We start from the raw sequence: 57671 nt of genomic DNA, 5'->3' as shown, positions 1-57671 counted from the left end.
ACTATAAGGAAGCCGTACAGGCGGGAGCAAAAATTGATACCGATATGAAAATCGTTCCAGTTGATACGTTTAATGATGCGATTGAATATCTAGAAAAGTTGGATAAAGTAAAAAAGGCGGAGTGAGTCGGTACCGACTTACTCCGCCTTTTTAAATCATGATCGGTGGCTGCGTATACTCTTGTTTTAAAAACTGAGAGCGTATGGGCTCTTGTAAAGGTGAACTATAGATATTTGTAGCTTTTATATCAAGTGATAAGTCTACGTGTTTACATTGAGATACAGTGGATACAATAGGAACAGACACGTCTTTTTTTATTTGTTTCATATACAGCCTGCCGATTTGAGATATGCCCAACAATCGAATATAAGCGGTTGAAGGCGACTTGGATAGTTCATTTTTTTTTGTGTTCGTCAAAATGTGAACACACATCCGTTGAAGGCGTGTACGCGTATAGCGCTTTGTCTTTACTTTACTTAAAAAGTCTTCAAAGGATAGTGCTTCTTTTATGGCGTTTAATAAGCGATATTCAATACCTTCTTCAATTTCGTAAATGGCTTGAAGAGACTCGGGTGAATGGGTCATGAGTTGATACTTTAAAAATGGAAAATAGAGCTCCCAGTTATGTAAAAAGCCAATTTGTGTTTGATAATCTTTTAGACCTTGAATAACAGGGTTAGGCATATAGCGTGATAAGTCCTTAACATCAATGATATCTTGGAATAAAGCATGACGAATACTTGTTGCGCTTGTAATTTCCGTCTCAGAAAGCATTTTATCGTGATAATGGGATTGAATTCGAGTAATCGTATGTGGTTTAATAGATGCATGCTGTTTTTCAATAGCCTTTACATAGCTTACGCCTAAAATGTTATTTGGTTGTTCCATATTTAAACCAATTTGTTCATTAGTAATGTTTTTCATAGCAAGGGAAAGAGCTTTTGGGTAGCTATTTCCAACTTTTAAATAGCTTTGTACATGCTCATCTATAGCGTGTTCATGCTCCTTTAAAAGTCTGCTGAATTTAAGAAAAGACTGCGTGTTTCCATGTTCGCTGCCGAAGCATACATACGAAGCTTTAAGATGTTCTAAGATGGCTACAGCACCGTTTGCAAACGTATCAGCTTGCTGAGTAGAGAATGCATAAGGTAGTTCAATGACAAGGTCGGCACCAGCTTTTAGAGCCATTTTCGTACGAGCCCACTTTGATACGACAGCAGGTTCACCGCGTTGCAAGAAGTGACCGCTCATCACTGCGATAACGCAATCAGCATTTGTTTCTTCTTTTGCACTTTGCAAATGATAATGATGGCCATTATGAAAAGGGTTGTATTCAACTATAATTCCTACAGCTTGCATAATGAGTCTCCTTTTATTAAATTTTCAAGTGCGATTGAACAGTTTTAGCGTAAGGATTATGAAAAGAAAAAAATAAATTTAAGTACATTATAGTGTAAAGAAAAAATATTGACAAATAATCTTGTGAAAGCTATAATAACCTTTGTTGCCTTGAGGTGATTAACAATGAAATGGACAATACATCAGTTGTACCAGTTGCAAAATAAAGGATTAACTTTTGACGAAATCGTAGACGGTAAGGAATTTGTTAATACCGATCCACAGATTCGTCGCATGTCAGATGTACATGTGAAAGGAAGAGCTGATATTAGTTCTTCAAAAGTCACATTTCATCTAAAAATTTCTGGAGAAATGACATTGCCTTGTGCTCGTACATTAGTCGATGTTCCGTATCCTTTTTCTATTGAAGCAACGGAAACTTTTCTGTTCAATAGTGACGCCGATTATGAAGATGACGGTGAAATGAGAGTCGTTGAAGGTGAAGTAGTGGATTTAATTCCACTTATTAAGGAATTAATTATTGTGGAAATTCCTCTTCAAGTTTTTAGTGATGATCAACAACAGAAAGGTGCTGCTCCTCAATCAGGAAAAGATTGGGAAGTTGTAACGGAAGAAGAGCAACAGGAAAAAGTCGATCCACGTTTAGCGGTATTAGAAAATTTCTTTAAAAACAAAGAAAATAACTAACGAGAAGATCCGGCTTTCGGGCCTTCATATGATTAAAAACTCTTTTAAGGAGGTGGGAATAATGGCTGTACCTTTTAGAAGAACATCTAAAATGAAGAAAAGAACGCGTCGTACGCACTTTAAACTACAAGTTCCTGGTATGGTAGAGTGCTCAAATTGTGGCGAGATGAAACTATCACACCGTGTATGTAAGGCTTGTGGTACTTACAAAGGAAATGACGTAGTAAACAAATAATGCAAAAATAAAAGACCCTGTTGAAGGGTCTTTTATTTTTGCATTAAAACGTTCTTTAAGGTTTGTGATGACTGCTTTTCTAAGGGAAGATGCAGGAGTTTATATTTCGCTTCTCGAATTCTTTACTTATGAAAAAGTTGAGTGAAGATGAAAAAGGGGGAACAGACATTGGTAAAGACAAAGTTTTTTGTAGATAACAACGGCATTAGCACATTTGTTATTAATCGCCCCGAGAAACGAAATGCTGTGGATTATGAGGTGATGACTTCTTTAGAGAAGGCTATATCTGAAGTGAAAGCGAATCCTCATATTAAAGCGTTGGTAATTACAGGAGCGGGTTCACAAGCCTTTTGTAGTGGTGGAGACATTTCAGCTTTTCATGCCCTTGAAACGGCGGCTGAAGCGGAGAGTATGTTAAAGAGAATGGGAAGAATTTTATATGAATTGCTTATATTACCAAAACCCACGGTAGCTTTATTAAACGGCACAGCAGTTGGGGGCGGGTGTGAAATTGCGATTGCTTGTGATTTTCGCATCAGCGCAGCTCATAGTGAGTTTGGTTTTATACAAGGAGACTTAGGTATTACAACGGGTTGGGGGGGCGGCACGATTTTATTTGAAAAGCTTCGTTACTCAGATGCAATGGAAATGTTGACAAGCTCTCAAATCTACAGCGTGGAGCGTGCCAAGCAGGTCGGCTTTTTATCTTATGTAACGTCATACCAAGAGCTAGCGATGCGCTGTGAAGAGTGGTTACTTCCAATTATTACAAAGTCTAGCGCTGTGCTGACTGCATATAAGCAAATGCCGATTGCAAAATGGAGCCAAGTTGGTTTGTGGGAACGAATGGAAGCAGAAATTGATCATTGTAGCTTGCTTTGGGAAAGTGAAGAACACAAGCAAGCGGTTAATAATCGACTTCAAAAGAAGGCTTAATAAAGCTGATTGCATGAATAAAGTATCTTGAAAAAGGCAAGTTAAGAATTTCTGCCTTGAGAAGTTGAACAATAGTCTATCTTATCTAGTAGTTGCATACTTATTTAATAAGTACGGATAAGGAGGGATAGAAAAATGACTTCTTCTCGTCAAGATGCATGGACTCAAGATGAAGATTTACTACTAGCTGAAATTGTATTGCGTCATATACGTGAAGGTGGCACACAACTTGCTGCATTTGAAGAAGTGGGAAAGAAACTTTCGCGAACATCAGCAGCTTGTGGCTTTCGCTGGAATTCTTTTGTGCGCAAACAATACAAAACTGGTATTGACATAGCGAAGATTCAACGCAAACAGCTAAAATCACGCGTGATCACAAAAGATGAAGAACAGCCCGTGCGCTTCTCATATATAGATGGTCAATCGATTACGTCGTTAAGTGAGGTTATTCGTTACTTAGAGTCGATTGAACAAATTCAGCAGCAGTCGAGTGAGTTGCTGGAAGCAAATGAGGAGTTGCAGCATAAACTTGAACAGTTACAGGAAAAAGTAACGGTTCTTGAAAAAGAGAAAAAAGTGTTGGAAAGTAACTTATATACGGTGGAAGAAGATTATAAAGCACTGATTGAAATTATGGAAAGAGCTCGTAAGATGGTTGTTCTAAAAGAAGATGAAAAAAGTAGAAAAGTTAAATTTCAAATGGAGAAAAACGGTAATTTAGAACGAGTTGAAAATAAATAATAAAGCGTAGCACTTCATTTATATAAAAGCCCTTGACTCTTTATCGCGGTGTAGCTCAAAGATAGAGAAGGTTCAAGGGCTTTTTTATATTATCTATTATTTTGAGGTTGATACGCCTTCTGGACACCAAAGCATTGGGTTTTCTCCTAAATCTCGCTCTAAATCATAAGCAGCCGGAACAAAGCCCATTTTTGTCCAAAACTGATTGGAATGAACTCGTGGGTTTGTTTTAATAGGCAAGTTAAAAGATTTAGCGTATTCAATTAATCTCGTACCTAGTCCTTTTGATTGGAATTCTTGGAGTACTTCGAGTTTCCATACTTCAAGGTAAGGCTGGTGTGGCTTGAAGTAGTGATCATGCTTTTTAGACTGTCGGTATAAACTCATTCGAGCTACAAGACGATTTCCAATGTAAATGCCGTAGAATGGAGAATGAATTTCGTTTTCAGATATTTGGGCATTTAATTCTTCTAACATGGACAATTCTTGGAGCCCGTATTGCTTAAACTGCTTAAATTCTTCAAGTGTTTTATAGTTAATTCGCAACTGCTGTACCTCATACATTATCAATCACTCCTTAGAAATGAGCTGCTTGTATAGCATATGAATAAATTTTTAAATATAGGATAGATAGATGAGAATAAAAAAAGTAAGCGTTTACAAAAAAACAAAGGGATTTTAAGAAAATTGTAGAATTATACGTTTTGGGAGATTTTTTTCTCTTTTAGTCTTATCATACCATGGTTTTGAATAGACTTGAGAATATTTTATACTGCAGCGAAGGGAGAAGAAATACAATGAAAAAAGTTTTAATCGCTAATCGAGGCGAAATTGCTCATCGTATTATTAAAACTTGTCATACGATGAATATACAAACTGTTGCTGTTCACTCTACGGCCGATGAAAATCTACCTTATGTTAAAGCTGCTACAGTTGCTTATGAAATTGGAGAACCTCCTGTTCAAAAATCGTACTTAAATATTGAGCGCTTGTTAGAAATTGCTCATCAAGAAAACGTTGATGCAATTCATCCAGGCTACGGATTTTTATCGGAAAATAGCACATTTGCCAAGCGCGTGGAAGAAGAAGGATTTGTTTTTATTGGACCATCGCCAAAAGTTATAGCGGATATGGGTGATAAAGTAAGGGCTAGAAAAATTATGAAAGAAGCAGGCGTTCCCGTTGTGCCTGGAAGCGAAGGGGCTGTAGCTGATATTGAAGAAGCGTGTGAGATAGCTCAAGCTATTGGTTATCCCGTTATGTTGAAAGCTAGCGGTGGCGGTGGAGGCATTGGAATGGTACGCTGTGATGATGAAAAATCACTGCGTACGACATATGAATCCACAAAAGCGAGAGCTAAAGCATATTTCGGCCATGAAGAAGTATTTATTGAAAAGCTAATCACGGATGCAAGGCATATAGAAGTTCAAATTTTTGGAGACCAGCTTGGAAATGCAGTGCACCTTTTTGAACGAGATTGTTCCGTACAGCGTCGCAACCAAAAAGTGATTGAAGAAGCTCCGGCAACATCGCTATCTATTGATACAAAACAACGTATGTATGAGACGGCCGTCGCTGCTGCTAAGGCAGTTCAGTATTATAATGCTGGCACTATTGAATTTATTGTGGATGCGCAGGAAAATTTCTATTTCTTAGAAATGAATACTAGACTTCAAGTTGAACATCCCATTACAGAGCAAGTGACGGGACTAGACCTTGTAAAGTGGCAACTCTTAGTTGCTAGAGGCGACGCGCTACCTTTGCAACAAGAAGAGGTTCAGCTTACCAACCACGCGGTAGAGTTTCGAGTATACGCAGAAGACCCTGTAACGTTTTTACCGGCTCCTGGACAAATTACGCAGTTTTCGCTTCCAGAGCGTTCTTATGTTCGAGTGGATGCAGGTTATGATAGCGGAGACAAAGTAACACCTTTTTATGATCCAATGATTGCGAAGGTTATTGTCACTGGTCGTACGAGAGAAAACGCAATTGAGCTTGCTAAAGCATATTTTACTGAGGCATCAATTGAAGGGGTTAAAACAAACTTACCGTTGTTTAAACAATTATTAAATGCAGAGCAGTATGTAGCTGGAAAATACAATACAGCGGTATTGACAGAAGTTTTGAAATAAAAAAGGAGGACTAAAAATGAAAGAAACGACAGCAACGATGGCGGGAATGGTGTTAAATATTCATGTATCAGAAGGAGATTCTGTGACAAAAGGTCAGGTATTAATTATTCTTGAATCGATGAAAATGGAAATTCCAATTGAAAGCAGTGAAGAAGGAATAGTTGATGCAATTTTAGTCGGTGTAGGAGACTTTGTAAATGAAGGCGATGTATTAATGACAATTTCTTAAAAGGAGTGAGCGTATGATACATACAAATGATTTACAAAAGCGTTATGAAGATAAATGTGAAGAAATTCGAGCAGGTGGAGACGCAAAATATCATGAAAAGTTAAAGCAACAAAATAAACTATTTGTTCGAGATCGTTTGGCTTTATTGTTTGATGAAGGTGAGTATAAAGAAGACGCGATGTTTGCTAATAATCAAGCTAAAGGCTTACCAGCTGATGGTGTTGTTACAGCCATCGGCAAGGTGAACGGTCAAACGGTATGCGCAATGGCGAACGATTCAACAATTAAAGCAGGGTCTTGGGGAGCAAGAACAGTTGAAAAGATTATTCGTATTCAAGAAACTGCTGAAAAGCTGCAGGTACCAATGCTATATTTAGTTGACTCAGCAGGAGCTCGAATTACGGATCAATTAGACATGTTTCCGAACCGACGAGGGGCGGGGAAAATCTTTCATAACCAAGTGCGTATGTCGGGGGTAGTTCCGCAAATCTGTTTATTATTTGGTCCTTCTGCTGCAGGAGGAGCTTACATTCCTGCGTTTTGTGATATCGTCATTATGGTTGATGGAAACGCTTCAATGTATTTAGGGTCGCCACGAATGGCTGAAAAGGTTATTGGAGAAAAAGTGACGTTAGAAGAGATGGGTGGTGCTCACATGCACTGTAGTGTGAGCGGTTGTGGAGACGTGCTTGTTTATTCTGAAGAAGAAGCAATTTCAAAAGCAAAATTGTACCTTGGTTATTTTCCTCAAAGCTTTCACGAAAAGCCAGCTGTGCTTGAAGGGAAGTTACCTGTTAAGACATCCAAAACACTAGGAGAGTTAATTCCTGAAAACCAAAACGTTCCGTTTGATATGTATGATGCAATTGATACGTTAATTGATGAAGGAACATTTTATGAAATTAAGAAGTTATTTGCACCCGAACTCATTACAGGTCTTGCAAGGATGGATGGCAAAGTTGTTGGTATTATTGCAAATCAGCCAAAGATAAAAGGTGGCGTACTTTTTGTTGACTCCGCTGATAAAGGGGCGAAGTTTATCCAGCTATGTGATGCATTCCATATTCCGCTTTTATTCTTAGCTGATGTACCAGGTTTTATGATTGGAACAAAAGTGGAAAGAGCAGGTATTATTCGTCATGGTGCAAAATTGATTTCTGCTATGAGTTCTGCGACTGTTCCAAAAATCTCTGTGGTGGTGCGCAAAGCATATGGAGCCGGACTATATGCTATGGCAGGGCCAGCATTTGAACCGGATTGCTGCATTGCCCTCCCTACAGCACAAATTGCCGTAATGGGACCGGAAGCAGCGGTTAACGCTGTTTATTCCAATAAAATTAATGAGATTACCGATCCAAAAGAGCGAATGCTGTATATTAAGCAGAAGCAACAAGAGTACAAAGAGCATATTGATTTATACACGCTAGCTTCCGAGATGATTATTGACGATATCGTGCCAGCTAATGACCTTCGCCAAACTTTAATTGAACGATTTGCTTATTATGAAACAAAAACAATAGCGGAAGTTCGAAGAAAACACCCTGTATATCCAGTGTAACGAACAAAAATGAATAGTATAGAAAAGCTAGGTGAGTATTTCTTGCCTAGCTTTTTATGCGAAGAGATGTTGTTTTAATGATTAAAAATGTTTGCTAAACTAATAGAATCTGTGCTACTTATGTAAAGGTAAGTGTTCAATATCTTACATGGTTTATGAATGGTTTAGGTATATGGTAAGAAAACAAACTAATAGAATGAGGAAAGCCTAATGAAGATAGCAGTAATTGGAGGGGGCGCAATCGGCCTTTTGGTGAGCGCATACTTGGCTGATCATGCTCAAGTTACTCTGTATACGAGAAGAAAAGAGCAAGCAGACCAAGTGCGTGAACATGGAATAACGCTAAAGCGTAAAAAAAATGTGAAAAAGGTAAAGGTGGATGCGAAGGTTTTAAGACTTGATGAAGCCTTTGTGCATTATGAACTAATTGTGGTAGCAGTTAAGCAATATAGCATTAAAGATATTATTCCTTACTTAATGAAGGCTCCAAAGCATACATCGGTATTATTCCTTCAAAATGGAATGAGTCATGTTACATTGGCAAAACGTCTTCCTCAGCGTACCATCTATTTAGGAGTTGTTGAGCATGGTGCGATGAAAGAAACAGATGATGTGGTGACTCATTCAGGAGTTGGCATCACGCGTGTTGCTTTGTTTAAAGGAGGGGATTTAATTTCCTTTCAACGGTTTCATTCTGATGTGTTTGCATTTATGCAGGAGAATGATTGGTATGAAATGCTTATTCAAAAGCTTGTTGTGAATGCAGTAATCAACCCTTTAACAGCTCTTTACCGAGTGAATAACGGTGAAATCATACATAATTCCTATTTTTATAAAACAGCGAAAGCCGTTTTTAATGAGCTGCATGCTGTGTTACGATTAAAAGACCCAACAGCCTATTGGAATCGAGTAGTAGATGTTTGTGAAAAAACAGCTCAAAATCATTCATCAATGAGGAAAGATCTTCAACAGCAAAGAAAAACAGAAGTTGAATCCATATTAGGCTATATTTTAGAAGAAGCGGCTAAGCGCCAAATTAATACTCCTATTATCCACTTTGTATATAATGGAATATTAGGGTTGGAAGATAGTGGAAGTGAAGGAAGGTGACCGTGAATGGGGAGCTTAGTTGTAAGCATCTTGGCTACGTTTATCACGCTGCCAGTGGTAGGTTTTTTTGTATTATACACTCTACTCAAAAAAGTGATGAAAAATCGGCGTAAAGCAGTTCACATCTCTACATATGTCTCAACAATTTTTTTAATTGTATCCACGCACTACTTTGCCAAGCAAATTTTCAACCAGTCTTTTTTGTGGCTGATTATTTTAGTGCTGCTCGTTTTGGCGATGATTGTGATGCTTATAAACTGGCAGGTGAAGAAAGACTTACAGCTGAAAAGAATAACAAAAGGGATGTTTCGAATCAGCTTCTTTTTCTTTTTGTTTTCACATGTGTTATTAGTTGTTAGCGGCCTAATCTTTGAATTATTAAAGTTATGAAGCATGTTACTAGACGTGTCGAGAAACAATATGGATAATGAAGCTAGGTAAACTGAACAAGTATTAGTTATAGAAAGGAAGTTCTCTCATGGAGATTACAGATGTCTCTTTATCAGCAACGAACAAGTTAACAGAAGAATATATACAAGGTAGCAACCAAGCTATGTCATACTTTCATTACAATATACATAAAAGTGATGTTTATAAAGAGCGCTTACATGATCTGAAAAGCTATACTCATCCAAGAGAAGAGCTTGTTGAGTACTTGACGGGATTCAATAAGAAGCTAAATGCGTCAAACAAAACCTTGGAGAACATTGAACAGCTTCGTGACCAAGACAGTGTTGTCGTGGTAGGTGGTCAGCAAGCAGGGCTTTTGACAGGACCTCTATACACAATCCATAAAGTTATTTCAATCATTTTGTTAGCGAAACAGCAAGAAGAAGCGCTGGGAGTACCTGTACTACCAGTATTTTGGATTGCAGGAGAAGATCATGATTTTGCTGAAATTAATCATGTTTATGTGGAAGAAAAAGGGCAAATGCTTAAAAAAACGTTTAAGCAGTCGCTGAAAACCAAAGATATGGTTTCCAATGTTAACATAAACCAAGAAGCCTGTAGTGAGTGGATTGATAGCTTGTTTCAACTGTTTGGTGAAACAGAGCATACAAAAGAAGTATTGTCCTTTTTAAAATGCTCGCTTCAGCAATCTCAAACCTTTACCGATTTTTTTGCGTATTTAACGACAAAGTTGTTTACGGAGTATGGCTTAATTTTAATGGATGCTGCTTCGGAAGAATTGCGTAAAATTGAATCCTCGTTCTTTATTCAGCTAATCGAGCAAAATGAAGCCCTTTCTCAGTCCGTTATGGCTCAGCAGAAAAAGTTAAGCGATGACTATAAAAAGGTGATTGACGTTGGAAGTGAAACAGCACATCTTTTCTATTCTCATGAGGGAAACCGTATCTTGTTAGAGAGAGATGAAGCTCAGAATTTTAAAGGGAAGCAAGATGAAGTGTCTTTTTCAAAAGAAAACCTCATTCAGATTGCAAAGCAAAGTCCACATTTATTAAGCAATAATGTAGTGACGCGTCCGTTAATGCAAGAATATCTGCTTCCAACATTAGCTTTTGTTGCTGGACCTGGTGAAGTAGCGTATTGGGCAGAGTTACAGCAAGCGTTTAATATCTTTAACTTTACTATGCCTCCGGTTGTTCCTCGCCTATCTTATACGTTAGTAGAGCGTAACATTGCTAAATATTTAGAAGAACTAAATATTAATTCAGAAAAAGCAGTTGTACAAGGAGTAGCTACAGAGCGAGAAGCATGGCTACGTGCAGAAGTTCGTAATCCTTATGAAGGATACTTTAATGAAGCGAAAGAAAAAATAGAAGAAATTCATAAAACTCTTCGTGAAAATGTTCAAAAAGAAGACAAAACGTTTGAAGAAGTTCTATTGAAAAATCGAGCAATTCTTCAAAAGCAAATGGAGACTGTTCAAAAAATTGTCGAATCTAAACAGCTCATTAAGCATGATGTAACGCATACGAAATACAATAAAATTGAGTGTGCGCTTCGTCCTAATGGAGCTCCTCAAGAACGAATCTGGAACGTCGCTTATTATTTAAATAAATATGGCATGCAGTTCGTGTCACAATTACTCAATGAGGAAGTCGAATTTAATCATCATCTAAAGGTCTGTTACCTCTAATAAAATCCTGCTGCAAAGCAGGATTTTTCTTTTATAAAAGAGAAACAGTGTACATACACAAAGCAACCAAACAAATCCTAAACAGTTATTTTTTTACAAACTCTAAAACACATCGTAGCACCTTACTTTTTATGCCAGGAATATGTCTCGTGTTTAACAAAATAAAACCTTTTGTAACAGAAAGACAAAATTCTACTTAATTCTTGTATAAATAGCTGAAAAAATGTTGAAATTTGATATATAATGAAATGGTATTAAAAATGTATAAAATTTACCTTTATTTCAAGGTGTTTATACATAATTAAGTAGTTTAAAAAGAAGTAGGTGTCAACATGTTTAATCACACAACTGTTTTGCTAAAAGAAGCAGCAGAAGGCTTAAATATTAAGCCTGACGGAATTTATGTAGACTGTACGCTTGGCGGAGCAGGTCATAGTGAATATATCGTCAAGAAGTTATCTGATGAAGGTAGGTTAATTGCATTTGATCAAGATGACATTGCAATTGAAAATGCAAAGGGGAAATTAGCCCCTTATCTAAATCGAGTAACGCTCATAAAAAGTAATTTTCGCTATTTAAAAGAAAAATTAGAAGAGCATGGAATCACAGAAGTAGACGGGGTTTTATTTGATTTAGGTGTTTCATCTCCACAGTTAGATACCCCGGAGCGTGGCTTTAGCTTTCACCATGATGCCCCTCTTGATATGAGAATGGATACGAACTCAAGCCTTTCTGCTTATCATATCATCAATGAATGGCCTTATGAAAAGCTTGTGAAGATTTTCTTTCAATATGGTGAAGAGAAATTCTCCAAGCAAATTGCTAGAAAAATTGAGTCATATCGTGAGCAAAAGGCAATTGAAACAACTCTGGAACTTGTTGACATTATCAAAGACGGTATTCCCGCTGCTGCACGTAGAACGGGTGGGCATCCAGCGAAGCGTGTGTTCCAAGCAATTCGTATTGCTGTAAACGATGAACTTCAAGTGTTTGAAGATGCAGTTGAACAAGCAATGAACGTAATCAGCGTTGGTGGACGAGTGAGCGTTATTACTTTTCACTCGTTAGAAGATCGTATTTGCAAAGTAGCATTTAAAAATGCGAGCACAGTCCCACAGCTTCCACATGGATTACCAGTTATCCCAGAAGAATTCCAACCGAAAATGAAGGTAATTACGCGCAAACCAATTGTGCCTTCTGAAGAGGAAGTGGTTGATAATAAGCGAGCTCGTTCTGCGAAGTTAAGAATTATTGAGAAATTAAAGTAAGCGTAACAGGCAAAGAGAAAAAAGGAGGGGATTGTGTTGAGTAATGTAGCGTATCAAGTTAAACCTAACACGCAACATGAACAACAAAAGCAGCCGGTTCGTAAAGTTGTAAAAAAGTCGAAACGAAAGATTTCGGTCGGTGAAAAGTTTGTTTATACAGGTACACTTGCACTTATGCTTTTTGGTGCAGTTCAAATGATTTCTAATCAGGCAACGCTTTACAGTACAAATGCAGAAGTACAGGCGTTGGAATCAAACATCCAAAAACAAGAAACAAAAAACAATGAGTTGAAGCTTCAGGTAACAGAGCTAAGTGCGTATGAGCGAATTTGGGCAAAAGCAAAAGAACTAGGACTAAGTTTAAACGAAAATAACGTTAAAGTAGTCGAAAATTGAACCAATGAAAATGCCTAAGAAAAATAGCAATATTAGTACAGGAGCAGCAATATTGATTGTAATATTTGCATTGCTCTTTTTTGTATTAACAGGAAGGTTCTTTTATATACAGGCCACAGGAAAAGCTGAAGGTCAAGCTTTAGCCGAAATCGCACAAAAAAAATATACGAGAGAAACAACCATTGAAGGACAGCGTGGAACGATTTATGATCGTAACGGAGAAGCTATTGCACACGACACGGGAGCATATACGGTTGTAGCAATTTTAGACCCAGACCAAACAAAAGATAAAGACAAGCCAAAGCACGTAGTAAATACGGAAAAAACAGCAAAAGAATTAGCGCCGTTGCTCAACATGAAAGAGGAAGAATTACAGAGCTTGTTAGATAAAGGTGTAAAAAAAGGCTCGTTTCAAGTAGAACTTGGTCCCGGGGGACGAGATATTAACAATACGACTAAGCAAAAGATTGAAAAGCTTAAGTTACCTGGTATTACGTTCTTGCGAGATGCGAAGCGTTTTTATCCAAACGGAGTGTTTGCCTCTCACATTTTAGGCTACGCACAAAAGAATGATGAAGGAAAAATCGTTGGGAAAATGGGGATAGAACAAGTCTATGATAAGCAGCTAACAGAAGAAGATGGAAAAGTATTTTATCAAGCTAGTCAAAATGGAATTAAGCTTCCAGATCCAAAAGAATCAATTGTCCCTCCAAAAAACGGTGACAATATTTACTTAACCCTTGATGAAAAAATTCAAACGTTTGTAGAAGATGCTTTGACAAACGCTCAAAAGGAATACGATCCAGATAACATTATGGCTGTAGTTGCAAATCCAAAAACGGGCGAGATTCTAGCAATGTCTACGCGACCAACGTTTAACCCAAACGTTCGTGATATTACAAATTATCGAAACCCTATTATTGAAGACAGCTTTGAGCTTGGGTCTACAATGAAAATCTTTACGCTCGCCGCTGCGATTGAAGAAGGTGTTTATAACGGCGAGGATATTTATCAATCAGGAGCTTACAAAGTTAGCGAAAAAGATGCGCCAATTCGTGACCATAACGGTGGTAACGGATGGGGACCCATTACGTTTGACGAAGGCATTCGACGTTCGTCAAACGTTGCCATTGCGATTCTAGCCAACGAAAAGCTTGGGACAGAAAGGCTCTTTAATTACTTAGAGGATTTCGGATTTATGAAAAAAACGGGAATCGACTTGCCTGGAGAAGCTTCTAGTAAACTGATTTCTAAATATCCAAGGGATCGAGTGACGACTGCATTTGGTCAGGGGTCAGCATTCACTCCAATTCAGCAAATTCAAGCTGCTACTGCCATTGCAAACGATGGTAAAATGATGAAGCCTTACGTCATTGAAAAAGTTGTAGATGGTACAACGAACAAGGTGAAAAAAGAAACGAAGCCAGAAGTGGTAGGGAAACCTATTTCAAAACAAACAGCCAATGAAGTACTTGATATCCTTGAAAGTGTTGTATCTGAGGATGATGGTACTGGAAAAGCGTATGCTATTGAAGGCTATGACGTGGCTGGCAAAACGGGAACGGCTCAAATACCAAATCCGAACGGAGGAGGATATTTGCATGGACATGGTAAAAACCTATTCTCATTCATGGGGTTTGCACCAGCGAAAGACCCCGAGCTAGTGGTTTATGTAGCGGTCCAAAATCCAAACCTAACTTCTCAAGAGTCAGGTTCAGCTCCGCTTTCGATGATTTTTAATCCGGTTATGAAAAATAGCTTACAAGCGTTAGGAGTTAAGCCTAAAGAAACAGATGAAGAAAAGCAGAAGCAAAAAAGCACATCTTCTGAAATTAAACTTGATAGTTATGAAGGTAAATCAGTAGGTGACGTCAAGAAAGAATTAGAAGCAAAAGGATTAACGCCTGTCATTGTTGGAGAAGGCAAAAGCATCGATGACCAATTTCCTAAAGCAGCGCACACTGTTATTAGCGGAGAAAAGGTATTTTTACAAACAAAAGGTACACCAACGATGCCCGATATAACCGGCTGGTCTCACCGCGATGTGATCAGATTTACTGAGTTTATGAATATAAAAGTTAGTGCATTAGACAGTGGCTTTGTTGTGACTCAAAGTATTAAACCTGGTAAAGCTGTTAAAGAAGGTAGCTATTTAGTGGTAGAGCTTGAACCTCCCGAATCCCTTTCGGAAGCTGTAGAAGTAAAGCAGAAAGAAGAAGAGGTTCAAAGTAAAGAAGAGCAAGATAGTTCAGACGAAAAACCAACTGAACCAACTGATTAGAAATACGTTCTATCGAATAGTGTACAAGCATATATTGGAACGAGCCGATTCAGAGGAGGTTCTATTATATGCGGGTATCAGGAGTAACTGTTCGCAAACGATTAGCAGCAGTTTTAATTGCGGGTTTTTTAATTTTTTTAATTATTGACACAAGGCTTGGGTATGTGCAACTTTTCATGGGCGATGCGCTCACAGAAAAAGCTAAGGGGCTTTGGAGCAGAAATATCCCTTTTGAACCAGAGAGAGGGAAAATCCTAGATCGTAACGATGTACCACTAGCTACGAATAAAAGCGCTCCGACGGTTTTAATTATGCCAAGGCAAGTTGAAGATCCGGCAAATACAGCTGAACAGCTGGCAAAAGTGTTAAATACAACGAAAGAAAAAGTATATGAACAAATTACCAAGTCCGCTTCTAGCGTCTATCTACGCCCCGAAGGCCGTAAAATCTCACATGCTAAAGCAAATGAAGTGAGAAATTTGAATCTAAAAGGTGTGTATATTGCAGAAGATTCTAAGCGCCATTATCCATTCGGTAGCTATCTCTCGCATGTGTTAGGATTTGCGGGAGTTGATAACCAAGGTTTAATGGGCTTGGAACTTTACTATGATAAGGAGTTAAAAGGTGAACAAGGTTCAGTTAAGCTCTATTCAGATGCAAAAGGAAAGAAAATGCCCAATATTGCAGATGATTACACAGAGCCGGTTGATGGACTGGATTTAAGGTTAACCATTGATTCTAGAGTAAATACAATTATTGAGCGAGAGCTCGATAATGCACAAACTACCTATAACCCAGATGGGATGATTGCTATTGCAATGAATCCTAAAACGGGTGAAATTTTAGGAATGTCAAGTAGGCCAACATTTGACCCTGCTGATTTCCAAACGGTTGACCCAGATGTTTATAACCGTAACCTTCCGATATGGAGTGCGTATGAACCTGGTTCCACTTTTAAAATCATCACCCTAGCAGCTTCTTTAGAAGAAAAGAAGGTTGATTTATTGAAGGACCAATTTTATGATGATGGAGCTGCAGAAGTGGGCGGTGCGAGACTAAGGTGCTGGAAGCGTGGAGGACATGGACAGCAGACTTTCTTAGAGGTTGTACAAAATTCTTGTAACCCAGGTTTTGTCGAACTCGGGGAGCGTTTAGGGAAAGACACGCTTTTTAAATACATCCGTAACTTTGGTTTTGGTGACAAAACGGGTATTGACTTACAGGGTGAAGCAAGAGGGATTTTATTTCCGCTCGACCGTGTTGGTCCAGTAGAACAGGCAACTACTGCTTTTGGTCAAGGGGTGGCTGTTACGCCTATTCAACAAGTTGCTGCCGTAGCAGCAGCTGTAAATGGTGGGACCTTGTATACGCCTTATATTGCTAGGGAATGGGTTGATCCCAAAACCGGAAATGTTGTTCGGAAAAATGAACCTGAAGCGAAGCGCAAAGTTATTTCTGAAGAAACATCAAAACAAGTTCGATTTGCTCTTGAGAGCGTCGTTGCTCAAGGGTCAGGTAAAAATGCGTTTGTAGAAGGATACAGAGTCGGTGGTAAGACGGGAACAGCTCAAAAAGCAAAAGATGGAAAGTATTTAGAAAATAATCATATTGTTTCATTTATTGGATTTGCTCCCGCCGATGATCCCGAACTAGTGGTATATGTAGCGGTAGATAATCCAAAAGGCACTACTCAATTTGGTGGAGTCGTTGCTGCACCAATCGTAGGAAAGATTATGGAAGATAGCTTGCCAGTGTTAGGTGTACAACCTCGTACAGGCCAAATTGAAAAGGAATTGACGTGGCTGGATACACCAATGATAAAAGTACCAAATTTTGTAGGGTTATCAAAAAAAGAGTTACAAGAGCAGTTAGTTAATTTAAAATTAGATGTGAGTGGTTCAGGGGAAAAGGTCATTAAACAATCACCGGAGGCTGGAACGAAGGTGAAAGAAGGCGAAACAATTCGAGTATACATGAGTAATTAAGTCATATATATATGAGTGATTACGTGGTACAATAGAAGATGTTTCATTTTATAGAATAAGTAATGGCATGACCCAACTCTTTTATTCTATTCGTTTTATTCACTATAAGTGGAACTATCTACTTGTATGTTTGAGACAATTAAGCCTTGAGGGAGTTCCCTCGTGGCTTCTTTTTCTGTAAAATGTTCAAGGTGATATTTCGCTTTACACATAGAGAGGACATGGTAACAATGGATTTAAGAAAGCTATTAGGACATTTACATGACTTCGTGCAAATTCCTGAAAAAAACATTGAAATTACTTCAATTGAAATGGATTCAAGAGAAGTAAAGCCGAGAGCACTGTTTATTTGCGTAAACGGTTATACGGTTGATGGACACGATTTTGCGCAAACAGCTGTCGAAAAAGGTGCCGTGGCTATTCTAGCGGAACGTCCGCTTGATGTGGACGTTCCTGTTATCTTAGTCAAGAGTACCAAAAGAGCAATGGCTGTGTTAGCAGATGCGTTTTATGGCCACCCAACGCAAAAATTACGTTTAATTGGCGTAACTGGAACAAATGGTAAAACAACCATTACACATTTGATCGAACATATGTTTAAAGCGCAGCAAAAGAAAACAGGGCTCATTGGTACAATTGAAATCCGTATTGGCGATCAGTCGTATGACGTGAAAAATACCACGCCAGAATCACTAACTTTACAAAAAACATTTGGACAAATGGTAGAAGAAGATGTTGAAGTAGCAATGATGGAAGTATCTTCACACGCGCTTGATATGGGGAGAGTGCACGGATGTGACTTTGATGTTGCTGTGTTTACAAATCTGACTCAAGATCACCTAGATTATCATGAGACAATGGATGATTATCGTCGAGCGAAAGGGCTATTATTTGCTCAATTAGGCAATGCTTATTATAGCGACAAGCGCCCTAAGTTTGCGATTTTAAACGCGGATGATAAAGCATCAGAAGAATATATTCGCAGCACGGCAGCTACAGTCATTACATATGGCATTGATAATGAAAGTGATATACGTGCAAAAAATATTAAAATGACAAACGGTGGTACAACATTTACGCTTGTAACTCCTATGGAGAGCGTGGAAGTAACGATGCAGCTTGTTGGGAAATTTAGCGTATATAACGTACTAGCAGCAACTGCAGCTTGCTTAGTATCGGATATGCCACTGTCCGTTATTGTCGAGGAAATAACGAAATTACAAGGAGTCTCTGGTCGTTTCGAGTTAGTAAATGAAAACCAAGAATTTACGGTCATTGTTGATTACGCACATACACCAGATAGCTTGGAAAATGTGTTGCAAACGGTAAAGCAATTTGCAACAAATAATATCTATACTATTGTTGGATGCGGTGGAGATCGTGATCGCACAAAGCGTCCAATTATGGCGAACATTGCAGCTTCTTACAGTACGGAGGCTATCTTAACATCTGATAACCCAAGAAGTGAAGATCCAGAAGCCATTTTACATGATATGGAACAAGGGATTAAAACAGATAATTTCGTTACGATTGTTGACCGAGCAGAAGCCATCAAATTTGCGGTATCAAAAGCTCAGAAAGATGATGTTATTGTCATTGCAGGAAAAGGGCATGAGACTTATCAAATTGTTGGTAATCAAGTTCTGGATTTTGATGATCGTGAAGTAGCACGTAAAATGATTAGGGAGCGAAATTTGTAATGAATTGTTTGAAACAAAAACTAGGAAACATCAATACATTAAATGAGGAGGGAATGACATGCTAGAGCCAGCTATTTTATTAACCATCGGCTTAGCCTTCCTCATTACGGTTTTATTGTCGCCGGTATTCATTCCGTTTTTACGAAGATTAAAGTTTGGTCAAAGTATTCGCGATGAAGGACCAAAATCACACCAGAAAAAATCAGGAACGCCTACAATGGGCGGGATCATGATTTTACTATCAATCATTGTGGCAACGCTAATCATGGCTAATCAATATGCAGAGGTAACGTATCGTACGTTCCTGCTGTTATTTGTAACAATTGGTTTTGGATTGTTAGGTTTTTTAGATGATTTTATTAAAGTGGTATTAAAGCGAAATTTAGGTCTAACGTCAAAGCAAAAGTTTTTAGGGCAAGTGGTTATTGCGATTATTTTTTATTTCATCGCTAGACAATTTGAATTTTCAACTGAAGTAACGATTCCGGGAATTCCAACGCCAATTGATCTTGGGTGGTTTTATGTTATCTTCTTAATCATCTGGTTGGTCGGCTTCTCAAACGCAGTAAACTTAACAGATGGTCTAGACGGTTTAGTATCAGGTACAAGCGCGATTTCCTTTGGTGCCTTTGCTGTTTTAGCATGGAATGCAGGTCAATTGGAGATTTCTATTTTTTCAGTCGCTGTTGTAGGCGCAGTTTTAGGCTTTTTAGTATTTAACGCATATCCAGCAAAAGTGTTCATGGGAGACACAGGCTCACTAGCTTTAGGTGGAGCTATTGCAACGATTGCAATTTTAATGAAAATGGAATTTTTACTTGTTATCATTGGCGGTGTTTTTGTTATCGAGACGTTATCCGTTATGATTCAGGTAGCATCATTTAAAACAACGGGCAGACGCGTTTTCAAAATGAGTCCATTACATCATCACTATGAGCTAAGCGGTTGGTCCGAGTGGCGCGTCGTTATGACATTTTGGGCTGTAGGATTATTGTTTGCAATGCTTGGAATTTACATTGAGGTGTGGATATAAGTGAAAACAATTGATGGTTATCAAAATAAACAAGTACTTATTTTAGGGCTTGCAAAAAGTGGGTTAGCAGCAGCAAAACTTGTAAAGAGTCTAGGGGCGAAAGTGGTTGTGAACGATCAGAAACCATATGATGAAAATGATGCAGCTCAGGAACTTGAAGCTATTGGCATTAAGGTGGTTTGTGGTCATCACCCATTAGAGCTACTTGATGGTGTGGATGTAATTATAAAAAACCCAGGGATTCCGTATTCTAACCCTCTTCTTCAGGAAGCATTAAAGCGCAAGCTCTCAATTATTACTGAAGTAGAACTAGCATATCAAGTTAGCGAAGCGCCTTTCATAGGGATTACGGGGAGTAACGGAAAAACAACAACCACTACGTTAATTTATAAAATGCTAGAAGAAGATCGTAAAAACCCGCTAATTGCAGGTAATATTGGTACAGTGGCTTGTGAAGTGGCGCAGGAAGCAAAGTCAGAAAACATTATTGTAACGGAACTTTCTTCATTTCAATTGATGGGCATTGAAACTTTTAAACCCAAGATTTCTTTATTTTTGAACCTATTTGAAGCGCACTTAGATTATCACGGTACGAAGGAAGAGTATGCGCAAGCGAAAGCCAATATCTTTAAAAATCAAACACAAGATGATTTTGCTGTGGTTAACATGGATGATGCAGAAGTGAGGAAAGTAAGCGAAGGTATTGCTGCACAAATTGTGCCGTTTTCTGTTAAAGAAGAAGTAAAAGATGGTGCATACCTGCTAAACAACCAGCTATATTTCTGTAACGAAGCGGTTATGAATGTAAAAGATGTTGTTTTACCAGGTAAGCATAATTTAGAAAATATTTTAGCTGCAATTGCGGTCGTTAAGCTGTTGGGTTGTTCAAACGAAGCGATATATCGAGTGCTTACAATGTTTGCAGGCGTTAAACATCGCGTTCAGTATGTGACAACCATTAACAAGCGTAAATTCTACAACGACTCTAAAGCTACCAATATATTGGCAACAACAGTAGCGCTGTCTGCTTTTACACAGCCGACCATTTTATTAGCCGGTGGATTGGACCGAGGTAATGAATTCGATGAATTAAAACCATCCTTGGAACATGTGAAAGCTGTCATTACATTTGGTGAAACCGCACCAAAAATTGAGCGCGTCGCAAAAGAAGCAGGAATACAAGTGGTTAAACGTGTCGATAATGTTAAACAAGCAGTAATTGAAGCATATGACTGTTCAGAAGAAGATGATGTTGTACTATTATCTCCGGCTTGTGCAAGCTGGGATCAGTTCAAAACTTTTGAAGAACGTGGAGACATGTTTATCAAGTCTGTGCATAAACTGAAATAAGGGCTTGTCTAGACACCTAGAAAACAAGAGCCCTAATCTATTGTTTCGAGGTGCATGACATTGTCGACGAAAAGGTCTACGCCAGATTTTTTTCTTATAATCGTTACACTAGCACTTTTAACGATTGGGCTTATTATGGTTTACAGTGCAAGCGCAGTATGGGCTACATATAAGTTTGAGGATTCATTCTTTTTTGCCAAGCGTCAGCTTTTATTTGCTGGGTTAGGTATATGCGCTATGTTTGTCATTATGAACATTGACTATTGGACATGGCGAACGTGGTCCAAAACGCTTGTCATTATTTGTTTTGTACTATTAATATTGGTTTTAATTCCGGGTGTAGGTTTGGTAAGGAACGGTTCTCAAAGTTGGATTGGGGTAGGCGCTTTTTCAATTCAGCCCTCGGAATTTATGAAATTTGCAATGATTACCTTTTTAGCCAAATATTTATCGGAAAATCAAAAGAACATAACATCCTTTAAAAAAGGGATGGTACCAGCTTTATCTTTTGTGTTCCTGGCTTTTGGTATCATTATGCTTCAGCCAGATTTAGGAACAGGAACAGTACTAGTGGGAACATGTATCGTTATGATTTTTGTCTCAGGGGCTCGTATTAGTCACTTTGTAGGCCTGGGTTTACTTGGCATAGGAGGATTTGTTGTACTTGTATTATCTGCTCCTTATCGAATTAAACGAATCACTTCGTTTTTAGATCCATGGGAAGATCCGTTAGGAAGCGGCTTTCAAATTATTCAGTCCTTATATGCAATTGGGCCAGGAGGACTTTTAGGATTAGGGTTGGGGCAAAGCCGGCAGAAGTTTTTCTACTTACCAGAGCCTCAGACAGATTTTATCTTTGCAATTCTGTCAGAAGAGCTTGGTTTTATCGGAGGCTCATTGGTTTTAGTACTATTTAGCTTGTTATTATGGCGTGGTATACGAGTAGCGCTAGGTGCGCCCGATCTATACGGTAGTTTCTTAGCACTTGGGATTATTTCAATGATTGCCATTCAGGTTATGATTAATATTGGAGTAGTAACTGGATTGATGCCAGTTACCGGTATTACACTGCCGTTTCTAAGTTATGGAGGTTCTTCACTGACTTTAATGCTTGCTGCAGTAGGAGTATTGCTGAATGTTAGTCGCTACTCTCGCTATTAAAGATACCATATTAACTTAACGATAAACCTAATGATAAACCGTCAATGAAACCTATGAAAAATAGGTGTTAATTGGCGGTTTATTTTGTTTCTTTACAGGTGTATGATATTTTTGAATGAAATGTTTTAAAAATGTAATGTTGTCATAACCAAATCTACTGTCAACTATGATATGATGTGAAAGATTGAGTATTTTTTTATAATAAGCTAGCAAATCCTGTTTACATAGGTTATTGCATGAAATATATTAAAACAATTGATAAAATAATATTGAAAGCTTCACTAAAATCTAAAATAGACGTACATTCTTTAGGTGAATGTCATACGATAAATAAATGTAATGATGGATGACAACAGTAAAAATGGTTAGTAGGAGGTTCTTATGGAAGCTTTAGTAAAAGAATTAATGGAATTAAATATTGGAAGAGTTCGTGAAAATGAACCGTTGTCCAAACATACAACAATGAAGATTGGTGGACCTGCCGATGTACTTTTGGAACCAAGCTCTGTAGAAAATCTAAAAATAGCAATGGACATTATTCGTAAACATAACGTGAAGTGGAGAGCTATTGGACGCGGCTCTAACCTATTGGTATCGGATAAAGGAATTGAAGGTGTTGTCATTAAGTTAGGAGCAGGACTTGATGATTTACAAATTGACGGAGAGCGCGTTACAGTAGGAGGAGGCTACCCTAGCATTAAACTTGCTACTGTTATTACAAAGCAGGGTTTATCAGGCCTTGAGTTTTCAAGTGGTATTCCAGGTTCAGTGGGCGGTGCAGTCTACATGAATGCAGGTGCTCACGGTTCTGATATGTCACAAATACTAGAAAAAGCGTATATTTTATTTGAAGACGGAACGTTAGAATGGCTTTCAAATAAAGAGATGAAGTTTTCTTATCGCAACTCAATTTTACAAAAAGAGCGCCCAGGGGTTTGCGTGCAGGCAGTTCTACAGCTAAAGAAAGGAACTCGCGATGAAATCGTAGGAGTTATGCAAAAGAACAAAGATTATCGTCGTGAAACACAGCCTTGGAACTTCCCTTGTGCAGGTAGTATTTTCAGAAACCCACTACCAAACTATGCGGGAGATCTAATTGAGAAGTCTGGCTTAAAAGGTTATTCAATTGGTGGAGCCCAAATTAGTGAAATGCACGGTAACTTCATTGTAAATACGGGTAACGGCACGGCAAGCGATGTCTTGGCATTGATTGATCATGTAAAAAAAACAATCAAAGAACGCTTTGACATTGACATGCATACAGAAGTAGAAATAATAGGTCGTTAATAACAAAACGATGCAAAAACTAAGGGGATGGACCTTGATTCTATGCTATAATCAAGGTATTCTAACAAGAAAATGGGAAAATGAGTGAGGGAAAGCAGGGCGCTTTCTCAACAGGGTAAGGGTGAAACAAAATGGATAAAGATAAAAGCAAGTTAATTGTTCTTGAAGATCGCGTGCCTAAGCTCAAAGAGCAGCGTAAGCATAAAACAAATAGGCGGCTTATCTTTTATTTATCACTCTTTTTCATCCTTATTCTATTCATTGTATATTCGCAATCATCCCTAAGTAATATTTCAAAAATTGAAGTTATAGGGAACGAATATGTGGGTAGTAAGGATGTTATAAAAGCAAGCAACCTAACAAATAAAACAAGCTATTGGGAAGTCGATAAAGATCAGGTAAGCGAGCTGGTAGAAAAGCATCCTGAAATTCAAACAGCGACGATTATTAAAAGCTTTCCTAATAAGGTAACAATTAAAGTGAAAGAATACGAGCGCACAGCATACGTATTTTCAAACGGTACATATTTCCCCGTCAATGAAAATGGAAAAGTTCTTAAAGCAATCAAAAGTAGCGAAATGATATCAAGTGCTCCTTTGCTTGTAGAATGGAATGACCCGGAAGCTATTCAAGAGATGGTACAGGAACTAGCCAAGACGCCGGTAAGCCTTGCAAGTTCTATTTCAGAGATTTACTATATGCCTACTAAAGCAGAACCTCTCCAAGTTGAAGTGTTTATGAACGATGGTAGAGAAGTGAGTGCAAAGATAAAAAATTTCTCGGAAAAAATTGTGTACTATCCAGCTATTGTAAAAGAGTTAACGCCAGAACAACAAGGCGTAATTGATTTGGAAGGAAACTCTTTTACACCCTATAAGAAAAATGAACAGAAAAGCGATGAATAGCCGTCAACCCTTTCGTTTGATGGCTGTAACAGCGAGTGAAGAACGTGATATAACCTTAATGTGTTAAAAAAGATAACATAATTAGGGAAACGTTGAAATTTCGCTTTTCTAGCTTTCATTCATGGTGTAGACTTATAGTTATAGTAAATAGTTATTCTATGAAAAAATATACGTTCGGTATAAAAACGTATTTGAATCAATTAATTGAATGAAATTGAAAGACTAACATGAAAAAGTCGAAAAAAATTGAATTTACAAAAGGGAAAAAGCTTAGTTTGTTGAATATTTTCATATAATAAAAGCTAAATCGAAAGTTTGTTGTTCTTCTGACGTCAAAGTAGTAAAGATGTGTAGAATGTAAAAGGAGGTGCCAAAGAATGAACAGCAATGAAATATACGTTAGTTTAGACATCGGTACATCCAGTGTGAAAGTAATCATCGGAGAGATGAGTAACGATTCATTGAATATCATTGGTGTGGGGAATGTAAAGTCACACGGGTTGAAAAAAGGTTCTATCGTTGATATAGACGCAACAGTTCAATCAATTAGAAAAGCAATAGAACAAGCTGAAAGAATGGTTGGCATTACAATTAAAAAGGTAGTCGTGGGCATTAGTGGGAACCATGTGTTTTTACAAGATTGTCACGGTGTCGTGGCGGTATCAAGTGAAAATCGTGAAATTGCTAATGAAGATATTCACCGAGTAATTGATGCAGCACAAGTTATGTCCATTCCACCTGATCGTGAAATCATTGATGTTATTCCGAAGCAGTTTATCGTAGATGGATTAGAGGGAATTAATGATCCTCGTGGGATGATTGGCGTACGCTTAGAAATGGAAGGCACAATTATTACGGGGTCTAGAACGGTGTTACATAACTTATTACGCTGTGTAGAGAGAGCCGGTTTAGAAATCAGTGATATTTGCTTACAGCCACTTGCCTCTGGTTCAATTGCTTTGTCTCGCGATGAAAAAAACCTAGGAGTTGCACTGGTTGATATCGGCGGAGGCTCTACTACTATTGCTATCTTCGATCAAGGGCATTTAAAAGTGACGACCGTAGTAGCAATTGGTGGAGAACATATTACAAAAGACTTATCAATTGGGCTTCGAACATCAACAGAAGATGCAGAAGCTATTAAAATTAAGCATGGACATGCTTTCTATGACCATGCATCAGAAGAAGAGGTATTTAGCGTACCTATTATTGGTAGCGATCAGCACCAGCAGTTTAATCAACTCGAAATCTCTGATATTATTGAAGCTAGATTAGAAGAGATCTTTGAGATGATAACGCAGGAAGTGAACCGTTTAGGATACAAAGATATTCCTGGTGGTTTTGTTCTAACAGGTGGTGTTGTAGCAATGCCAGGCATTTTAGAGCTAGCACAAGTTGTGTTAAAAAACAATGTGCGCATTGCTGTACCTGATTATATTGGAGTTCGTGAGCCGCATTACACAACGGGTGTAGGTCTCATTAAGTTCGCTTATAAAAATGCAAAAATTCAAGGGCGTGAAATTGGAGCCCCAGTTGTGGAAGAGCAAGTGTTTGAGGAAGAGTTTGTTCCAGCAGCGAAACCTCAGCAGCAACAAGCGCAGCCACAGCAGTCAAATGAGAAGCCAAAAAAGAAAAATGACCAAAATTTAATGAAGAAGTTTTTTGGATACTTCTTTGATTAACGTTACGGATTGGTAATTTCGATGAATTAGGAGGAACTATCATGTTGGAGTTTGATACAAGTGTAGACCAATTAGCAACGATAAAAGTAATCGGTGTAGGGGGCGGCGGTAACAACGCAGTAAACCGTATGATTGAACACGGTGTTCAAGGCGTAGAGTTTATTGCGGTTAACACAGATGCCCAAGCGTTAAATTTATCAAAAGCAGAAACAAAAATGCAAATCGGCGCTAAGCTTACTCGCGGTCTTGGTGCTGGAGCCAATCCGGAAGTAGGAAAAAAAGCAGCGGAAGAAAGTAAAGAACAAATTCAAGAAGCTTTAAAAGGTGCAGATATGGTGTTCGTTACTGCAGGTATGGGTGGTGGAACAGGAACTGGTGCTGCTCCTGTTATTGCTCAAATCGCAAGAGAACTCGGCGCTTTAACAGTAGGCGTTGTCACACGTCCGTTCACATTTGAGGGGCGTAAACGTTCTACGCAAGCAGCTGGTGGTATCGCTTCTATGAAAGAAGCTGTCGATACGCTAATCGTTATTCCAAACGATCGCTTATTAGAGATTGTAGATAAAAACACGCCAATGCTGGAAGCATTCCGTGAAGCAGATAATGTGCTACGTCAAGGTGTACAAGGTATCTCTGATTTAATCGCGGTACCTGGACTTATTAACTTAGACTTTGCTGATGTAAAAACAATTATGTCTAACAAGGGTTCTGCTTTAATGGGAATCGGTATTGCAACAGGTGAAAATCGTGCGGCTGAGGCAGCCAAAAAAGCTATTTCAAGTCCATTACTTGAAACGTCTATTGACGGTGCTCAAGGTGTACTGATGAACATTACAGGTGGAACAAACTTAAGCCTTTATGAAGTTCAAGAGGCGGCTGACATTGTTGCTTCTGCATCAGACCAAGAAGTAAACATGATTTTCGGTTCTGTTATCAATGAAAACCTGAAAGACGAAATTGTTGTTACTGTTATTGCAACAGGCTTTAGTGATCAAGACCTGTCTCAAGGTAAGCCAGGACGACCATCTTTAACAGCTAACCGTGTGCAGCAACAGCAACAGCCTGTGGCTCCGCCAAAGCGTGAAGTGAAGCGTGAAGAGCCTGTTCAACAAGAATATTCTCGCCCAACGCAGCCTCAATCATCAGATGATGCTTTAGATATTCCAACGTTCTTACGTAACCGAAATCGTAGACGCTAAAAAAACGTGCTGATCTTAAAAGAGATCAGCGCGTTTTTCTTTTTTCTTTATTCTTTGCTCAATAGATAAAGAATGACAAATATCGGATTATTTCCTCAAAAATACTGCTTGTTTCCCCCCATGAAATGACAGACTTTCTACTAGATTATGCTTTATACTAATTTTTAACAAAAGAGATTAAGAGGAATGGAGAGGTTCAATCAGTGCCAATCTATTTAGATTTAATCTGGATTCTTAATTTTGGATTAGATACAATTTTGTTGCTTTTATGCGCAACGGTTTTAAAGCGGCAGTTTAAATGGTGGCGACTGTGCTTAGGGGGATTTATTGGCTCTTTAATTGTACTTCTTATGTTTACTCAATTTTCTGATATTATGCTGCATCCCGCAGTTAAAATTCTGTTCTCCCTCATTATGGTGTTAGTAGCTTTTGGGTATAAGCGTCTTCGCTTTTTTATTGAAAACTTATTAACATTTTATTTTTCAACGTTTGTCGTAGGTGGTGGGTTAGTAGGAATTCATTTTTTGTTTGATCAACAATATTTGCTGGTAGATGAAATGGTGAGTACACAGCCACAGTTTGGAGACCCTATCAGCTGGTTATTCGTATGCTTAGGCTTCCCTATTCTAGCCTACTTCTCAAAGGCTAGAGTTGAAGATATGAAGATGAAAAACATTACGTTTGATCAGCTAGCGGATGTGAAGATTAGTTTAAACGGTGTAGAAATTCATACAAAAGGTCTTATTGATAGCGGTAACCAGCTTGTTGATCCATTAACGAAAACACCTGTTATGATTGTTGCAGCATCCTTACTTGAAGAAGTCCTTCCTTCCTCGCTGCTTCAATTAAGTAAAAATGTCCAATCATTTTCGCATGATGAGGATATTGATCATGACTGGTATGCGAGGGTGAGATTTGTGCCGTATAGAAGTGTCGGACAGTCTAATCAGCTATTGTTGGCTCTAAAGCCAGATCATGTAACCATTGTTCATAACTCCCAAGAAATTCATGTTGAAAAGGTGTTGGTTGGAATTAGCCATACAACATTATCGGTTGAAGGACAATATGAATCAATTATTCATCCTAAGCTATTAGTCATTGGAGAAGTCAGCTCAGCTTCTTAATTTGAACAAAAATAAAGGGGGAAATTGAATGTCTACATATCGTATTCGGCTACAGTTATGGTGGTACAAGTTATTAATTAAATTAAAAATTAAAACAGATGAAGTATATTATATTGGTGGGAGCGAAGCATTACCGCCACCTCTAACAAAAGATGAAGAAGAAGTGTTACTGAAAAAACTTCCTTCTGGTGATGAAGCGGCAAGGTCTTTACTAATTGAGCGAAACTTACGCCTAGTTGTCTATATTGCACGTAAATTTGAAAATACGGGGATTAATATTGAGGACTTAATTAGCATTGGGACAATAGGATTAATAAAAGCAGTAAATACATTTAATCCAGAAAAGAAAATCAAACTAGCTACGTACGCATCGAGATGTATTGAAAATGAAATTCTCATGTATTTAAGACGAAATAACAAGATTCGTTCAGAAGTTTCGTTTGATGAGCCGTTAAACATTGATTGGGATGGGAATGAGCTTTTACTTTCGGATGTAATGGGAACGGAAGAAGATATCATTACAAAAGACTTAGAAGCGAATGTAGATAGGAAGCTGTTATTAAAAGCTTTACATCAACTTAATGATCGTGAAAAGCAAATTATGGAGTTAAGATTTGGATTAGCAGGTGGGGAAGAGAAAACGCAAAAGGATGTAGCGGATATGCTTGGTATTTCTCAATCGTATATTTCACGATTAGAAAAGCGAATTATTAAAAGGCTCCGAAAAGAATTTAATAAAATGGTGTAACAAAATGCGGTAACAAGTAGGCGTTCTGACTCTGCTGTTACCGCATTTTGTTTCAGGAATAAAATGTAAGAATTTTGAATGTGCATATTTTTTCCTTTCAAGGAGATACTGAACTCAGAACATCATCTCCTGTGAGGAGGGAAAGAATTGACAAGAAATAAAGTAGAAATTTGTGGAGTAGATACTTCAAAGCTTCCTGTATTGAATAATGATGAGATGCGCCTTTTATTTAAGGAGCTGCAAGCTGGTGATGAAACCGCTCGTGAGAAGTTAGTGAGTGGTAACCTACGTCTTGTTCTAAGTGTAATTCAGCGTTTTAATAATCGCGGAGAATTCGTTGATGATTTATTTCAAGTGGGTTGTATTGGCCTCATGAAATCTATTGACAACTTTGATTTAGGACAAAACGTAAAATTTTCTACATATGCTGTTCCGATGATTATTGGAGAAATTCGCCGCTACTTGCGAGACAATAACCCAATTCGGGTATCAAGATCATTAAGAGACATTGCATATAAGGCACTCCAAGTTCGAGAAAGATTAATGAGTGAAACATCAAAAGAGCCAACTGCAGAAGAAATAGCCAAAGTATTAGAAGTTCCACATGAAGATATTGTATTTGCGTTAGACGCTATTCAAGACCCAGTATCATTATTTGAACCTATCTACAATGATGGAGGAGATCCTATTTATGTGATGGATCAGCTTAGTGACGAGCGAAATCGCGATTCTACTTGGATTGAAGAAATAGCCTTACAGGAAGGGATGCGTCGACTAAATGAGAGAGAAAAACTAATTTTACGAAAACGCTTCTTTCAAGGAAAGACTCAAATGGAAGTGGCTGATGAAATTGGGATTTCACAAGCACAGGTATCTCGTTTAGAAAAAGCAGCCATTAAACAGATGAATAAGAACATTCAAAGCTAATATTTTTGGCTTCATACGTATGATAAACCGCCGCATGGATCAGTCTGTGCGGCGGTTTGTTTGATAGAAGAAAAAGCGCGTAAAATTACCGTTTCTTTCATGAAATCACTCAAGTTTAAATATACATATACAAAGAGATTTCTACGTTTTTTAAAATAACGTGTTGGCTAAGAGAATAGGGGGAATAGGGATGTTAAAGATTTCTGAATTTCAAATTAAAGATGTGGTTAACGTAGCAGACGGCAAGCGCCTTGGACATGTAGGAGATATTGATATTGATTTAGCCACTGGTAAAATTCAAGCGATTGTCATTGGGAACTCAAGAATGCTTGGTTTTTTTGGGAAAGAAGAGGAAATTGTCATTCCGTGGCGAAATATCGTAAAGATTGGTTCTGACGTTATTTTAGTACGCTATAAAGACAGCTACGAACTTGAAGAGAATTAATGTATTTTTATAAACAGCTATTCTCAATCTGTGGTACAATATTTGAGAACAATAGATAAAGGGTGTGTCACATACATGAATAAAGCTGCTTTTACAAAAAGCCATCATGAATCGTTTATGTGGCTTCGTCCGTGGATGGATGAAAATAGTCAGCTGTTAAGTGGCTTTACGACTAAAAACGGTGGAATAAGTGAGCCTCCGTTTACTTCATTCAACCTTGGACTGCACGTACATGACAACAAAGAACACGTTATTTTAAATAGAGAACTATTAGCTAACCATCTAAATATGCCCTTATCGAATTGGGTTTGCGCTGAACAAGTACATAATTCGGTTGTACAAAAAGTAACGCGTAAGCAATCAGGAAAGGGAATGCATGCTTATGAAGATGGAATTGCACAAACAGATGGAATTTATACAAATGAATCAAACGTCTTGTTAGCACTATGCTATGCAGACTGTGTACCTCTATATTTTTATGCTCCAAATCATCATATGGTAGGGCTAGCTCATGCTGGATGGCAAGGAACAGTTAAAGATATTGCGGGTGAGATGATTCGAAAATGGGTACAGGAAGAGCAAATACCCGTTGAAGATATTTATGCTGCTGTAGGGCCAGCGATTGAATCATGCTGCTATATTGTCGATGACCGCGTCATTTCAGCAGTGAATGAAGTAGCGGCGTCAGCGGACGTATATGTGCAAATTTCTCCGAATCAATATCGACTAGATTTGAAAAAACTAAATGTTTATTTGATGAAAAAAGCTGGTGTTAATGAAGCAAATATTATCGTTTCATCCCATTGTACAAGCTGTGAAGATGATCTATTCTTTTCGCATCGTCGCGATCAAGGTAAAACCGGTCGTATGTTTAGCTTTATAGGTTTTAAGGAGGATTGACTACATAGTGACAGCAAGCGTAGCAAGCAATTTAGAACAAGTAAAAGAACAAATTAACCTAGCCTGTGAGAAGGTAGGGCGTCACCCAGAAGAAGTAAGGGTTGTAGCCGTAACAAAATACGTTTCTACTGAGCGCGCACAAGAGGCCGTAGAAGCAGGCCTTATACATCTAGGAGAAAATCGTGATGAGGGCATGACGGAGAAGTATGAGGAAATTGGTGACAAGGCCACATGGCACTTTATTGGAACGCTCCAAACGCGTAAAGTGAAAAATATTATCAATCAAGCATCGTATATTCATTCGTTAGATCGTTTATCGCTAGCAAAAGAGATTAATAAGCGAGCGAGTAAGCCAGTAAAATGCTTTGTACAGGTAAACGTTGCGGAAGAAGAATCTAAGCATGGGCTATCAGCAGATGAGGTTGTTCCATTTATTCAAGCATTAGAGGAATACCCAAATGTTCAAGTTGTTGGGTTAATGACAATGGCTCCTCATACGGACGATGAGAAGGTATTAAGAAATTGTTTTAAAGATTTAAAAAAGCTACAGCAAGAAATTCAAACTCTTAATTTACGCTATGCTCCTTGCCAAGAGCTTTCAATGGGAATGTCAAATGATTACCAAATTGCTATTGAAGAAGGAGCAACATTTATTCGATTAGGAACCACACTGGTTGGTTAAGAACGTTAAGGAGGTGTCAGGCGATGAGTATGAAGAATCGTTTTAAAAATTTTTTTGCCATGGATGATGAGACAGAAGAGTACGTAGAAGAACGATATGAACAAAAAGAATATGACAATGAACCTGCTGCTGTTCAACCTTCTAAGACGCAAAAGCAAGTTAGCAGTCAGCAGCAAAATGTTATAAGTTTGCAAAGCGTACAAAAGTCATCGAAGATGGTCTTATCTGAACCACGCGTTTATGCCGAAGCCCAAGATATTACCGATCATTTAAAGAACCGCAAAGTCGTTGTTGTCAATTTACAGCGAATTCAGCGTGATCAAGCAGTAAGAATAGTCGACTTTTTAAGCGGAACGGTTTATGCTTTAGGTGGTGACATTCAAAAAATCGGAACCGATATTTTTTTATGTACGCCAGACAATGTCGATGTTAGTGGTAGCATTTCAGATATGCTCACTGAACATGAAACAAGCAACGTAAAGAGGTGGTAACCGTATATGGAAATCGTACTTAGGATTTTGCTTCAGTTAATCGAGATTTATTCATGGGCGCTCATTATTTACATTTTTATGTCATGGGTTCCCGACATTCGCGCATCTCGATTTGGACAAATGCTGGGAAGCATTTGTGAACCTTACCTTGAGCCGTTTCGACGAATCATTCCTCCGCTTGGAATGATTGATCTCTCACCACTGGTAGCTATTCTTGTGTTACGCTTTGCAAGTGGTGGACTCGTATCGCTATTTAGAATGTTAGGGTTCATATAAAAAGGAATCATTTGATTCCTTTTTTACATACGAGCAAGGAGAGTAGACATGTCTATTTATCAACATTTTCGAGAAGAAGAACGAGCATTTATTGACCTCGTATTAGAGTGGAAAGAAGATGTTCTTAATCAATATAGTCCAAAGCTGACGGACTTTTTAGACCCACGCGAGCAGCAAATTGTTTCAGCTATCATTGGAACAGAAGGAGAAGTGCTTGTTTCGTTTGACGGTGGAAGTGAACAAGGAGAACGAAAGCGAGCGCTTTTATATCCTGATTATTATGAGGTGGGAAATGAAGATTTTCAACTGAGCTACTACGAGCTGCACTATCCTAGTAAATTTGTTACGGTTGAGCACTCTCAAGTGTTAGGAGCATTAATGTCGCTTGGGTTAAAACGGTCAAAGTTTGGTGATGTTTTGGTACAAGATGAGCGCATACAGCTGGTTATTGCCGATGAAATATCTTCTTACGTGGAAGCAAACTTCACGTCAGTGGGTAAAGCCAAAATATCTCTTGTAAAAAAAGACCGCACAGAGTTACTTCAAGTTCAAAGTGAATTTCAGGAAAAAACGTATACTGTATCATCCATGCGGTTAGACGTTTTACTATCTACCATTTACAATTTATCTCGTCAAAAGGTGCAGCCGTTTATTGGAAGTGGAGCGGTAAAAGTAAATTTTAAAACGGTTGAACAGCCTTCTTTTGAGTGCAAAGCAGATGATATACTTTCACTAAGAGGTTTTGGTCGAAGTAAAGTTATATCAGTTGAGGGGAAAACAAAAAAAGATAAGTGGCGAGTAATTGTAGGGAAACAACAATAACAAAAATTGTAAGCAGGAAACAAAAAAAATATGTCGAATATTCCATTACAAACAATGTAATGAGACAACGTGGAGGTGGCCTACATGCCTTTAACCCCTTTAGATATTCATAACAAAGAATTTAATCGTGGGTTTCGTGGATATGATGAAGACCAGGTCAATGAATTTCTTGACCAAGTAATTAAGGATTACGAATTAATTATTCGTGAGAAAAAAGAATTAGAAGTGCGAGTAACTGAGCTTACTGAAAAGGTAGGGCATTTTACTAACATTGAAGAAACGCTGAATAAATCAATTTTAATTGCTCAAGAAGCAGCAGAAGACGTAAAGCGAAACGCAGAGAAAGAAGCGAAGCTAATTGTAAAAGAAGCGGAAAAGAATGCTGACCGCATTATCAATGAAGCTTTATCAAAGTCTCGTAAAATTGCGATGGATATTGAAGAGACGAAAAAGCAGTCAAAAGTATTCCGTACGCGTTTTAAAATGTTAATTGAAGCCCAGTTAGAAATGTTAAACAGTGATGATTGGGATCAATTAATGGACTATGAAATGCCTGCGTTAGAAGAAAAAATTGACTAGTCAAGACAGAACCTTGACTTCTTTCGTTTTGTTGTCATATAATTTGGTAACAGATGAAATTTCATACGTATAGTACGGAGATAGGGACAGTAGTTTCTTACATGATTACGTTTAGCGAACCGAGGAAGGTGAGAGCTCGGTCTAATCTAAGAAACGAATATCACCCTGGAGTATTGCTGCTGAAACGAAGTAAGCAGCGACGTGTTATTCACGTTACGAATGCTGAGAGGACAAACGGAAGTGCTGTTTGTCTACAAGGGTGGTACCGCGGGAGACCTTCTCGTCCCTTTTTGGGATGAGAAGGTCTCTTTTTGTTGTAGCTATATACGGAATGAAATTTACGATTTTATGGAGGTTAGAACTTTGGAATATAAAGATACGTTATTAATGCCGAAAACAGAATTTCCGATGCGTGGAAATTTACCAAATCGTGAGCCACAAATGCAAGAAAAGTGGGCGGGAATGGACATTTATGCAAAAGTTCAAAAGCGTACAGAAGGTCGTCCATTATTCGTGTTACATGATGGCCCTCCTTATGCAAATGGTGATATTCATATGGGGCATGCACTGAATAAAATCTTAAAGGACTTTATCGTTCGCTATAAATCCATGTCAGGTTTTTGTGCCCCTTATGTACCTGGTTGGGATACGCACGGTTTACCGATTGAAACAGCTTTAACAAAGAATAAAAAAGTCAACCGTAAAGAAATGAGCGTTGCTGAGTTCCGTAAGCTTTGCGAACAGTATGCATGGGAGCAAGTGGAAGGTCAACGTGAACAGTTCAAACGTTTAGGTGTGCGTGCTGATTGGGATAACCCTTATGTGACGCTTCAGCCTGAATACGAAGCTCAGCAAATTAAAGTATTTGGAGATATGGCGAAAAAAGGCTATATCTACAAAGGACTAAAACCAGTTTATTGGTCTCCATCTAGTGAATCAGCGTTAGCAGAAGCTGAAATTGAATATTATGATAAGCGCTCTGCGTCTATTTACGTGGCGTTTAATGTAAAGGATGGTAAAGGCGTAGTGGAAAGTGATGAGAAATTTATCATCTGGACAACAACGCCATGGACAATGCCGGCAAACTTAGCTATTGCTGTAAACCCAGAGCTTCAATATAGCGTAGTGGCCGTAGATGGTGCTAAATACATCGTGGCATCAGAACTTGTTGAGACCGTTGCAAAAGAGATTGAATGGGTTGAATATGAAGTAGTGCGTACTATGAAAGGTGCTGAACTTGAGCACGTAGTAGCAGAACATCCAATTTACAAGCGTGATTCTCTACTCGTTTTAGGTGACCATGTTACAACTGATGCGGGTACTGGGTGTGTTCATACGGCTCCAGGACACGGGGAAGATGACTTTATTGTGGGTCAAAAATACGGTTTAGGTGTACTTTGTCCAGTTGACAGCAAAGGTCATATGACAGAGGAAGCGCCTGGATTTGAAGGCTTATTCTATGATAATGCGAACAAGGCCATTACTGAAAAGCTTCAAGAAGAAGGCGCCCTGTTAAAGCTATCATTCATCACGCATTCATATCCACATGACTGGCGTACGAAAAAGCCGACAATTTTCCGTGCAACAGCGCAATGGTTTGCATCAATTAAAGACTTCCGTAAAGAGCTATTAGAGGCAGTAGAAAAAACACAGTGGGTTCCTGCTTGGGGCGAAACTCGTCTTTACAACATGGTTCGTGATCGTGGAGACTGGTGTATTTCTCGTCAACGCGCATGGGGCGTACCAATTCCTGTGTTTTATGCTGAAAATGATGAGCCGATTATTACGGATGAGACAATTGAGCATGTATCAGAGCTGTTCCGTCAGCATGGTTCAAACGTATGGTTTGAGCGTGAAGCAAAAGATTTATTACCGGAAGGCTTTACTCATCCTGGTAGTCCAAACGGTCATTTCACAAAAGAAACGGATATTATGGACGTATGGTTTGATTCTGGATCTTCTCACCAAGCTGTACTTGAAGAGCGTGAAGGGTTACAGCGTCCGGCTGACCTTTATCTAGAAGGGTCTGACCAATATCGCGGTTGGTTTAACTCAAGCTTATCTACAAGCGTTGCTGTAACGGGTGAAGCACCTTATAAAGCCGTTTTAAGTCATGGTTTTGCTTTAGATGGTGAAGGTCGTAAAATGAGTAAATCACTTGGTAACACGGTTATTCCAGCTAAGGTTATGAAACAGTTAGGTGCAGATATTCTACGCTTATGGGTAGCGTCTGTTGACTACCAGGCAGATGTACGCGTATCTGATAACATCTTGAAACAAGTAGCTGAAGTATATCGTAAAATTCGTAATACGTTCCGCTTCTTATTAGGAAACCTAGCAGATTTCAATCCACAAACGGATGCGATTCCAGTAGATCAGCTTCGTGAAGTAGATCGTTACATGCTAGTTAAGCTCAATAAATTAGTGGATAAAGTGAAGAAATCATACGATGCATATGAGTTCTCAAGTATTTATCATGCAGTTCATAATTTCTGTACGATTGATATGAGTTCGTTCTATTTAGATTTTGCAAAAGACGTATTATATATCGAAGGTGCAAACAACGTAGAGCGTCGTAGCATTCAAACCGTTCTTTACGAAACGCTACTATCTCTAACAAAGTTAGTATCTCCAATCCTTTCTCATACAGCTGATGAGGTATGGGTTCATATTCCAAACGTAGAAGAAGAAAGCGTCCAGCTAGTTGATATGCCAGAAGTGAAAGAAATTGCTGGTGCAGATGAGCTCGAGAAAAAATGGGATGCGTTTATGGAACTCCGTGACGAAGTGTTAAAAGCACTTGAACAGGCTCGTAATGAAAAGGTAATCGGAAAATCTCTTGAAGCTAAGTTGACTCTATATCCAAACGCTGAGACGAAGCAATTGTTAGCGTCTATCTCAGAAAACGTAGGTCAATTGTTTATCGTTTCAGGCTTAGAGGTTGCTGGTGACGTAGCAGATGCGCCGGAAACTGCACAGCGCTTTGAGCACGCAGCAATCGTTGTGACACCTGCTGAAGGAGAAAAATGTGAACGTTGTTGGACAGTTACAACAACAGTTGGTTCAGACTCAGCTCACCCAACATTATGTGCAAGATGTGCAGATGTGGTGAAAACGAACTACGTTCAGCAGTAAAGCGGAAAAAGAGGCTGGGACATAAGTAATTCAGCCAATGATAAACCTGAACGATTGAGAGTTTCTCACTTTTAATCGTTCAGGTTTTTTGTTGATTGTGAAAACAATGTTGGAAACAGGGTGGAATGGACCGTAGGACACTCGACTCCTGCGGGAAAGAGAGGGAAAACGGAAATCCCGCAGCGCAGCGAGGAAGCTCAGGTTCCTCCCCGCGGAAAGCGAGTGGCCGTAGCGCAATGGAACGAACGAGTTGAGACAAACTAAAGAGATGGGAACAGCTAGTGTTCGTCTTTTAGAAGCAATCATTTTGTTATGTCCCAAACTCTTTTTTTGGAAAAAAGACTGTACGAAATTCCCAACACGTATTGTTATGAGGTTTTTGAAGGAAGGAAAAACTTGTCGTGTTGCAATCGTCTCAATATCGGTAACGATAAAATCAATAAGATTGATTTCATCGATAAGGAGGCGGTTTAATGTACGAGCAGTACCTTTCAATTGGACAAGAACTATCAGTTATAAAGGAAGAACTACAAGAACGCCTAATTCAATATGATGGTAATACGAATGAGATGAAATATGAACCCTATAAAGAACGATACGTTATTGATATGATTAAAGCAGATTTAAAAGATGTAGAGCGAGCTTTAGCAAAGCTTGATGTCGGAGCGTTTGGAATCGATGAAAATACGGGGGAACAAATGTGTATTCACAAATTAAAAGTCATCCCAACCGCCAGAACGGAACAAGATTTATTTGTTTTATGGTAAGAAGCGAGAAAAAATATAAAATATATGCTAAAATGCTGTAGTATGGATTCGTTTGACTTTACGGCAGGAGGAAACGGCTTTGTTTTATTATATGATTGCTTTGGCTATTATTATTTTTGACCAGTTAACAAAGTGGATTGTAGTTAAAGAAATGGAACTTGGTGAAAGTATTCCGGTTATTGACAACTTTTTGTATATTACTTCACATCGAAATAGAGGAGCAGCTTGGGGCATTTTACAAGGACAAATGTGGTTTTTTTATGTTATCACCATTATTGTTGTCATAGGGCTTATCGTGTATATTCGGAAGATAAATAAAGCGGATAAGTGGCTTGGAGTAGCGCTTGGGCTGATGTTAGGTGGAGCAATAGGGAACTTTATTGACCGTGTTTTTCGCCAAGAAGTGGTGGATTTCGTTAATACATACATTTTCACATACGATTTTCCAATCTTTAACGTTGCGGATTCAGCATTGGTAGTTGGTGTTGGTATTATGTTTATCCTCACGTTATTTGAAGGAAAGCAAAAGAAGGAGAGCACGAAAGAATGAGCGTAGTTGAAATTGTTATTGAAGAAGGACAAAAAAGTGAACGTATCGATAAGGTATTAGCAACTGCTAATACAGAATGGTCACGTTCACAGGTTCAGCAGTGGATTAAAGATGAGTTTGCAAAAGTAAACGGCGATACGGTAAAAGGAAACTATAAATGTAAAGTTGGGGACGTTGTTACATTAGAAGTGCCTGATTTAAAAGAACCGGACATTGTTGCCGAAGAAATGGACCTAGATATTTATTATGAAGATGAAGACGTGCTAGTCGTAAACAAGCCTAGAGGTATGGTTGTTCATCCAGCTCCAGGTCATTATACTGGGACCCTTGTAAACGGCTTAATGGCTCACTGCAAAGATTTATCTGGCATTAACGGAGTAATGAGACCAGGGATTGTACACCGTATTGATAAAGATACGTCTGGACTGCTAATGGTGGCAAAAAATGATATGGCTCATGAATCACTTGTAAATCAGCTCGTTGCTAAAACAGTAACGCGACGTTACAAAGCGATTGTACACGGCGTTATTCAACATGATCATGGTACAATTGATGCACCAATTGGCCGCGATAAGCAAGAGCGTCAAAGTATGACTGTTACGGATGATAGATCTCGCGATGCCGTAACGCATTTTACAGTATTGGAACGCTTTAAAGATTTTTCATTAGTGGAGTGTAAGCTTGAAACGGGAAGAACGCACCAAATTCGCGTTCACATGAAGTACATTGGTTTTCCTCTTGCAGGAGACCCAAAGTATGGGCCAAAAAAGACGCTTCCTATTGAAGGACAAGCACTTCATGCTGGCGTGTTAGGTTTTGTTCACCCTCGTACAAACGAATATATTGAGTTTGAAGCACCTGTACCAAAAGTATTTGAAGAAATGCTGGAGCTACTTAAAAAAAGAAGTTGACAAGAAGTAATGAAACTGTCATACTGTAGGTAACTTAATGAGAACCTTTAAAGACAGTCCCGTGAGGCTGAGAAGGAAACGTACAAAACGTGGGTTTTTTCTACCCTTTTCTACAGATAAACGTAGGCGTTTTAATCCTCTCACCTTAGCGGTAGAGGATTTTTTTATGTCATAATTGGGGTGAAGAACAGATGAATGTAAAAGCAACTGTACTAGATGACCAAGCAATTCGTCGCGCATTAACAAGAATCGCGCATGAAATTATTGAAAAGAATAAAGGCATTGATAACTGCGTGCTTGTTGGAATTAAGACACGCGGAATTTATATAGCAAAGCGTCTAGCTGAGCGTATCGAACAAATTGAAGGAAAAACGCTACCGGTTGGAGAGCTAGATATTACGCTTTATCGAGATGATTTATCAAAAGTAACGAATAACGATGAGCCGCTTGTAAAGGGGTCGGATATCCCGACGGATATTACAAGCAAGAACGTCATACTGGTTGATGACGTATTGTACACGGGTCGTACGGTTCGTGCAGCGCTGGATGCGCTTATTGATATCGGCAGACCTGAGCTGATTCAGCTGGCTGTGCTTGTGGATCGAGGCCATAGAGAGCTTCCAATTCGTGCAGACTACGTGGGGAAAAACGTACCAACAGCGAAGTCAGAAAAAATTGCCGTTCAGTTAGCAGAAGTTGATGAACTGGACCAAGTAGCTATTTACGAAAAATAATATACACGCCCTTTTAAACGGTAGTCCCGTGAGGCTGCAAAAGGGGGAAACACTGCGTGAAGCGAATGATTCGTCATGTTGCTTCATGCTGTGGAAACCTCTTTGCGCACTTGTGTAAAGAGGTTTTTTTATGGGCGTAAAAGGAGAAGAGAAGAATGAAACAACAGATTGTACTTGATATACACGATCGACCAAGTCCGGTAAAATGGTTAGCCCTTAGTATTCAGCACCTGTTCGCGATGTTTGGAGCGACGATTTTAGTTCCGTTTTTAGTAGGATTAAGCCCGGCAGTAGCACTTGTATCAAGTGGAGTGGGGACACTGGCATTTCTACTGATTACAAGAGGGCAAGTACCCGCTTACCTTGGGTCATCCTTCGCGTTTATCGCACCAATTATTTCAGCGAAAGCAACGCTTGGACCTGAACAGGCCATGGTCGGTTGTTTCCTAGCAGGGCTAGTATACGGAATTGTAGCCCTTGTTATTAAAGGAACAGGAATTAACTGGGTTATGAAGCTATTGCCACCGATTGTAGTAGGGCCCGTTATTATTGTGATTGGCTTGGGCTTAGCTAACAAGGCTGTAAGCATGGCGATGAATGATGCTGATGGGAATTATAGCAGTCAGTACCTGCTTGTCGCGCTTGTTACGCTCGCTATTACGGTTATTTGCTCAGTATACTTTAAAAACATAATTAGCTTGATTCCAATCTTCATTGGAATTGTTGGTGGCTATCTGTTTGCCTATACACAAGGCTTAGTAAGCTTAAAAGAAGTAAAAGAAGCACCATTCATTGCAGTCCCAGATTTTTATATCCCATTCGTGTCCTACACGCCATCGATTTCGCTAGGCATCATTCTAGTAATGGTTCCTGTAGCGGTAGTGACGCTTTCAGAACACATTGGACATCTGCTTGTGTTAAATAAGATTGTCGATCGTAACTACATCGAAAAGCCAGGTTTGCATCGTACGGTGTTAGGTGATGGAGTTGCAACGATGCTTGCAGGTTTAATGGGAGGTCCTCCGAATACAACATACGGTGAAAACATCGGCGTACTTGCAATTACAAGAGTGTTTAGCGTTTTTGTGCTAGGAGGAGCAGCGGTCATCGCCATCTTGTTTGGATTTAGTGGAAAAGTGACAGCGCTGATTTCGAGCGTACCTTCACCAGTCATGGGCGGTGTATCAATCCTCTTGTTTGGAATTATTGCCGCATCAGGACTGCGCATGATGGTTGACGGACAGGTTGACCTTGGAGATAAACGCAACTTAGTCATCGCATCCATCATTCTCGTATTGGGAGTTGGAGGAGCACACCTGGAGCTTTCTGAACAAGTACAGATCGATGGAATGGCACTTGCAACTATTGTAGGAATCATCTTAAACCTTGTACTACCAAAATCGAAAGAGCCGGAAGCTGTGACTTCAGAAGTAGAAGAAGTACAAGAAAATCAAAAAATTTCATAAACGCCTTTTAAAAGAAATCCAGAGAGGTTTCCAAGGGTGTAGTACAGCGCGTCAAAGACGATGCTTGTTTTCTCACACCCTTTCTATATCAAGAAAGGGTGTTTTTTATTCCACTTACACTGCTAAATAACGTTTAACAAGTTTAACTAACAATCAGTAGAGATGAAGAAAGTCTTCACTGATGGAAGTTCAATTTTATAAAAAGTGAATGAGATGAAACAAAATGGAGGGAATCGATATGAAACATTTAGTGACAGTCTCAACGCTAGAAGTAAATGAAATTCTACAAATCTTAAGTGATGCTGAAAACTATCGAGTAAATCAACGAGGGTGGTACCCGAAGGAAAAGATGTTTGTGGCGAACCTATTTTTTGAAGCGAGCACGAGAACGCGCTGCAGTTTTGAAATGGCTGAGCAAAAGTTAGGTTTAACAACCATCCCTTTTGAAGTGACAACGTCAAGTGTCCAAAAAGGAGAAACTCTTTACGACACCATTGAGACGCTAGCAGCCATTGGAGTTCAATCGGTGGTCATTCGCCATCCAGAAGATCGCTATTATGAAAAACTTCAAGAACAAGTATCGATTCCAATTCTTAATGCAGGGGATGGCTGTGGTCAGCATCCAACGCAGTGCCTGCTGGATTTACTCACGATTCAGCAAGAGTTTGGGTCTTTCAAAGGCTTAAAAATTGCCATTATGGGGGATTTGAGGCATAGTCGCGTTGCCCGTTCAAACGCTGAAATGTTAACAAAACTAGGCGCAACGGTTTATTTCGCTGGACCAGAAGAGTGGCGAGATGAGTCAAATCCATATGGTACATATATAGGCGTGGATGAGGCTATACAAACTGTTGATGTGGTGATGTTACTTCGAATTCAGTTTGAAAGGCATTCAAAGAACCACTCTACTTTAGAGGAAGAATATCACAGTCGCTACGGCCTTACGGTTGAGCGAGAGAAAAGTATGAAAAATGGCAGCATTATCTTACACCCGGCTCCAGTCAACCGCGGGGTAGAAATTGCGGATGAACTAGTTGAGTGTCAACGCTCAAGAATTTTTAAACAAATGGAAAACGGCGTTTACATCCGAATGGCTGTTTTAGCACGATCATTACAATCAGTTGAAAGGGGAATGAATGATGAAAACAATTATCAAAAATGCTACATGGTTAACTGAGGGAAAGCGTGAAAGAATTGAATTAAAGATTGAAAATGGCATAATCACTGAAATTGCAAGCGAAATTCCCGCAACGGATGAAGAGGTTATTGATGCAAACGGTCATTTAGTAGCACCAGGTTTTATTGATGTGCATGTTCATTTAAGAGAGCCTGGTGGAGAAAAGAAAGAAACAATTGAAACGGGAACGTTAGCAGCTGCCAAAGGTGGATTTACCGCAATTGCAGCTATGCCAAATACCCGCCCGGTACCAGATACTGTTGAACAAATGGAATGGCTGAATAAACAAATTGAAGAAACAGCCCATGTACGTGTGCTACCTTATGCATCCATTACAATTCGTCAGCTTGGAAAAGATCTTACAAACTTTGAAGGGTTAAAAGAAGCCGGAGCATTTGCTTTTACAGATGATGGTGTGGGTGTCCAGTCGACAGGAAAGATGCTAGAAGCAATGAAAACAGCTGCTGAACTAGACAAAGCAATTGTTGCACATTGTGAAGATAATGAACTTATTAACAAAGGGTGTGTACATGACGGAAAGTTTGCAAAAGAGCATGGGCTTAACGGCATTCCATCTATTTGTGAAGCCGTGCAGATTGCAAGAGATGTTCTACTAGCGGAAGAAGCAGGCTGTCACTACCATGTATGTCATGTAAGTACAAAAGAGTCCATTCGTACAATTCGCGATGCGAAAAAAGCAGGCATTCGCGTAACTGCCGAAGTAACGCCGCATCACCTTTTATTAAGCGAAGAAGATATTCCATCGCTTGATGCTAACTTCAAAATGAACCCGCCACTTCGCGGAAAAGAAGATCAACAAGCGCTAATTGAAGCGTTATTAGACGGAACGCTTGATTTCATTGCAACAGACCATGCGCCGCATACGGCTGAAGAAAAAGCGGAAGGGATGGAGCTTGCTCCGTTTGGAATTGTTGGGCTTGAAACCGCGTTTCCACTTCTTTATACAAACTTAGTTTTAAAAGGAGTCATTACATTAGAGCAGCTCATTTCGTACTTAACGAATAAGCCGGCAGAAACGTTTAAGCTTCCATACGGAACGCTTGAAGTTGGAAAACCAGCAGATTTGACGCTCATTGATTTAGAAACAGAAAGAAAGATTAATCCAGCAGAATTTGTATCAAAAGGTAAAAATACACCATTTGCAAACTGGTCTTGCAAGGGCTGGCCAATCATGACATTAGTAGAAGGTAAACAAGTATGGGAGGATGTTAAAGTATGCAACGTCAACTAATTTTAGAAGATGGAACAGTATTTATTGGAGAAGGATTTGGCAGCGAAAGAGAGATGACGGGAGAAGTTGTCTTTAATACAGGCATGACGGGATATCAAGAAATTTTATCAGATCCCTCTTACTGCGCACAAATCGTCACTTTAACATATCCTATGATTGGAAACTACGGAATTAATCGCGATGATTTTGAATCGATTGAACCAGCTGTGCATGGTTTAATTGTGAAAGAAGTTTGCGAAGTCCCATCAAATTTCAGAAGTGAACTTTCAGTTGATGAGTTTTTGAAACAAAAAGACATTCCTGGTTTAGCTGGAATTGATACGCGTAAACTAACGCGTAAAATTCGCCAGCACGGTGCGCTTCGCGGTCGAGTATGCGGGATGGACGTGAACGTAGAAGAGGTAGTTACAGGTCTTAAAAACTACAGCTTGCCAACAGATTCAGTTAAAAAAGTATCAACAACAAATGCATATCCAAGCCCAGGACGCGGTCAAAAAGTAGTACTAGTTGACTATGGAATGAAGCACGGGATTCTTAGAGAATTAACGGCTCGCCAGTGTGACGTCATCGTAGTTCCTTACAACGTGACTGCAGAAGAGGTTCTTCGCTTGAACCCAGATGGGATTATGCTGAGCAATGGACCTGGAGATCCAAAAGATGTGCCGGAAGCTATCGATATGATTAACGGAATTTTAGGAAAAGTACCTTTGTTCGGAATTTGTTTAGGACATCAATTATTTTCATTAGCCTGCGGGGCAGATACAGAGAAAATGAAGTTTGGTCATAGAGGTTCTAATCATCCTGTAAAAGATTTACGAACAAACAAAGTTGCTCTTACTTCTCAAAACCATGGCTATACGGTGCGTGAAGCATCACTAGAAAACACGGATTTAGAAGTTACGCATATCGCGTTAAATGATGGAACAGTTGAAGGAGTTAAACATACGAAGTATCCAGCGTTCACCGTACAATATCATCCAGAAGCATCACCTGGACCAGAGGACGCAAACGGATTATTTAATGAATTTATGGAACTTATGAAAAACAATCAGAAAGTAGGTAATTGCTAATGCCAAAACGTCAAGATATTCAAACTATTTTAGTAATCGGATCAGGTCCAATCGTCATTGGTCAAGCAGCAGAATTTGATTATGCTGGTGCACAAGCATGTATTGCATTAAAAGAAGAAGGGTACAAAGTTATTCTTGTAAACTCCAACCCTGCAACGATTATGACGGATTCCGAGATGGCAGATAAAGTATATATCGAACCTCTAACGGTTGAGTTTGTAAGTTCAATTATTCGTAAAGAGCGCCCAGATGCGTTACTCCCAACACTTGGAGGACAAACGGGACTAAACTTAGCTGTTGAGCTTCACAACACAGGTATTTTAGAAGAATTTAACGTTGAAATTCTTGGTACAAAGTTATCAGCTATTGAACAAGCAGAAGATCGTGAGCAGTTCCGCTCTCTAATGAACGACCTAAACCAGCCGGTTCCAGCAAGTGAAATTATCCATACGCTTGACGAAGCATATTCATTCGTTGAACAAGTAGATTATCCAGTTATTGTTCGTCCAGCATACACGTTAGGCGGAACAGGCGGCGGTATTTGTCATAATGAACAAGAACTCATTGAAATTGTCACAAGCGGTTTGAAAAACAGTCCGGTAACGCAATGTCTATTAGAAAAAAGTATTGCTGGATTTAAGGAAATTGAATATGAAGTAATGCGTGATGCAAACGATAATGCAATTGTTGTATGTAACATGGAAAACTTTGACCCAGTAGGGATTCACACGGGTGATTCTATCGTTGTAGCACCAAGTCAAACGTTAAGCGATCGTGAATATCAGCTATTACGAAATGCTTCACTAACGATTATTCGAGCATTAAAGATTGAAGGTGGATGTAACGTTCAGCTAGCGCTTGACCCAGAAAGCTTTCAATACTATGTCATTGAAGTAAATCCGCGCGTAAGCCGTTCTTCAGCACTTGCATCGAAAGCGACAGGATATCCAATTGCAAAGCTAGCAGCTAAAATTGCTGTTGGATTAACTCTGGATGAAATGATGAATCCTGTTACAGGAAAAACGTATGCATGCTTTGAACCAGCGCTTGATTACATCGTATCAAAAATTCCACGCTGGCCGTTTGATAAATTTGAATCAGCTAACCGTAAGCTTGGAACACAAATGAAAGCAACAGGCGAAGTAATGGCAATTGGTCGTACGTTTGAAGAGTCACTTCTAAAGGCTGTTCGTTCGCTAGAAGCAAATGTTCATCACTTAGAGCTTAAAGACGCGCATGAGTTTAGCGATGAAATCATTGAAAAGCGAATTCGTAAAGCAGGCGATGAGCGTTTATTCTACATCGCTGAAGCGATTCGTCGCGGCGTAACGATCGAGCAGATCCACGATTGGAGTAAGATTGACTTATTCTTCTTAGTGAAGCTTGAACGAATAATTGCATTTGAAGCTGTGTTAAAAGAAGAGATTCATAATATTGAAGTGTTACAGAAAGCAAAAGAAATGGGATTTGCAGATGATACCATTGCGAAGCTGTGGAATCAATCAGAGCGTGAAGTATATGATTTCCGCAAGCAAAATGGCGTAACACCAGTTTATAAAACAGTTGATACATGCGCAGCAGAGTTTGAATCAAGCACACCTTACTTCTATGGGACATTTGAAGAGGAAAACGAGTCAACCGTAACGGAGCGCAAGAGTGTGATGGTGTTAGGATCTGGTCCGATTCGTATCGGTCAAGGAATTGAATTCGACTATGCGACGGTGCATTCCGTATGGGCAATTAAAGAGGCTGGTTACGAAGCAATCATTGTTAACAACAATCCAGAAACCGTTTCGACTGACTTCAGTATCTCAGATAAATTATATTTTGAGCCGCTTACGGTAGAAGATGTAATGCATATTATCGACTTAGAAAAGCCAGAAGGTGTGGTTGTTCAGTTCGGTGGACAAACAGCTATCAATCTAGCAGAAGAGCTTGCAGCAAGAGGTGTAAAAATCTTAGGAACATCTCTAGAAAGCTTAGATGCAGCCGAAGATCGTAAAAAGTTTGAAGCAACGCTTGCTCGATTAGATGTACCGCAACCCTTAGGTAAAACTGTAACTTCAGTTGAAGAAGCAGTCGTTGTTGCAAGTGAAATCGGCTATCCAGTTCTTGTTCGTCCTTCTTATGTACTAGGTGGACGTGCAATGGAAATTGTATACAAAGAAGAAGAGCTGCTGCATTACATGAAAAATGCAGTAAAAGTACACGCAGACCATCCTGTTTTAATCGACCGTTACTTAACGGGTAAAGAGATTGAAGTAGATGCAATCTCTGATGGTGAAACAGTGGTTATTCCAGGAATTATGGAGCACGTAGAGCGCGCAGGTGTCCACTCAGGTGATTCAATTGCAGTCTACCCTCCTCAAACATTATCAGAGGAAGTAAAAAACACGATTATCGACTATACAACAAGAATTGCGAAAGGCTTAAATATTATCGGACTGCTGAACATTCAGTTTGTTCTATCAAAAGGGGAGGTTTATGTACTAGAAGTAAACCCACGCTCAAGTCGTACGGTACCGTTCTTAAGTAAAATTACGCGCATTCCAATGGCTAATGTTGCGACAAAAGTGATTTTAGGAACAAGCCTAAAAGATCTCGGCTACGAGTCTGGTCTACATCCAGAAGAAGAAGGCGTGTATGTAAAAGTACCGGTGTTCTCATTTGCGAAGCTACGCCGTGTTGATATTACGCTTGGACCAGAAATGAAGTCAACGGGTGAAGTAATGGGACAAGATTCTACGTATGAAAAAGCTCTTTACAAAGGCTTAATTGCGTCGGGAATGTCAATCAAACCATACGGCTCAGTACTGATGACGGTAGCAGATAAAGACAAAGAAGAAGCAACAGAGCTTGCAAAACGCTTTGCCAATATCGGTTATCAAGTTATTGCAACAGAAGGAACAGCAGAAGTATTCGAAAAAGAAAACATTCGCGTGAAAGTGGTAAACAAAATTCACGACCAAGATCATAACCTACTTGATGTCATTCGCACAGGTGAAGCGCAGCTTGTGGTTAACACATTAACAAAAGGTAAGCAACCGGCTCGTGATGGATTTAAAATTCGTCGTGAAGCAGTTGAAAATGGCGTACCTTGCTTAACGTCACTAGATACAGCAGAAGCAATTCTACGCGTACTTGAAACAATTAGCTTCCACACCGTACCGATGAAAGAAGCGCGCCCAGCTCGTGAGGTGACAACTGTATGAAAAAACATGAAATGATGCAAGTCGTCAAGCAGCGTCCTTTAACTCATAACGTTTACGAATTAACACTGAAAGGCGAGCTTGTTCGTTTCATGAATGAGCCTGGTCAGTTCGTTCACATTCGCGTTGAGAATCAGTATTTACCCCTTCTAAGAAGGCCGATTAGCATCGCTGAAATTAACCAACATGCAAATGAGTTTAAGATGATTTATCGTGCGGAAGGTGCAGGAACAAAGCTACTTGCTAGCAAGCAGTCAGGCGAAGCAGTAGATGTGTTAGGACCTTTAGGTCACGGGTTTCCGACAGATGTGCTAGAAAGTGGGAAAACAGCTGTATTGGTAGGTGGAGGGATTGGAGTTCCTCCTCTATACGAGCTGTCCAAACGCTTAATGGCAAAAGGAATCAAGGTTGTTCATGTACTTGGATTTCAGTCAGCTGCGGATGTGTTTTATGAAGAAGAATTTAACGAACTAGGAGACACGCATATTGCAACGGTGGACGGAACTTTGGGTACAAAAGGGTTTGTAACGGACGTAATTGATCGACTTCAACTGCCGTACGACACGATGTTTTCTTGTGGCCCAACGCCCATGCTACGCGCTTTAGAAGCAAACTATAGCGATAAGCCCCTTTATATTTCATTAGAGGAAAGAATGGGCTGTGGAATTGGAGCTTGTTTTGCATGTGTATGTCGTCAAGCTGAAGAGTCTAATGCATATAAGAAAATTTGTAGTGATGGACCCGTTTTCCAAGCAGGGGAGGTGCTTTTATGAACATGCTTCAAACGAAATTACCAGGATTAAATTTAAAAAATCCCATCATGCCAGCTTCGGGATGCTTTGGGTTTGGAAGAGAGTATGCACAGTTTTATTCATTGGATACGCTTGGAGCTATCATGATTAAAGCTACAACTGCGGAAATAAGGTTTGGAAATCCAACACCGCGCGTGGCAGAAACCCAAGCAGGGATGCTAAATGCAATTGGATTACAAAACCCAGGGTTAGAAAAAGTTATGTCAGAAGAGTTAGTATGGCTTCAAAAATACGATGTACCCATTATTGCAAACGTTGCAGGTGCATCTGTTGAAGAGTACGTAGAAGTGGCAAAGAAGATTTCAACTGCTTCAAATGTAAAAGCATTAGAGTTAAATATTTCATGTCCAAACGTAAAAGAAGGTGGCATCGCTTTTGGCGTTGATCCAGTGATTGCTGCTCGCTTAACAAAAGCGGTAAAAGAGGTATCGGAAGTGCCTGTATACGTTAAGTTATCTCCGAACGTGTCAAATATTGTAGGGATGGCTACAGCAGTAGAATCAGCGGGAGCAGATGGATTAACGATGATTAATACGCTTTTGGGAATGCGTCTTGATTTAAAAACGGCACAGCCGGTGTTAGCAAACGGAACTGGCGGATTATCAGGTCCGGCAATTAAGCCAGTAGCTATTCGTATGGTGCATGAAGTGAGCCAAAAAGTAAATATTCCAATCATTGGAATGGGTGGAGTGACGACGGCTGAAGATGCGTTGGAATTTTTATACGCAGGTGCGAGCGCAGTTGCAGTAGGAACAGCAAACTTTGTAGATCCTTACGTCTGTCCAACTATCATCGATGAGCTGCCAAAATTAATTAATTCTTTAGGGTATGAGCATGTATCTGAATGTGTAGGAAGGAGCTGGAAAAAACATGAAAAAGCCGTTTATCATTGCTCTTGATTTTTCATCACTTCATGATGTGAAAAATTTTTTAGCACCGTTTCAAGGAGAGTCTCTTTATGTGAAAGTAGGAATGGAGCTTTTCTATAAAGAAGGGTTAGCAATCGTTTCTTATTTAAAAGAGCAGGGACATGAAATTTTTCTAGACTTGAAGCTTCATGATATTCCGAATACAGTGAAAAATGGAATGAAATCATTGGCTTCTCTAGACGTTGATTTAGTGAACGTTCATGCGGCCGGAGGTACACACATGATGCAATCGGCTCTTGAAGGGCTGGAAGCAGGTACTTCTGCTGGTAAACAGCGCCCGCTATGCATCGCAGTGACTCAGCTCACAAGCACATCTGATACAATGTTGAAAGAGCAGCAGCTTATTACACATTCAATGCAAGAAGTTGTAACACATTATGCTTCTCTTGCTCATCAAAGCAAATTAGATGGTGTGGTATGCTCAACTCATGAAGTGCCAAGCATACGTAAGGCTGTAGGTAAATCGTTTTTAACCGTAACGCCTGGAATTCGAATGGCGCTTGATTCAAATGATGATCAAGTACGAGTAGCAACACCTGAGCTTGCGAGAGAATACGGGGCAAGTGCTATTGTAGTAGGACGCTCTGTGACAAACGCAAGCAATCCAGTAGAAGCTTATTACCAAATGTTAAAGCAATGGAAAGGGGAGCATGTATCACAATGACAAACTTACGAAAAGAAATCGCCAAACAACTAATTGATATCCAGGCAGTTAGCCTTCAACCAGATCACCCATTTACATGGGCTTCTGGAATTAAATCTCCCATCTATTGTGATAATCGCCTAACGCTATCTTATCCAGGTGTTCGAAAAGAGATTGCTAAAGGTTTGCAAAGTTTGATTAAAACATATTTTGCAAATGCAGAAGTAATTGCAGGAACGGCAACGGCTGGAATTCCACATGCAGCGTGGGTGAGCGAAGCGCTTGAGTTACCGATGTGCTATGTTCGCAGTAAAGCGAAGGGACATGGTCGTGGTAACCAAATTGAAGGAAAAGTAAAAGAAGGTCAAAAGGTCGTTGTAATTGAAGACTTAATCTCAACTGGGGGCAGTGTTCTGACAGCAGTGAATGCGTTAAAAGAACAAGGCTGCAACGTACTGGGTGTCGTATCTATCTTTACATACGAACTGGAAAAAGCGCGTCAGTTATTTAAAGAAGAAGGTTTGCAGGTTTACTCATTAACGGATTATTCAACGCTTGTAGAAGCGGCAAGTGAAGCAGGATACATCCAGGAAGCTGCAATGAAAAAGCTCTTTAAATGGAGAGAAAACCCTTCAGATCCAGCTTGGATGACAGCTGAAGAAACGGTTTAACCTAAATGAAAAAGCGTGTCCATGATATGACGGACACGCTTTTTTATGCTGAAATTAATCTCTTAATTTTAATACAAGCTCTTCATTTGGCGTTACGTAAACCGTTTGCTGATTGTCGTAAGTAACAAAACCAGGTTTAGCACCATTCGGTTTCTTTACATGGCGAATCTTTGTAAAGTCAACCGGTACGGAGCTGGAATTTTTCGCCTTGCTGAAGTAAGCTGCAAGGTGAGCAGCTTCAAGAATGGTTTCTTCTGTTGGCTCAGCGTCACGAATAACGACGTGGGACCCAGGTGTATCTTTTGTATGAAACCAAAGATGGTCTCTGGCTGCCAGCTTATTCGTTAAGTATTCGTTTTGTTTGTTGTTTTTGCCGACCAAGATAACGGTACCGTCACTTGCTTTATATTGCTCAAGCGTTGGAGTTGAATTCTTTTGCTTTTTATTTTTCTTTTGCTGGCGATTGCGTAGATAGCCTTCTTCTACAAGCTCCTCGCGAATTTCAGCAATATCTTTGTGAGAAGCTGTCTCCATTTGCTGCAGTAAAGATTCAAAGTAGACAATTTCTTGTTGGGCTTTTTCAATTTGTTCATGAACAATTGCTACTGAATTCTTTGCTTTTTGATATTTAGTAAAGTAGCTCTGCGCATTTTGAGCAGGCGTTTTTTGAGGATCAAGCTCAATTGTTAGCGTCCCACCCTTTTCATCATAGTAGTTTATGACATCAACGGTTGTATCTCCTTTTTTAACGAGGTGTAAATGCGACGTTAAAAGCTCTCCTGCAAGTTGGTATTCACCGGCTTTTTCAGCCTGCTGTAGCGTTCTTTGCAACTTATTAATTTTCTTTTCATTTTTCTTTTTTTCAGTTGTCATGAACTGAAGTAAATCATGTGCTTGTTGCTTAACGCGATCGCGCTCTGCTTTTCCATAATAGAAGCGGTCTAAAAGTTCACTAATGGTTGGGAACGTCTTTTCTTCACCTTGTAAGTGGCTAAGAGACAGAAGGTGAAAGTAATCTTTTCCTTGCACCGAAGTGAGGGTTGGCTGCATGTTGCCGTTTTGAATGGCACTCATTGTATTAATAAACGCTTTGGGTAACGTAGTTTGATTGGCCAGACCAGCGCGATAGACAATTTCATTGGCAAGCAACGGTGAGAGCCCAGCGAAAGCTTGAACGAGCTGATTGCCAATCTTTCCACTGTTGAAGTCTAAACTTCTTAAAACCATTTCTTCATCCGCTTCAAAAGGATCTAGCTTTTCTTGATTTGGTGGCAGTACATAAGTTGCACCAGGCAGTAGCGTACGGTGACGATTTAACGCCATTGGAATGTGCTTGATGCTATCGATAATGATATTTGTTTCTTTATCCACAAGCATGATGTTGCTGTGGCGACCCATAATTTCAATAATAAGCTGCTTAGATGTTACATCTCCAATTTCGTTGCGACCTTTTGTTTCAATAACGAGAATACGATCGAGCCCTAGCTGGTAGATTCGTTCAATAATATTTCCTTCTAGATGTTTACGAAGAAGCATGCAAAACATTGGCGGTTCAGCCGGGTTTTCATATGTTTCATTTGTAAAGTGAACGCGTGCGTAATTGGGGTGAGTTGAAATAAATAGCTTCCGATTTTCCCCCTTCGCTCGAACTTGTAAAATTAGTTCATTTGGAAATGGTTGATAGACTTTTGCGATTCGACCGGATGTTAATGCGTTATCTAATTCTTGTAAGATTCCGTATGTAAAGATTCCGTCAAATGACATGTTGTTCACATCCTTTAATGTTTCAAAAATAGTCCTTCGTAAAAGTATAGCATTTTTTAGGACGAGTCTGAATAAGCATACGATATAACATTGTAACAATCTATGTGACTCATTTACAAACAAAAGGGTGTGAAGGAATGCGATGAAATGGTATGAGCTGAGTGAGCGAGCAACATTAGAAGTGACAAAAACAGATAAAGAAAATGGATTAACTGCAAAAGAAGTCGCATTGAGGCAAAAGCAAGAAGGTTTCAATGAGCTTGCTGAAGGTGAAAAGCAGTCTGCGCTGCTCGTATTCTTGGAACAGTTTAAAGATTTTATGGTTTTGGTTTTATTAGCAGCTACGCTAATATCGGGCTTATTAGGAGAGTATATTGATGCTATTGCCATTATTGCGATTGTCGTGATTAATGGGTTTCTTGGATTCTTTCAAGAACGTCGTGCTGAAAAGTCACTTAATGCACTGAAGGAATTATCGGCGCCGCAGGTACTTGCTTTACGAGACGGTAAGTGGTCAAAGACTCTTTCTAGAGAACTGGTAGTGGGAGACATTGTCAAGTTTGGAAGTGGTGATCGGATTGGTGCTGATATTCGTCTTATTGATGCTAAAAGTTTAGAAATTGAAGAATCAGCGCTGACAGGTGAATCTGTCCCTGTTCCAAAGTATACGCGCGTATTAGAAGGAAATGAAATTCCACTTGGAGATCAAGAGAACATGGCATTTATGGGGACGCTTGTGACGCGTGGAAGCGGTGTTGGAGTTGTAGTAGGGACAGGTATGAAGACTGCCATGGGACAAATCGCCGACTTATTACAAAATGCAGAAGCAGTGATTACCCCACTGCAACGAAAACTTGAGCAGCTTGGGAAAATTCTCATTATTGTTGCGCTTTTATTAACTGTTCTTGTAGTGGGAATTGGTGTCTTGCAAGGGCATGATTTATATACGATGTTCTTAGCAGGCGTATCACTAGCCGTTGCTGCAATTCCAGAAGGATTGCCAGCAATTGTAACCGTTGCTTTATCATTGGGCGTTCAGCGAATGATTAAACAAAAATCCATTGTTCGGAAGCTTCCAGCTGTTGAAACACTGGGCTGTGCATCTGTTATTTGCTCAGATAAAACGGGAACGCTTACTCAAAACAAGATGACCGTTACTCACTTGTGGTCAGGTGGGAAAACGTGGAATTTATCTGGAACAGGCTATGACCCAAGCGGTACGTTTTCTGCTGAGGGGAAAGAAGTTAATGTTAGTCGAGAAAAACCGCTGCAGCAGCTGTTGCTGTTCGGCCTATTATGTAATCAAACAACGGTTACGAAAAAAGACAAAGATTATGTAGTCGATGGTGATCCTACAGAAGCCGCTTTAGTTGTAGCCGCAATGAAAGCGAACTTTACCCGTCAAAATGTAAAAGGAGACTTTAAAGTTATTGAAGAGTTTCCCTTTGATTCTACTAGGAAGATGATGAGTGTGGTGATAGAAGGCAAGGATAACAAGCGCTATGTGGTGACAAAGGGTGCACCAGATATTCTACTAACAAATAGCAAGTCAATTGTATGGGAAAATCGTCATCAACAGCTGTCTCCTAGCGGTCGTGAAGAAGTGCAAAACGCCATCCATTCTCTAGCGAGCCAGGCACTTCGAACGATTGCGGTTGCTTATCGCCCGCTTGAATCGTACGAAACCATTACTACTGAACAAGCAGCTGAAAAAGAGCTTGTGTTTTTAGGACTTCAAGGGATGATTGACCCTCCACGACCTGAAGTAAAGCAGGCTGTAAAAGAATGCCGAGATGCTGGCATTAAAACGGTTATGATTACAGGAGATCATGTGATAACCGCTGAAGCGATTGCCAAGCAGCTTGGGATTTTACCAAAGGGAGGACGAGTACTAGAAGGCCATACGTTAAATACAATGTCACAGTCGGAGCTTGAAGACGTAGTAGATGATGTATATGTTTATGCACGCGTATCGCCTGAGCATAAATTAAAGATTGTTAAAGCGTTACAAGCAAAAGACCACGTTGTGGCTATGACAGGTGACGGTGTAAACGACGCACCTGCAATTAAAGCAGCCGACATTGGCATAGCAATGGGAATTACAGGAACGGACGTTGCTAAAGAAGCCTCAGCGCTGGTGCTGCTAGATGATAACTTTGCAACGATTAAATCAGCGATTAAAGAAGGGCGAAACATTTATGAAAATATTCGAAAATTCATCCGATACCTACTTGCTTCTAATGTAGGAGAAATACTTGTAATGTTGTTTGCCATGATTCTAGCTCTGCCGCTTCCATTAGTACCCATTCAAATATTATGGGTCAACTTAGTGACGGATGGCCTTCCGGCGATGGCATTGGGGTTAGATCAACCTGAAGACGATGTAATGAAGCGTAGACCAAGGCATCCAAAAGAAGGGGTGTTTGCACGCGGACTTGGTTGGAAGGTAGTAAGTAGAGGGTTTTTAATTGGAATAGCGACCCTTGCTGCGTTTATTATTGTCTATGATAACAACCCTGATAACTTACAATACGCTCAAACGATAGCATTTGCTACGCTTGTCATGGCCCAGCTAATTCATGTGTTTGACTGTCGAAGTGAGAAGTCCATTTTCGACCGGAATCCTTTTGAAAATCTTTACTTAGTTGGTGCGGTTATTTCATCAATTTTGCTAATGCTAGTTGTTATTTATTATCCACCTTTACAACCAATCTTCCATACGATGGCTATTGCGCCAAGGGAATGGTTAATTATTTTAGGTTTAGCAAGTGTTCCAACATTTTTATTAGCGGGATCACTTTTAACAAGAAAAAAATCGTAATTAATGATATAGTAATAAGCACTGGTGGAAGCATACGGTTTGCTTTCACCAGCTTTTAATGAGTGAGGTACATTGCTTTTACTCTTTTTTTGAGTAACACTTTCTTTTATTTCTTTTTTTTTGTAAGATGTACATAGTGGATGTGATGATAATGATAAGAAGTATGACAGGTTTTGGCCGAGGACGAGCAGATAATGAGGTTCAAGCGGTAACGGTAGAAATGAAATCGGTAAATCATCGCTTTTGTGAAATTACTGTGCGAATGCCAAGGCAATTAATGGAAATTGAAGATAAAATAAAAAAAATCATTCAAACATACATAAAACGTGGTAGAGTAGAAGTATTTGTTACGATTTCAGGTGAAGGATTAGCTAAAAAGACGTTACAAACGGATTGGGAGTTGCTAGGTGAGTATATGAAAGCTTTCCAAGAAATTAGCGAGCGTCACCAGCTTTCCAAGTCTGTTGAAATTCAAGATATTCTGCATATGCCTGACGTAATGACGACTTCTGAAGAAGAAGTAGACCAAACATCAATTCACCAGCTGGTTTTTACAGCGGTTGAACAAGCAGTAGGTCAGCTGCTAACGATGCGTGAAAAAGAGGGGCAAGAATTATATCAAGATTTAGTTCAGCACCTCACCAACATCCAGCAGCTTCGCGACGAAGTAGAATCGCTTGCACCGACTGTTAGTGAGCAATATGAGGATCGCTTGAGAAAAAGATTAACCGACTATCTTGAAGGTACAATCGATGAACAGCGAGTGCTAGCAGAAGTGGCTATTTTCGCTGAAAAAGCAGACGTTAATGAAGAATTAACCCGTATTCACAGTCATCTTACTCAGTTCTTTCAAACAATTGATACAACCGATGTTATCGGGAGAAAGCTTGATTTTCTTGTGCAAGAGTTAAATCGAGAAATGAACACAATTGGAGCGAAAGCGAATAATGGTAAGATTGCTCAATGTGTCATCGATATGAAAACGCAGCTAGAGCGTTTGAAAGAACAAGTTCAAAATATTGAATAGTTACTAGTAGCCTTCAGAATAGACGGACACAATATGGATACAGTAGGGGGCTTTGTATGAGCGGTAAATTAATTAATGTTGGATTTGGAAATTTTATTTCTTCTAATCGCATCATTTCTGTCGTTCAGCCGGAATCAGCACCAATTAAACGAATTGTGCAAGAAGCGAAGGATCGCGGAAGTTTAATTGATGCCACGCAGGGAAGAAAAACCCGAGCTGTGATTGTAATGGACAGTAATCATATTATTTTAGCTCCTGTTCAACCGGAAACTGTAGCACAAAGACTTGTGAATAAAGAAGAATTAGTAGAAGGGTAGGGCGTATAAACCAATGATTGAAAGAGGTTTATTAATCGTTCTTTCCGGACCGTCAGGTGTTGGAAAAGGAACGGTAAGAAAAGCATT

At 39.4% G+C, this 57671-nt stretch carries 55 protein-coding genes and 1 other annotated feature (2 of these 56 running past the window's edge); of the genes, 52 read left to right on the top strand and 3 right to left on the bottom strand.

Annotated features, from left to right (window positions below; all coding sequences use genetic code 11):
• Positions 1-125: the 3' portion of a SepM family pheromone-processing serine protease gene (locus AS180_RS01320; RefSeq protein WP_025908820.1), read on the top strand. Its footprint begins 907 nt before the window's first position; 125 of the gene's 1032 nt are visible here — the last part of the coding sequence; its start codon lies beyond the left edge, outside the window; its stop codon occupies positions 123-125.
• A 25-nt stretch (positions 126-150) separates the two neighbouring features.
• Here AS180_RS01320 and AS180_RS01315 read toward each other — a convergent pair whose 3' ends face one another.
• Positions 151-1359 (bottom strand): nucleotidyltransferase, encoded by a 1209-nt coding sequence (locus tag AS180_RS01315; RefSeq protein ID WP_025908821.1) that lies wholly within the window; start codon positions 1357-1359, stop codon positions 151-153.
• A 165-nt stretch (positions 1360-1524) separates the two neighbouring features.
• Between AS180_RS01315 and AS180_RS01310 the strand changes: the two genes are divergently transcribed.
• The 4 genes from AS180_RS01310 (at position 1525) to AS180_RS01295 (ending at position 3958) form a co-directional block, all read left to right on the top strand.
• Positions 1525-2046: a YceD family protein gene (locus tag AS180_RS01310; protein ID WP_025908822.1), complete on the top strand. Its 522-nt coding sequence runs from the start codon at positions 1525-1527 to the stop codon at positions 2044-2046.
• Between the two features lie 61 nt (positions 2047-2107).
• Complete coding sequence (gene rpmF / locus AS180_RS01305) at positions 2108-2281, top strand: 50S ribosomal protein L32 (protein ID WP_025908823.1); 174 nt, start codon at positions 2108-2110, stop codon at positions 2279-2281.
• Between the two features lie 168 nt (positions 2282-2449).
• Positions 2450-3217 (top strand): enoyl-CoA hydratase/isomerase family protein, encoded by a 768-nt coding sequence (locus tag AS180_RS01300; RefSeq protein WP_025908824.1) that lies wholly within the window; start codon positions 2450-2452, stop codon positions 3215-3217.
• 135 nt (positions 3218-3352) lie between these two features.
• A complete protein-coding gene (locus AS180_RS01295; protein WP_025908825.1) occupies positions 3353-3958 on the top strand; it encodes an RsfA family transcriptional regulator in 606 nt (201 codons plus the stop codon).
• Positions 3959-4054: 96 nt separating this feature from the next.
• Here AS180_RS01295 and AS180_RS01290 read toward each other — a convergent pair whose 3' ends face one another.
• Positions 4055-4522 (bottom strand): N-acetyltransferase, encoded by a 468-nt coding sequence (locus AS180_RS01290; protein WP_242529394.1) that lies wholly within the window; start codon positions 4520-4522, stop codon positions 4055-4057.
• A 233-nt stretch (positions 4523-4755) separates the two neighbouring features.
• Here AS180_RS01290 and AS180_RS01285 point away from each other — a divergent pair, with 233 nt between their 5' ends.
• From AS180_RS01285 to pyrE, 43 genes are all read left to right on the top strand, one after another.
• On the top strand, positions 4756-6090 hold the full coding sequence (locus AS180_RS01285) for an acetyl-CoA carboxylase biotin carboxylase subunit (RefSeq protein ID WP_025908827.1): 1335 nt from the start codon (positions 4756-4758) through the stop codon (positions 6088-6090).
• A gap of 16 nt (positions 6091-6106) precedes the next feature.
• Complete coding sequence (locus tag AS180_RS01280; protein WP_025908828.1) at positions 6107-6319, top strand: biotin/lipoyl-containing protein; 213 nt, start codon at positions 6107-6109, stop codon at positions 6317-6319.
• A gap of 13 nt (positions 6320-6332) precedes the next feature.
• Positions 6333-7877: an acyl-CoA carboxylase subunit beta gene (locus AS180_RS01275; protein WP_025908829.1), complete on the top strand. Its 1545-nt coding sequence runs from the start codon at positions 6333-6335 to the stop codon at positions 7875-7877.
• Positions 7878-8087: 210 nt separating this feature from the next.
• Entirely contained in the window at positions 8088-8987 is a 900-nt protein-coding gene (locus AS180_RS01270; protein WP_025908830.1) for a 2-dehydropantoate 2-reductase, read from the top strand.
• Positions 8988-8993: 6 nt separating this feature from the next.
• Positions 8994-9377, top strand: coding sequence for a DUF3397 domain-containing protein (locus AS180_RS01265; RefSeq protein WP_025908831.1), 384 nt, complete (start codon positions 8994-8996; stop codon positions 9375-9377).
• An 88-nt stretch (positions 9378-9465) separates the two neighbouring features.
• Positions 9466-11088, top strand: a complete 1623-nt coding sequence (gene bshC / locus AS180_RS01260; protein WP_062686241.1) for a bacillithiol biosynthesis cysteine-adding enzyme BshC — start codon at positions 9466-9468, stop codon at positions 11086-11088.
• A gap of 332 nt (positions 11089-11420) precedes the next feature.
• Positions 11421-12356 (top strand): 16S rRNA (cytosine(1402)-N(4))-methyltransferase RsmH, encoded by a 936-nt coding sequence (gene rsmH / locus AS180_RS01255; RefSeq protein WP_025908833.1) that lies wholly within the window; start codon positions 11421-11423, stop codon positions 12354-12356.
• 36 nt (positions 12357-12392) lie between these two features.
• Positions 12393-12752 (top strand): cell division protein FtsL, encoded by a 360-nt coding sequence (gene ftsL / locus AS180_RS01250; RefSeq protein WP_025908834.1) that lies wholly within the window; start codon positions 12393-12395, stop codon positions 12750-12752.
• A 4-nt stretch (positions 12753-12756) separates the two neighbouring features.
• Positions 12757-15033, top strand: a complete 2277-nt coding sequence (locus AS180_RS01245; RefSeq protein ID WP_062686239.1) for a penicillin-binding protein — start codon at positions 12757-12759, stop codon at positions 15031-15033.
• A gap of 68 nt (positions 15034-15101) precedes the next feature.
• Complete coding sequence (locus AS180_RS01240) at positions 15102-17018, top strand: stage V sporulation protein D (RefSeq protein WP_025908836.1); 1917 nt, start codon at positions 15102-15104, stop codon at positions 17016-17018.
• Positions 17019-17248: 230 nt separating this feature from the next.
• Positions 17249-18718 carry a UDP-N-acetylmuramoyl-L-alanyl-D-glutamate--2,6-diaminopimelate ligase gene (locus tag AS180_RS01235; RefSeq protein WP_025908837.1) on the top strand — a complete coding sequence of 490 codons (1470 nt, stop codon included), beginning with the start codon at positions 17249-17251 and terminating at the stop codon, positions 18716-18718.
• A 58-nt stretch (positions 18719-18776) separates the two neighbouring features.
• Entirely contained in the window at positions 18777-19751 is a 975-nt protein-coding gene (mraY, locus tag AS180_RS01230) for a phospho-N-acetylmuramoyl-pentapeptide-transferase (RefSeq protein ID WP_025908838.1), read from the top strand.
• Positions 19752-21101 (top strand): UDP-N-acetylmuramoyl-L-alanine--D-glutamate ligase, encoded by a 1350-nt coding sequence (gene murD / locus AS180_RS01225; RefSeq protein WP_062686237.1) that lies wholly within the window; start codon positions 19752-19754, stop codon positions 21099-21101.
• A gap of 54 nt (positions 21102-21155) precedes the next feature.
• The gene (gene spoVE / locus AS180_RS01220) at positions 21156-22262 is read left to right on the top strand and encodes a stage V sporulation protein E (RefSeq protein WP_035320307.1); all 1107 of its coding nucleotides are present in this window, start codon (positions 21156-21158) and stop codon (positions 22260-22262) included.
• Between the two features lie 381 nt (positions 22263-22643).
• Complete coding sequence (murB, locus tag AS180_RS01215; protein WP_025908841.1) at positions 22644-23549, top strand: UDP-N-acetylmuramate dehydrogenase; 906 nt, start codon at positions 22644-22646, stop codon at positions 23547-23549.
• A 131-nt stretch (positions 23550-23680) separates the two neighbouring features.
• Entirely contained in the window at positions 23681-24454 is a 774-nt protein-coding gene (locus AS180_RS01210; RefSeq protein ID WP_061784805.1) for a cell division protein FtsQ/DivIB, read from the top strand.
• 377 nt (positions 24455-24831) lie between these two features.
• Positions 24832-26136 (top strand): cell division protein FtsA, encoded by a 1305-nt coding sequence (gene ftsA, locus AS180_RS01205; RefSeq protein ID WP_025908843.1) that lies wholly within the window; start codon positions 24832-24834, stop codon positions 26134-26136.
• A 41-nt stretch (positions 26137-26177) separates the two neighbouring features.
• Positions 26178-27335, top strand: coding sequence for a cell division protein FtsZ (gene ftsZ, locus AS180_RS01200; RefSeq protein WP_025908844.1), 1158 nt, complete (start codon positions 26178-26180; stop codon positions 27333-27335).
• 203 nt (positions 27336-27538) lie between these two features.
• Entirely contained in the window at positions 27539-28459 is a 921-nt protein-coding gene (gene spoIIGA / locus AS180_RS01195) for a sigma-E processing peptidase SpoIIGA (RefSeq protein ID WP_025908845.1), read from the top strand.
• A gap of 28 nt (positions 28460-28487) precedes the next feature.
• On the top strand, positions 28488-29207 hold the full coding sequence (sigE, locus tag AS180_RS01190; RefSeq protein ID WP_025908846.1) for an RNA polymerase sporulation sigma factor SigE: 720 nt from the start codon (positions 28488-28490) through the stop codon (positions 29205-29207).
• A 147-nt stretch (positions 29208-29354) separates the two neighbouring features.
• Entirely contained in the window at positions 29355-30134 is a 780-nt protein-coding gene (gene sigG, locus AS180_RS01185) for an RNA polymerase sporulation sigma factor SigG (protein WP_062686235.1), read from the top strand.
• A 190-nt stretch (positions 30135-30324) separates the two neighbouring features.
• Entirely contained in the window at positions 30325-30579 is a 255-nt protein-coding gene (locus tag AS180_RS01180) for a YlmC/YmxH family sporulation protein (RefSeq protein WP_025908848.1), read from the top strand.
• A gap of 75 nt (positions 30580-30654) precedes the next feature.
• Positions 30655-31479: a peptidoglycan editing factor PgeF gene (pgeF, locus tag AS180_RS01175; protein ID WP_062686233.1), complete on the top strand. Its 825-nt coding sequence runs from the start codon at positions 30655-30657 to the stop codon at positions 31477-31479.
• Positions 31480-31486: 7 nt separating this feature from the next.
• The gene (locus AS180_RS01170; RefSeq protein WP_035320310.1) at positions 31487-32161 is read left to right on the top strand and encodes a YggS family pyridoxal phosphate-dependent enzyme; all 675 of its coding nucleotides are present in this window, start codon (positions 31487-31489) and stop codon (positions 32159-32161) included.
• Between the two features lie 23 nt (positions 32162-32184).
• Entirely contained in the window at positions 32185-32652 is a 468-nt protein-coding gene (locus AS180_RS01165; protein ID WP_025908850.1) for a cell division protein SepF, read from the top strand.
• Between the two features lie 6 nt (positions 32653-32658).
• Positions 32659-32928, top strand: a complete 270-nt coding sequence (locus tag AS180_RS01160; protein ID WP_025908851.1) for a YggT family protein — start codon at positions 32659-32661, stop codon at positions 32926-32928.
• A gap of 48 nt (positions 32929-32976) precedes the next feature.
• Positions 32977-33750 (top strand): YlmH family RNA-binding protein, encoded by a 774-nt coding sequence (locus tag AS180_RS01155; RefSeq protein ID WP_025908852.1) that lies wholly within the window; start codon positions 32977-32979, stop codon positions 33748-33750.
• Between the two features lie 84 nt (positions 33751-33834).
• The gene (locus tag AS180_RS01150; protein WP_025908853.1) at positions 33835-34329 is read left to right on the top strand and encodes a DivIVA domain-containing protein; all 495 of its coding nucleotides are present in this window, start codon (positions 33835-33837) and stop codon (positions 34327-34329) included.
• Positions 34330-34397: 68 nt separating this feature from the next.
• Positions 34398-34620: a binding site (T-box leader), on the top strand.
• Between the two features lie 72 nt (positions 34621-34692).
• Positions 34693-37464, top strand: a complete 2772-nt coding sequence (ileS, locus tag AS180_RS01145) for an isoleucine--tRNA ligase (protein WP_062686231.1) — start codon at positions 34693-34695, stop codon at positions 37462-37464.
• A 120-nt stretch (positions 37465-37584) separates the two neighbouring features.
• On the top strand, positions 37585-37728 hold the full coding sequence (locus AS180_RS22045; RefSeq protein ID WP_156413417.1) for a hypothetical protein: 144 nt from the start codon (positions 37585-37587) through the stop codon (positions 37726-37728).
• Positions 37729-37937: 209 nt separating this feature from the next.
• Positions 37938-38231 carry a conjugal transfer protein TraR gene (locus AS180_RS01140; protein WP_025909059.1) on the top strand — a complete coding sequence of 98 codons (294 nt, stop codon included), beginning with the start codon at positions 37938-37940 and terminating at the stop codon, positions 38229-38231.
• A 79-nt stretch (positions 38232-38310) separates the two neighbouring features.
• Entirely contained in the window at positions 38311-38781 is a 471-nt protein-coding gene (gene lspA, locus AS180_RS01135) for a signal peptidase II (RefSeq protein ID WP_025909058.1), read from the top strand.
• Complete coding sequence (locus AS180_RS01130; protein WP_025909057.1) at positions 38778-39692, top strand: RluA family pseudouridine synthase; 915 nt, start codon at positions 38778-38780, stop codon at positions 39690-39692. The genes lspA and AS180_RS01130 overlap by 4 nt, the downstream gene beginning before the upstream one ends.
• A gap of 191 nt (positions 39693-39883) precedes the next feature.
• Entirely contained in the window at positions 39884-40426 is a 543-nt protein-coding gene (gene pyrR, locus AS180_RS01125) for a bifunctional pyr operon transcriptional regulator/uracil phosphoribosyltransferase PyrR (RefSeq protein ID WP_025909056.1), read from the top strand.
• A gap of 155 nt (positions 40427-40581) precedes the next feature.
• A complete protein-coding gene (locus AS180_RS01120) occupies positions 40582-41892 on the top strand; it encodes a uracil-xanthine permease family protein (RefSeq protein WP_062686229.1) in 1311 nt (436 codons plus the stop codon).
• Positions 41893-42130: 238 nt separating this feature from the next.
• Positions 42131-43069: an aspartate carbamoyltransferase catalytic subunit gene (locus AS180_RS01115; RefSeq protein WP_025909054.1), complete on the top strand. Its 939-nt coding sequence runs from the start codon at positions 42131-42133 to the stop codon at positions 43067-43069.
• Positions 43032-44321: a dihydroorotase gene (locus AS180_RS01110; RefSeq protein ID WP_025909053.1), complete on the top strand. Its 1290-nt coding sequence runs from the start codon at positions 43032-43034 to the stop codon at positions 44319-44321. The genes AS180_RS01115 and AS180_RS01110 overlap by 38 nt, the downstream gene beginning before the upstream one ends.
• Positions 44306-45391: a carbamoyl phosphate synthase small subunit gene (locus AS180_RS01105; RefSeq protein ID WP_025909052.1), complete on the top strand. Its 1086-nt coding sequence runs from the start codon at positions 44306-44308 to the stop codon at positions 45389-45391. The genes AS180_RS01110 and AS180_RS01105 overlap by 16 nt, the downstream gene beginning before the upstream one ends.
• Positions 45391-48603 (top strand): carbamoyl-phosphate synthase large subunit, encoded by a 3213-nt coding sequence (carB, locus tag AS180_RS01100; RefSeq protein WP_025909051.1) that lies wholly within the window; start codon positions 45391-45393, stop codon positions 48601-48603. The genes AS180_RS01105 and carB overlap by 1 nt, the downstream gene beginning before the upstream one ends.
• Complete coding sequence (locus AS180_RS01095; RefSeq protein WP_025909050.1) at positions 48600-49373, top strand: dihydroorotate dehydrogenase electron transfer subunit; 774 nt, start codon at positions 48600-48602, stop codon at positions 49371-49373. The genes carB and AS180_RS01095 overlap by 4 nt, the downstream gene beginning before the upstream one ends.
• Positions 49370-50311 (top strand): dihydroorotate dehydrogenase, encoded by a 942-nt coding sequence (locus AS180_RS01090; protein ID WP_025909049.1) that lies wholly within the window; start codon positions 49370-49372, stop codon positions 50309-50311. Before AS180_RS01095 ends, AS180_RS01090 begins: the two co-directional genes overlap by 4 nt.
• Positions 50283-51005, top strand: coding sequence for an orotidine-5'-phosphate decarboxylase (pyrF, locus tag AS180_RS01085; protein ID WP_025909048.1), 723 nt, complete (start codon positions 50283-50285; stop codon positions 51003-51005). Before AS180_RS01090 ends, pyrF begins: the two co-directional genes overlap by 29 nt.
• Complete coding sequence (gene pyrE / locus AS180_RS01080; RefSeq protein WP_025909047.1) at positions 51002-51655, top strand: orotate phosphoribosyltransferase; 654 nt, start codon at positions 51002-51004, stop codon at positions 51653-51655. Before pyrF ends, pyrE begins: the two co-directional genes overlap by 4 nt.
• A 54-nt stretch (positions 51656-51709) precedes the next feature.
• Here the strand turns inward: pyrE and AS180_RS01075 are convergent, their stop codons facing one another.
• Positions 51710-53419, bottom strand: a complete 1710-nt coding sequence (locus AS180_RS01075) for an Rqc2 family fibronectin-binding protein (protein ID WP_062686227.1) — start codon at positions 53417-53419, stop codon at positions 51710-51712.
• Positions 53420-53561: 142 nt separating this feature from the next.
• On the opposite strand from AS180_RS01075, the gene AS180_RS01070 reads away from it, so the two are divergent.
• The 4 genes from AS180_RS01070 to gmk form a co-directional block, all read left to right on the top strand.
• Complete coding sequence (locus AS180_RS01070; protein ID WP_062686226.1) at positions 53562-56240, top strand: calcium-translocating P-type ATPase, SERCA-type; 2679 nt, start codon at positions 53562-53564, stop codon at positions 56238-56240.
• A gap of 151 nt (positions 56241-56391) precedes the next feature.
• Positions 56392-57267 (top strand): YicC/YloC family endoribonuclease, encoded by an 876-nt coding sequence (locus AS180_RS01065; RefSeq protein WP_025909044.1) that lies wholly within the window; start codon positions 56392-56394, stop codon positions 57265-57267.
• Positions 57268-57323: 56 nt separating this feature from the next.
• Entirely contained in the window at positions 57324-57584 is a 261-nt protein-coding gene (gene remA, locus AS180_RS01060; protein WP_025909043.1) for an extracellular matrix/biofilm regulator RemA, read from the top strand.
• 13 nt (positions 57585-57597) lie between these two features.
• On the top strand, positions 57598-57671 hold the 5' portion of the coding sequence (gmk, locus tag AS180_RS01055) for a guanylate kinase (protein WP_025909042.1). Its footprint extends 541 nt past the window's final position; only the first 74 of its 615 coding nucleotides appear in the window; the start codon lies at positions 57598-57600; its stop codon lies beyond the right edge, outside the window.

It is taken from the genome of Priestia veravalensis (assembly GCF_001457055.1).
GTDB lineage: Bacteria > Bacillota > Bacilli > Bacillales > Bacillaceae_H > Priestia > Priestia flexa.
This window is presented reverse-complemented; position numbering and strand designations above follow the sequence as displayed.

Excerpts from the sequence above, each read along its gene's own strand:
- AS180_RS01315 (WP_025908821.1), bottom strand. The coding sequence starts at position 1,359 with ATGCAAGCTGTAGGAATTATAGTTGAATACAACCCTTTTCATAATGGC.
- AS180_RS01310 (WP_025908822.1), top strand. The coding sequence starts at position 1,525 with ATGAAATGGACAATACATCAGTTGTACCAGTTGCAAAATAAAGGATTA.
- rpmF (WP_025908823.1), top strand. The coding sequence starts at position 2,108 with ATGGCTGTACCTTTTAGAAGAACATCTAAAATGAAGAAAAGAACGCGT.
- AS180_RS01295 (WP_025908825.1), top strand. The coding sequence starts at position 3,353 with ATGACTTCTTCTCGTCAAGATGCATGGACTCAAGATGAAGATTTACTA.
- AS180_RS01290 (WP_242529394.1), bottom strand. The coding sequence starts at position 4,522 with ATGTATGAGGTACAGCAGTTGCGAATTAACTATAAAACACTTGAAGAA.
- AS180_RS01285 (WP_025908827.1), top strand. The coding sequence starts at position 4,756 with ATGAAAAAAGTTTTAATCGCTAATCGAGGCGAAATTGCTCATCGTATT.
- AS180_RS01280 (WP_025908828.1), top strand. The coding sequence starts at position 6,107 with ATGAAAGAAACGACAGCAACGATGGCGGGAATGGTGTTAAATATTCAT.
- AS180_RS01275 (WP_025908829.1), top strand. The coding sequence starts at position 6,333 with ATGATACATACAAATGATTTACAAAAGCGTTATGAAGATAAATGTGAA.
- AS180_RS01270 (WP_025908830.1), top strand. The coding sequence starts at position 8,088 with ATGAAGATAGCAGTAATTGGAGGGGGCGCAATCGGCCTTTTGGTGAGC.
- AS180_RS01265 (WP_025908831.1), top strand. The coding sequence starts at position 8,994 with ATGGGGAGCTTAGTTGTAAGCATCTTGGCTACGTTTATCACGCTGCCA.
- bshC (WP_062686241.1), top strand. The coding sequence starts at position 9,466 with ATGGAGATTACAGATGTCTCTTTATCAGCAACGAACAAGTTAACAGAA.
- rsmH (WP_025908833.1), top strand. The coding sequence starts at position 11,421 with ATGTTTAATCACACAACTGTTTTGCTAAAAGAAGCAGCAGAAGGCTTA.
- AS180_RS01245 (WP_062686239.1), top strand. The coding sequence starts at position 12,757 with ATGAAAATGCCTAAGAAAAATAGCAATATTAGTACAGGAGCAGCAATA.
- AS180_RS01240 (WP_025908836.1), top strand. The coding sequence starts at position 15,102 with ATGCGGGTATCAGGAGTAACTGTTCGCAAACGATTAGCAGCAGTTTTA.
- AS180_RS01235 (WP_025908837.1), top strand. The coding sequence starts at position 17,249 with ATGGATTTAAGAAAGCTATTAGGACATTTACATGACTTCGTGCAAATT.
- mraY (WP_025908838.1), top strand. The coding sequence starts at position 18,777 with ATGCTAGAGCCAGCTATTTTATTAACCATCGGCTTAGCCTTCCTCATT.
- spoVE (WP_035320307.1), top strand. The coding sequence starts at position 21,156 with ATGACATTGTCGACGAAAAGGTCTACGCCAGATTTTTTTCTTATAATC.
- murB (WP_025908841.1), top strand. The coding sequence starts at position 22,644 with ATGGAAGCTTTAGTAAAAGAATTAATGGAATTAAATATTGGAAGAGTT.
- AS180_RS01210 (WP_061784805.1), top strand. The coding sequence starts at position 23,681 with ATGGATAAAGATAAAAGCAAGTTAATTGTTCTTGAAGATCGCGTGCCT.
- ftsA (WP_025908843.1), top strand. The coding sequence starts at position 24,832 with ATGAACAGCAATGAAATATACGTTAGTTTAGACATCGGTACATCCAGT.
- ftsZ (WP_025908844.1), top strand. The coding sequence starts at position 26,178 with ATGTTGGAGTTTGATACAAGTGTAGACCAATTAGCAACGATAAAAGTA.
- sigE (WP_025908846.1), top strand. The coding sequence starts at position 28,488 with ATGTCTACATATCGTATTCGGCTACAGTTATGGTGGTACAAGTTATTA.
- AS180_RS01180 (WP_025908848.1), top strand. The coding sequence starts at position 30,325 with ATGTTAAAGATTTCTGAATTTCAAATTAAAGATGTGGTTAACGTAGCA.
- pgeF (WP_062686233.1), top strand. The coding sequence starts at position 30,655 with ATGAATAAAGCTGCTTTTACAAAAAGCCATCATGAATCGTTTATGTGG.
- AS180_RS01165 (WP_025908850.1), top strand. The coding sequence starts at position 32,185 with ATGAGTATGAAGAATCGTTTTAAAAATTTTTTTGCCATGGATGATGAG.
- AS180_RS01160 (WP_025908851.1), top strand. The coding sequence starts at position 32,659 with ATGGAAATCGTACTTAGGATTTTGCTTCAGTTAATCGAGATTTATTCA.
- AS180_RS01155 (WP_025908852.1), top strand. The coding sequence starts at position 32,977 with ATGTCTATTTATCAACATTTTCGAGAAGAAGAACGAGCATTTATTGAC.
- AS180_RS01150 (WP_025908853.1), top strand. The coding sequence starts at position 33,835 with ATGCCTTTAACCCCTTTAGATATTCATAACAAAGAATTTAATCGTGGG.
- AS180_RS01140 (WP_025909059.1), top strand. The coding sequence starts at position 37,938 with ATGTACGAGCAGTACCTTTCAATTGGACAAGAACTATCAGTTATAAAG.
- AS180_RS01130 (WP_025909057.1), top strand. The coding sequence starts at position 38,778 with ATGAGCGTAGTTGAAATTGTTATTGAAGAAGGACAAAAAAGTGAACGT.
- pyrR (WP_025909056.1), top strand. The coding sequence starts at position 39,884 with ATGAATGTAAAAGCAACTGTACTAGATGACCAAGCAATTCGTCGCGCA.
- AS180_RS01120 (WP_062686229.1), top strand. The coding sequence starts at position 40,582 with ATGAAACAACAGATTGTACTTGATATACACGATCGACCAAGTCCGGTA.
- AS180_RS01115 (WP_025909054.1), top strand. The coding sequence starts at position 42,131 with ATGAAACATTTAGTGACAGTCTCAACGCTAGAAGTAAATGAAATTCTA.
- AS180_RS01110 (WP_025909053.1), top strand. The coding sequence starts at position 43,032 with ATGAAAACAATTATCAAAAATGCTACATGGTTAACTGAGGGAAAGCGT.
- AS180_RS01105 (WP_025909052.1), top strand. The coding sequence starts at position 44,306 with ATGCAACGTCAACTAATTTTAGAAGATGGAACAGTATTTATTGGAGAA.
- carB (WP_025909051.1), top strand. The coding sequence starts at position 45,391 with ATGCCAAAACGTCAAGATATTCAAACTATTTTAGTAATCGGATCAGGT.
- AS180_RS01095 (WP_025909050.1), top strand. The coding sequence starts at position 48,600 with ATGAAAAAACATGAAATGATGCAAGTCGTCAAGCAGCGTCCTTTAACT.
- AS180_RS01090 (WP_025909049.1), top strand. The coding sequence starts at position 49,370 with ATGAACATGCTTCAAACGAAATTACCAGGATTAAATTTAAAAAATCCC.
- pyrF (WP_025909048.1), top strand. The coding sequence starts at position 50,283 with ATGAAAAAGCCGTTTATCATTGCTCTTGATTTTTCATCACTTCATGAT.
- pyrE (WP_025909047.1), top strand. The coding sequence starts at position 51,002 with ATGACAAACTTACGAAAAGAAATCGCCAAACAACTAATTGATATCCAG.
- AS180_RS01075 (WP_062686227.1), bottom strand. The coding sequence starts at position 53,419 with ATGTCATTTGACGGAATCTTTACATACGGAATCTTACAAGAATTAGAT.
- AS180_RS01070 (WP_062686226.1), top strand. The coding sequence starts at position 53,562 with ATGAAATGGTATGAGCTGAGTGAGCGAGCAACATTAGAAGTGACAAAA.
- AS180_RS01065 (WP_025909044.1), top strand. The coding sequence starts at position 56,392 with ATGATAAGAAGTATGACAGGTTTTGGCCGAGGACGAGCAGATAATGAG.
- remA (WP_025909043.1), top strand. The coding sequence starts at position 57,324 with ATGAGCGGTAAATTAATTAATGTTGGATTTGGAAATTTTATTTCTTCT.